The organism is Kushneria aurantia DSM 21353, assembly GCF_000382245.1.
In the GTDB taxonomy this organism is placed as follows: Bacteria; Pseudomonadota; Gammaproteobacteria; order Pseudomonadales; family Halomonadaceae; genus Kushneria; species Kushneria aurantia.
Genome location: NZ_KB907884.1, coordinates 1 through 56,437, shown reverse-complemented (window position 1 = coordinate 56,437; position 56,437 = coordinate 1). Strand labels below are relative to the sequence as shown.

Here is a 56,437-nt window from a genome sequence, read left to right as displayed (position 1 = left end):
AGAGCGATGAGCCTTGTAGTGGGTTTGATGTCCGGTACCAGTCTCGATGGTATCGATGCGGCGCTACTGCGCTGCCAAGCCGACAGCCGCCCGCAGCTGCTCGAGGCGCTGGGGTTTGACATGCCGGCGCCGCTGCGACAATCGCTTTGGTCACTATGTCACGCCGAGGGGATAGATTTTGCCGAGCTGGCCCGCATCGAGACGCAGTTCTGCCGCCTGCAGGCACAGGCGGTAGCCGCACTGCTGGCAAAAAGCGGCGTCAACGCCACCGACATCGCCGCTATCGGTAGCCACGGCCAGACGATCGAGCATCGCCCGGACGGCAACTTTCCCTGGACCTGCCAGCTCGACAATCCGAACCTTCTGGCCGAACTGACCGGCTGCCCGGTAGTGGGCGACTTTCGCCGCCGCGATCTGGCCGCCGGCGGGCAGGGCGCGCCGCTTGCGCCGGCCTTTCACAACGCCCTCTTCCGCCACGACACGCAGTGGCGCGTTTTGCTCAACCTCGGCGGCTTCGCCAATCTCACCCTGCTACCCCCGCATAACAGCGCGCTGCCGGTCACCGGCTTCGACACCGGACCGGCCAACGTCCTGCTCGATGGCTGGCATGCCCGCCATCGCGGTGAGAATTTCGACAGCGGCGGCCAGTGGGCCGCCAGCGGCCGAGTCGATAACAACCTCCTGAAGCGGTTGCTGGAGGATCCCTTCTTTGATCGCTCGCCTCCCAAAAGCACTGGCCGCGAACACTTTCACCTCGACTGGCTGCAACCGCGCCTTGCCGATGAAACGCCGGCCGACGTGCAGGCCACGCTCAGTGAATTGACCGTCGAAAGCGTGGCGCGAGCGCTGGAGCAGGCGCTGACGTCCGAACAGCGCGCTACGGCCGGCCTGATCGTCTGCGGCGGCGGCGTCCACAATGGCTATCTGCTGCGTCGACTGGAGCAGCGTCTGGCGCCTCTCGAGCTGATGCCGTGCGAAGCCTTCGGCTGGTCACCGGACTGGCTGGAAGCGGGGGCCTTCGGCTGGCTCGCGTGGCGCCGGCTGGAAGGGCTGAGCGGCAACCTTCCGGAAGTTACCGGTGCCGCCGGCCCACGCATACTGGGCGCGCTCTACCACCGCTGAAATTCGCTACAGCCCGTAATCGTCGTGCAGAATCACGCCTTCCGACGCCAGCCGCGTCAGCGCCGACTCCATGGTCTGCATTCCCAGGCTGCCGCCGGTCTGAATGGCAGAGTAGATCTGCGCCACCTTGTCTTCGCGGATCAGATTACGCACCGCCGAGTTGACGATCAGGATCTCGTGGGCCGCGATTCGGCCACCACCGATACGCTTGATCAGCCGCTGCGAGATCACCCCACGCAGCGACTCCGACAGCATCGAGCGGATCATTGCCTTCTCCTCGCCGGGAAAGACATCCACCACGCGGTCGACGGTCTTGGCCGCCGAGGTGGTGTGCAGCGTGGCCAGTACCAGATGGCCGGTCTCCGCTGCCGTCAGCGCCAGCCGCATGGTCTCCAGATCGCGCAGCTCACCGACCAGCAGCACGTCCGGGTCCTCGCGCAGCGCCGAGCGCAGCGCATTGTTGACCGCATGGGTGTCGCGGCTGACCTCGCGCTGGTTGATCAGCGCACGCCGTGAATGGTGCACAAACTCGATCGGGTCCTCGATGGTCAACACATGCTGGTGACGGGTGGCGTTAATGTAATCGAGCATTGCCGCCAGCGTGGTCGACTTGCCCGAGCCGGTCGGCCCGGTGACCAACACCAGCCCGTGAGAGCAGGAGGCGAGTCGGCGGAACACCTCGCCCAGCTCCAGCTCCTCGAGGCTCGGAACATTCGCCGCAATGGTACGAAAGACGCCTGCCACGCCACGATCCTGGTGAAAAAGATTGACGCGAAAGCGCGAGACCCCCGCCACTTCATAAGAGAAATCGATCTCGAGTTCACGCTCGAACTCTTCGCGCTGTGCCTCGTTCATCACACTGTCGAGCAACTCACGCGTCGCGGCATTATCCAGCGCAGCGCTGTTGAGACGACGGATATCGCCGTCGACGCGCATCATGGGCGGCAAACCGGCGGAGAGATGCAGGTCGGAGGCGTTCTGTTTTGCTGTAAATGCCAGCAGTTCGGTAATATCCATGCGGTTGCCATCCCGGTGTCGATTGAGAGAGATCATTCATGAGCGAGCAGCAGCGGCCTGCGGCCGACGTTCAGGACCCAGGTGTCCGGGACAATATCGTCGCCGCGCGCCGGCGACTTGAGCAGGCATTGAAGCGAGCCGGGCGCGGGCACGACAGCGCCCTGCTGCTGGCGGTCAGCAAGACCAAACCGGTCGCGATGCTGCGCGAGGCTTTCGCCGCCGGTCAGCGCCACTTCGGCGAGAACTACTTGCAGGAAGCGCTGGAGAAACAGCAGGCACTGGCCGATCTCGAAGGCATCGAGTGGCATTTTATCGGCGCCCTGCAGTCCAACAAGACGCACGACGTCGCCTGTCATTTCGACTGGGTGCACACCGTCGACCGCCTGAAGATCGCTCGCCGGCTCAGCGATGCCCGCCCCGCCGAACGCGGTCCGCTGAACATCTGCCTGCAGGTCAATATCAGCCGCGAAGAGGCCAAATCAGGGGTAGATCCGCAGGCGCTGGCGGCGCTGGCCGAACAGGTCATCGCGCTACCCGGGCTGCAGCTGCGCGGTCTGATGGCAATTCCGGCTCAGGAGGAGGACGAAGAGCGCCAACGCGTGCCCTTCGCCGAGCTGCGCCGGCTGCTGGCGTCACTGGCCGAGCGTCACCCCGAAGCACCACTGGACACGCTGTCGATGGGCATGAGCGGCGACCTCGAAGCCGCCGTCGCCGAAGGCGCTACCATTGTCAGACTGGGCACCGCCCTTTTCGGCGCACGCCGCTGAGCCGATGATATCCCACTCACTTTTCGCAGGGACACCGCCATGGCAAGTCAACTGACCTTCATCGGCGCCGGCAACATGGCCGGCGCCATTTTCGCCGGGCTGGTCGACAGCGGCTACCCCGCCGATGCCATCACCGCCACCGCCACCCATCAGCAGGCGCTGGAGCGTCACCGCGCCCGCTACGGCATTAACATCACGACTGACAACGCCGCCGCCGTCAGCGAGGCCGATGTGGTCGTGCTGGCCGTCAAGCCGCAGATCATGCGCGAAGTGTGCGAACCGCTGCAGGAGGCGCTGCAGATCAGCCGCCCACTGATGATCTCGGTGGCCGCCGGCCTGACCGTCGACACCCTCACCCGCTGGCTGGGCGACGACAGCCTCGCCATCATCCGCTGCATGCCCAACACCCCCGCCATGGTCGGCGAAGGGGCGATGGGACTCTACGCCACCGCGGCGGTCAGCGAGGCGCAGCGCGAACTGGCCGGCGAGATTCTGTCGGCGGTGGGCATGGTCGAATGGGTCGAGGAAGAGGGCCTGCTCAACGCCGTGACCGCCATCGCCGGCAGCGCACCGGCCTACTTCTTCTATATGTATGAGGCGCTCGAACAGGCCGGCGTGGCCCGCGGGCTGCCGCAGGAGAGCGCCCGCCGGCTGGCGCTGCAGACCGCCTTCGGGGCCGCCCGCATGGCGCGCGAAAGCGAATTCGACCCGCAGACCCTCAAGCGTCAGGTGATGTCACCCCATGGCACCACCGAGGAGGCGATCAAAAGCCTTGAAAACGCGGGCTTCGAAAAGATGATCGATAATGCCACACTGGCCTGCTTCAAGCGCGCCGAAAGCCTGGCGCGCGAGCTGGACGATCAGTAGCTGCCGTCGATGACGCGACGGGCGACAGCGAGATGGCCGGCCATTCACCCGATGACGCGATCTATCTGAAAAAGCAATGGAGAGCCTTGATGGGCAGCCAATTGGGTAACACCGGCATCATGCTGGTCAATACCCTGATCAATCTTTACCTCTTCGTGCTGATGCTGCGCTTTCTGCTGCACGCCTCGCGCGCCGACTACTACAACCCCATCAGCCAGGCGGTGGTCAAGGCCACTTCACCACTGGTGGCACCATTGCAGCGCCTGATCCGTCCCGCCGGGCCGGTCGATATCGCCACCCTGGTAGTGGCGCTGCTGTTCAAGGCACTGGGGATACTGATCATCTGCCTGATGATCTTCGGTATGCCGCCGATCGGGCTGCTGCTCACCGCAGCACTGGCCGGAGTGGTCAACGCCATTCTCAAGATCTACTTTTTCGCCCTGATCATCATGATCATTCTCAGCTGGGTGGCACCGCAGTCTGCTCATCCGGGCGCCCTGCTGGTGTATCAGATCACCGAGCCGATCATGGCACCGGTGCGGCGCATCATCCCGCCGCTGGGCATGATCGATCTGTCACCTATCGTGGTCTTTTTGCTGATCAACGTGCTCGACAGTTTCCTGGTCGGCTCGCTGAGCCGCGCCGCCGGGCCGCTCGCACCGCTGATCTGAACGATCCGCCGGCGTTGCCACGCGACAACGCCGGCCGCCGAGACACCGCACCGAGCGCCCTGCGTTGGGCCCCTGCGCCCGACCACTCGACCGAATCCGAGAATCGATGACCGAAGAGAGCCCCCCGCTTCAGTCGACAGGCCTGGTCACCTCACAGGTGGCCCGCTTCGACACCCCGCTGCCACTGGCCTGCGGTCGCGAGCTGCCCGCCTTTGAGCTGGTGTACGAGACCTACGGCGAGCTCAATGCCGATCGCAGCAACGCCGTACTGATCTGCCACGCCCTCACCGGTCATCATCACGCTGCGGGCTATCACCACGTTGACGACCGCAAGCCCGGCTGGTGGGACGCTCATATCGGCCCCGGCAAGAGCATCGATACGCGACGCTTTTTCGTCATCTCGGTCAACAATCTCGGCGGCTGCCACGGCAGCACCGGGCCGCAGAGCATCGATCCGAACAGCGGCCGGATATGGGGCCCCGACTTTCCGCTGATGACGGTCGAGGACTGGGTGCACAGCCAGGCCATGCTCGCCGACCGCCTCGGCATCGAACGCTTCGCTGCGGTAGTGGGCGGCAGCCTCGGCGGCATGCAGGCACTGCAGTGGAGCATCACCTTCCCCGCGCGGCTCGCCAACGCCGCCGTGATCGCCGCCACGCCCAAACTCTCGGCGCAGAATATCGCCTTCAACGAGGTCGCTCGTCAGGCGATTCGCTCCGACCCCGAGTTCCATGACGGCTGGTACGCCGAACATCAGGCGTTACCACGCCAGGGGCTGCGACTGGCGCGCATGGTAGGCCATATTACCTACCTCTCCGAACACGCGATGGGCGCCCGCTTCGGCCGCGACCTGCGCACCGACCGGCTCAATTTTGGCTACGACGTCGAGTTCGAGGTCGAGTCCTACCTGCGCTACCAGGGCGACAGCTTCTCGAGGCGCTTCGACGCCAACACCTATCTGCTGATGACCAAGGCGCTGGACTATTTCGACCCCGCCGGCGACAGCGACGATGACCTCGCTCGTGCGCTGTCACCGGCGCAATGCCGCTTTCTGGTGGTCAGTTTTTCCACCGACTGGCGTTTCGCTCCCGCCCGCTCGCGAGAGATGGTCGACGCGCTGCTGCGCGCCGGCAAGGGCGTCAGCTATGCCAACATCGACTCCTCCCACGGTCATGATGCCTTCCTGCTGCCCAACGAACGCTACGCAGCGGTACTGGGCGGTTTCATGCAACGTATCGCCAACGACATCGAAACGATCGACGCCAACAGGCCGAGCGGCGATGGCGCTCACCATGGCGAAACCTCACGGCAGCGGATGCCAAACGATCAGAGGGAGTCAGGCTGATGCGCGCCGATCTGGCACTGATTTACGACTGGATTCCACAGGGCGCTCGGGTACTCGACCTGGGCTGTGGTGACGGCACGCTGCTGGCCGCACTGTATCGTTACAAGGGGGTGACCGGTTACGGCCTCGAGATCGACGCTGACGGCATCTCAAGCTGTCTGAAAAAGGGCGTCAACGTCATCGAACAGGACATCGACCAGGGGCTGGCCAACATCCCCGACGACATGTTCGATCTGGTGGTCATGACGCAGTCGCTGCAGGTGGTACGCCGTCCCGACCGGATCCTGGAAGAGATGCTGCGAGTGGCACACGAATGCATCATCTCCTTTCCCAACTTCGCCTGGTGGCGCCACCGCCTGGCGCTGGGCCTGCGCGGTCGCATGCCGGTATCGCGCTCGCTGCCCTATGCCTGGTACGACACCCCCAATATCCACCTCTCGACCTTTCGCGACTTCGCCGAGCTGTGCCGCGCCCAGGGGCATACCATTGCCGATCGCGCGGTGGGCAACGGCAACGGCGAGGGGCGCTGGCGTCACCGTCGCTGGCCCAACCTCTTCGGTCAGAACGCCATCTTCAGGGTACGGCGCTGATAGACACCGAAAACGGGTCCTGCGCTTATACTATAGTATAAAGCGATATCTGCTACTGTGAGGCGCCTGCATGAACTTCCATACTCGCAAATGGATCAAGCCCGAAGACCTCAATCCCAACGGCACCCTGTTCGGCGGCAGCCTGCTCAAGTGGATCGACGAGGAAGCCGCCATCTACGCCGTCATACAGCTGGGGCATAACCGGGTGGTGACCAAATACATGTCGTCGATCAACTTCGTCTCCAGCGCCCGCCAGGGGGACGTGATCGAACTGGGCATCACCGCCACCCGCTTCGGCAAGAGCTCACTGACCCTGCACTGCGTGGTGCGCAACAAGTTCACTCAGAAAAATATCCTGACGATCGACGAGATCGTTTTCGTCAACATGGACGAGAACGGCCGCCCGACGCCCCACGGCAAGACCGAAATCACCTACCTGCGCGATCGCAACCTGGAAGACGCCGACCGCGCGACCTGATATCAACCGACGACAAGGCGGCGCTCGGCAACGATGTGGCCTGCATCTATTCGACAGCCCAGCGCCCGCACCTCGACGCCGGCCGTACGAGCGCGCTCGAAAGCCGCCGCCCAGCCAGGGTCCAGATGCGTGGCGGGGAGCACTCGCTCGATCTGCGTGTGCGCGACGATAAACAGCAGCATCGCCCGCTCGCCGCCCTCGACCAGTGCCGTCAGCGCTTCCAGATGACGCCGCCCACGAGCACTGACCGAATCAGGAAAGTAGCCCGACCCGTCGTCCTCCTGCAGCGTCACCTGCTTGACTTCCAGCCAGAGCGGCACCGCATGGGTATCATCGATACGGAAATCGAGCCGCGCCTCGCCGCAGCGCACCTCGCGATCAATGCGGGCATCGGCGGACAGAGCCATGACCCGGCCGGCACGTAGTGCCTCTTCGGCGATGGCATTGGTACGTCCGGTATGCACCGAAGCCAGCGCGCCACCGGGCAGCTCGATCAGCTCCCAGGTCCAGGCAAGCCGCCGTTTGGGGCTATCGTGAAAAGAGACCCATACCCGGCAGCCGGGCACATTGACGGCGCGCATCGACCCCGTGTTGGGGCAGTGCGCGGTAATCACGCGCCCATCGTCAAGGCGAATATCCGCCAGAAAACGCTTATAGCGCGACAGCAGTACGCCGCAATAGAGTGGCGGCAACAGCATCCCTTCTCTCCCTGGTTCCCGGAATTTTGCATGACACCAGCCCCGGCTGTATCTCGGCCCCGGAAGCGCTGAATAAATCGACGAGCGAGATGAAGCGCGAGGCGCATGGAACGCAGAAAACGAGACATAACATGAGGTTAGGCGAGTTTTCGAGTACCACGCAACGCAGCGATTCGCTCGCGCAGGCATTTATGCAGCGTTTCCCTTGCACGGGCTTGCAATCGGCTCGTGTTTACTTTAAATAACATGGCCCCGAGGCGAACGATGCGGCGTTCGCCAAGCCCCGCCGCGGGCCCGCGGCATCGCCATCCACTATCGTGAGGCATCCTTAATGGCCGTAGCCGAAAAGCAGGAATCCGTTCTCGACACCTTCAAGCCCTACGAGCCGGCGCCCGGCGAAGAGTATATGAACGAGCAGCAGCTGGCGCACTTTCGCCACATACTGCTGAGCTGGAAGAAAGAGCTGATGGAGGAGGTCGACCGCACCGTTCGCCACCTTCAGGAAGACGTCAATAACTATGCCGATCCGGCCGATCGCGCCACCCAGGAAGAAGGGTTCAACCTCGAACTGCGTACCCGCGACCGTGAGCGCAAGCTGCTCAAGAAGATCAACGAAACCATCGACAGTATCGATGAAGACGACTATGGCTTCTGCGAGGCGTGCGGCGTCGAGATCGGCATCCGCCGTCTTGAGGCGCGCCCCACAGCGACGCTGTGCGTCGACTGCAAGACGCTTTCCGAACTCAAGGAAAAGCAGCTGGGAGGCTGAATGCCTGCCGTCATGACCCCCACGGGCCCCGCGGTGGTCGGCCGTTTTGCGCCGACCCCTTCGGGGCCACTGCATTTCGGCTCGCTGCTGGCGGCACTGGCGAGCTGGCTTGACGCACGCGCCCGGGATGGGCGCTGGCTGCTGCGCATCGAGGATATCGATCCGCCGCGCTGCCCAGCCGGTACCGATGCCACCATTATCGCGCAGCTGGCCACCTTCGGTCTCGAACACGACGGCGAAATTCGCTACCAGAGCCGTTGTGAAGGGCGCTACCGCGATACGCTGACGCGCCTTGCCGATGCCGGGCTGGCCTACCCCTGCAGCTGCTCACGTCGCCAGTGGCGCGACTATCGGGTCTATCCCGGCTGGTGCCGCAGCGGCGTCAGCGAGCCCGGGCGCGACTGCGCCTGGCGGCTGCGTACTGACTGCGGCGACGATATCGTTAGCTGGCACGACCGCCGTCTGGGCCTGCAGCACTGGTCGCTGGCCACCCTGGGCGATGTGATCCTGAGACGGCGCGACGGCCTGTGGGCCTACCAGCTGGCGGTCGTCGCCGACGATTTCGAGCAGGGCATCACCGATGTAGTGCGCGGTGCCGATCTGCTCGACAACACCGCGTGGCAGATTCTGCTGCAGCGCTCGCTGGGCTGGCCCACGCCGCACTACCTGCATCTGCCGCTGGCAGTGGCCGACAACGGCCAGAAACTCTCCAAACAGAACCTCGCAACCGCGCTGCCAACCGATGACACAGCCGCGCGCGCCCTGCTGTTCGAGGCACTGACGCTGCTTGCGCAGCCGGCGCTGTCGGCCGCCACACCAATCCGTGAACAGCTCGACGCTGCCCTGGCAGGCTGGCGACCCGACGCCCTGCCGGCGGGGCCTCTCAGCCACCACGGCGGCTGAACTATCGACCATCGTCGCCTTTTCCCGATCCGAGTGCAGGGTATGCTGAGCACAGCCTTGCACCAGCACACATCCTTGTTACACAGAAAGCACCAAAATCGTGCAAAAAGGCATCAAAATAGCCCTGCAGGCTGCGAGACGCTGCTTTAAAAAACCTAAAAGCCTTTGAAATAAAAGGATAAAACAAGAAACTGGCACAGCTTGTGCTCTCTATAAAGTGAACGCGCAACAAAAACAAACAGCGCTTCACAGGCAGGCGTTTTTCAATAACAACAAAAAAGAGACACCTGCAGGGTTACGGCAACCCGGAACAATAACAATATCCCAGCCGGACATTCGGGCGTCGGGGTTGTTCCCTGAAAACGCCAGACGGAGCAGACAACAACAAAAGCGCTCCGGGTCGATATGCGATGTCAACGCAGGACGGTCCAACAACAACAATGCCGCCTCACGACACTCCGAAACAACAACAAGAGATCGGAGCAGCCAATGGCTATCGTCATGGAAGATCGTTTTGAATACGAGATGTTTATCGAAACATCACAACAACAACAGCGCGCTGAACCCTTTGCTGATGAACATGGTACGTATTCAGGGCGATGAGCCATCACGAAAATAAAACAGGGCATTCATTCGCGGGGAGGCCAACGGCCTCCCCGTTTTTTACGCCTATCGCCGGCGTGCTATGCAAGCTCCCATCGCTCGGCTAGACTATTTCCAGATCATTTCGATGTCTCGCTCAGATCATGATGCTCCGGTGCGGGCGTCCACACTTCCACAGGTCAGTATGGCTTCACCTTGACGCCCACCATCCTCCCTCGCGACCAGCACCCCATCTCCCGTCGAATGCTCAGCGACAGCGCGCTGAAGGTGCTCTATCGTCTCGACCAGGCCGGCTTCGAGGCCTACCTTGTAGGCGGCTGCGTGCGTGATTCGCTGCTCGGTCAGGTCCCCAAGGACTTCGATGTCGCTACCAATGCAACGCCCGAGCAGGTGCGTGGCGTCTTTCGTAACGCCCGTATCATCGGCCGCCGCTTTCGTATCGTCCATGTGCGCTTCGGCCGCGAGATTATCGAGGTCACCACCTTTCGCGGCGGTCATGAGGGAGAGGAAGCCGAACGTCACGCCCAGCAGTCACAGGAGGGCCTGCTACTGCGCGACAACGTCTGGGGCAGCGTCGACGAGGACGCCATGCGCCGCGACTTCACCGTCAATGCGCTCTACTACAGCATCCGCGATTTCGCCATCCATGACTGGACCGGCGGTATCGAGGATCTCGAACACCGCCTGCTGCGCCTGATCGGTGCTCCGGCGCAGCGCTATCGTGAGGATCCGGTACGGATGCTGCGTGCGGTGCGCTTCGCCGCCAGGTTCGATTTTGCACTGGCCGAAGATACCGAAGCGCCGCTGCACGACTACGCCCATCTGCTGTTGCAGATTCCGCCGGCACGGCTTTTCGAGGAAGTACTCAAGCTCTTTCTCTCCGGGTACGCCCTCGACACCTTTCACGGTCTGCGACGCTATGGGCTGTTCGCCATGCTCTTTCCCGCTACCGAGGAGTCCTTCGAGCAGCTCGACTGGGCGCTACCGATGGTCGAGCAGGCACTGGCCAACACTGACGCACGCATCCGCGCCGATAAGCCGGTCACGCCGGCCTTTCTCTACGGCGCGCTGCTGTGGCCGGCCGTGGTCTACAGCACCAATCGCCTCACTGCCGACGGCATACCGCCAGTGCCCGCCGCGCAGCAGGCCGGACAGCAGGTGATCGGCCGCCAGTTACAGCACACCTCCATTCCCAAACGCTTCAGCCTCCCCATGCGTGAAATCTGGGACATGCAGCTGACACTACCGCGCCGACGCGGCAAACGCCCTTTCCAGACGCTGGCCCATCAACGCTTTCGCGCTGCCTACGACTTCCTGCTGCTGCGCGAATCCGCAGGTGAACTGGCCCCCGGCCTGGGCGACTGGTGGACCCGCTTTCAGGACGCCGGCGAAGAGACCCAGCGCGACATGGTCAAAGAAGTCGAAAGCGGCGCCGGCAGCGATGACGATGACGCCGAACAGGCTGCGCCGGAAAGCCTTCCCCAGCCGCGTCGCAAGCCACGGCGCCGGCGCCGGCGTCGCGGGCCGCCGCAGGGCAACGAATGAACCGCGCCTGGATCGGTCTGGGCAGCAATCTCGACGATCCACGCCGCCAGGTTGAAACAGCCCTGGAAGAGCTCGATCAACTGCCGCTGACCCGTCGCACCGGCGCCTCCTCCTGCTATGCCAGCCGACCGCTCGGCCCGCAGGATCAACCGGATTTCATCAATGCCGTGGCCGAGCTGGAAACCGGCCTGTCGCCGCTGGCGCTGCTTGACCAATTGCAGGCGCTGGAGCAGCGCCACCGCCGCGTGCGCGATCGCCACTGGGGACCGCGCACTCTGGATCTCGACCTGCTGCTGTACAATGACCGGCAACTAAAGACGCCGCGGCTGACACTGCCGCACCCGCAGATGCATCAGCGCGCCTTCGTGCTGCTGCCGCTGCGCGAGATAGCGCCCGAAATGATTCTGCCCGACGGCCGCCGCCTCGACGCGCTGGCGGCGACACAGCGCGCCGAAGGGCTGCAGCGCCTGGCCGACTGACGCCGGGCACGCTTAGCCGGAGAACGCCCTATGCCCAAACCCGTGACGCTTCGCACCCTCGTTGAGCATCGCGCCAACGCAAGCGCCTTCAGCTGCCTGACCGCCTACGATGCCAGCCTGGCGCGCTGCGCCGACGCTGCCGGCGTCGACGTGCTGCTGGTCGGCGACTCGCTCGGCATGGTACTGCAGGGCCACAGCGATACCCTCGCCGTGACCCTCGACGACATGATCTATCACACCCGCTGCGTGGCCAGCGGCCGTCAGCACAGCCTGCTGATGGCCGACCTGCCCTTCATGACCAACGTCACCACCGAGCAGATTTTGCACAGTGCCGGGGCGCTGATGCGCGCTGGCGCACAGATGGTCAAACTGGAGGGCGAGGCCTGGCTGGCCGAAGCCGTTACCGCGTTGGCGCGCCGCGGCGTTCCGGTCTGCGTGCACATGGGCCTGACGCCCCAGAGCGTTCACGCCTTCGGTGGCTACCGCGTGCAGGGGCGCGACGAGGTGCAGGCGCAGCACCTGATCGAGGCGGCGCAGACACTCGAGGCGGCGGGCGCGGCGGTCATACTGCTGGAGTGCGTGCCGCGCGTACTGGCTCAACGCCTGCATGCGGCGGTCAGCGTGCCGGTGATCGGCATCGGCGCCGGCCCCGAAGTGGACGGCCAGATTCTGGTCATGCACGACATGCTGGGCGCCACCAGTGGCCGGGTACCGCGCTTCGTCAGAAACTTTCTTGCCGGCAGCGGCAGCCTCCAGGATGCCTTTCGCGCCTACCACGAGGCGGTGCGTGAGCGCCGCTTCCCTGCCGACGAACACTGTTTCTGAATCCTCGCGACACCTTTAAAAGTACTCATGTGCCGAAGGCAGTGTGTCGCTCCGAAACGGACTCAAACCTCCCTATGCAGCTCTTTCACCACATCACTGCGCTACAGCAGCAGCTTGATCAGTGGCGCCGCGCCGGCGAGCGACTGGCACTGGTACCCACCATGGGCAACCTCCACGAGGGCCACATGGCGCTGGTCGACGCCGCCCGAGCGCGGGCCGATCGGGTGATCGCCACCCTGTTCGTCAATCCGCTGCAGTTCGGTCCCGACGAGGATCTGGAACGCTATCCGCGCACCCTCGAGGCCGACTGCGAGCGACTGACAGCGCGCGGCTGCGACGCTCTGTTCGCCCCGGCGGTCGAGACGCTCTATCCGCATGGGCAACAGGACCTTACCCGCGTGCAGGTGCCGGGCGTCTCCGAAGGGCTGTGCGGCGCTCACCGGCCAGGCCACTTCGACGGTGTGAGCACGGTGGTCAGCCTGCTGTTCCACATCACCCGACCCGATCTGGCCTGCTTCGGCGAGAAGGATTTCCAGCAGCTGGCGGTCATTCGCAAGCTGGTGCGCGACCAACACTTCCCCATCGAGATCGTCGGCGTGCCGACCACCCGTGAGCGTGACGGTCTGGCACTCTCCTCGCGCAACGGCTATCTCGACGCCGATCAGCGGCGCATCGCACCGCGCCTGCATCAGCGCCTGACGGAAGCGGTGGCGCGCCTGAACCATGGCGAAGAGCGTCAACGAGTGCTGGCCGAGACGCTGACGAGACTCGAAGCCGACGGCTTCGAGCCGGAATATCTCGAACTGCGCCACGCCGACACGCTCGCCCCCTGCCTGCCCCGGAACGGCCCCTGCGTACTGCTGGTCGCCGCCCGACTGGGCAGCACGCGGCTGATCGACAATCGGCGGCTCAGGAGCTGATGCCAATTGGCAGGTGGCCTCGGTAGTGGTAAATTACATGTCACCGTCTCACCACTAGGAGGGTCAGCATGGCATCCCGAACGGATTCAAGCTCCTCGAGCCGGAAAGTCAGCGAATATCGCGCCAGACTGCGTGCGCGGGGGCTGCGCCCGATACAGATCTGGGTACCGGATGTACGGGCACCATCCTTCATGGCCGAAGCGCATCGTCAGTCGCTGGCTGTCGCGCAAAGTGATCGTACCAGCGATGATCAGGCCTTTATCGAGTCAGTATCCGATTGGCCCGGCGAATGAAGCGCGGCGAGATATGGACAGTGGCGGGAGGACCACATTATGCAGGCAAACCACGCCCAGCCGTCATTGTTCAGGATAACAGTTTCGACGCCACGGATTCGCTTACCCTCTGCGCCTTCACCTCCGACACCACCGAGGCCCCGCTGTTTCGGCTGCCTATCGCCCCCAACGAGCGCAATGGCCTGCAAGTCACTTCATGCCTGATGGTCGACAAGATCACCACTGTGGCAAAATCGAAGCTGGGCGACAGAACAGGACGGCTGGATGATGAAGAGATGCTTCGCCTCAATCAGGCCATGCTGGTTTTTCTCGGCCTGGCGATATCACCACGCGGGCGGTAGAAAGCGCAACCTGCGCTGTCGGTAAAAACCCCGCCGCGGCGGGGTTTTGCATTACCGAGAGAGGACAACGCGATCACTCGCCCTCTTCCAGTGTCGCCTCGAACGCCGCCTTTTCTTCTTCACCGATCTCCTTGATGGAGAGCTTGACGCGATTGCGGTTGTCGATGTCCAGCACCTTGACGGTCACCATCTGACCTTCGCTCAGGTAGTCGCGCACGTCGTTGACCCGCTCCGGCACGATCTGCGAGATGTGCACCAGACCGTCGGTACCCGGCATGAAGTTGACGAAGGCACCGAAGTCGGCAATGCGCACCACCTTGCCGCGATACAGCTTGCCGATCTCGGCCTCGGCGGTGATCGCCAGCACGGTGTCGACGGCACGCTTCGCCCCTTCGCGGCTTTCCGCGTAGATGCGCACGCTGCCGTCGTCGTCGATATCGATCGAGGCGCCAGTGTCCTCGCAGATCTGACGAATGGTGGCGCCGCCCTTGCCGATCACGTCGCGGATCTTCTCCGGATCGATCTTGAGCCGCGTCATGGTGGGCGCATGCTCGGCCACTTCGGTGCGGCTTGCGCCGATCACGCGGTTCATCTCGGCAAGGATCTGCTGACGCGCCTGGTGTGCCTGGGCCAGCGCCTTCTCCATGATCTCTTCGTTGATGCCCTCGATCTTGATGTCCATCTGCAGGGCAGTCACGCCTTCTGCGGAACCGGCTACCTTGAAGTCCATATCGCCAAGATGGTCTTCGTCACCGAGGATGTCGGTCAGGACGGCGAAGCGCTCGTCTTCCTTGACCAGGCCCATGGCGATACCCGCCACCGGCGCCTTGAGCGGCACGCCGGCGTCCATCAGCGACAGCGATGAACCGCACACCGAGGCCATCGAACTGGAACCGTTGGACTCGGTGATCTCGGAAACCACCCGAATGGTATAGGGGAATGTCTCGGAGTCCGGCAGAACCGCCGCCACGCCGCGCCGCGCCAGCCGGCCATGGCCGATCTCGCGGCGCTTGGGCGAGCCGATGAAACCGGCTTCGCCGACGCTATAGGGCGGGAAATTATAGTGCAGCATAAAACTGTCGTGACGCTCGCCGTCGAGCCCCTCGATCAGCTGCGCGTCGCGCGAGGTGCCCAGGGTGGTGGTGACGATCGCCTGAGTCTCGCCGCGGGTGAAAAGCGCCGAGCCATGGGTGCGCGGCAGTACGCCGACGGCGATATCCAGCGGACGGACGGTGCTGTGATCGCGGCCGTCGATGCGCGGCTCACCGCCCAGCACCCGCTCGCGCACGATGCGCTTCTCGAGCCCGGCAAAGGCGCCGCCGACCTCTTCACCGGTGTAGAGTGGCGCCTCGCCGTCGGCCAGCCGGGCGATGGCCTCGCTGCGCAGCTCGTCGAGGCGCTTTTGACGCTGCATTTTGTCGGTAATGCGGTAGGCCTCACCAATGCCGCCCTCGAAACCGCCGGCCACGGCCTCCTTGAGGGCGGCATTATCCGCCTCGGGGCGCCAGTCCCACTTCGCCTTGCCGCCTTCCCGGACGAACTCATTGATGGCGCTGATGGCGACCTGCATCTCTTCATGGGCGAACAGTACCGCGCCCAGCATCTCGTCCTCGGAGAGCTCCTTCGCCTCCGATTCGACCATCAGCACGGCCTTGTCGGTGCCGGCCACGACCATATCCAGCTCGGAATTCTTGAGCTCATCCTGAGAAGGATTGAGGAAATAGCCACGCTCATCGGTGAACGCCACCCGGGCGGCGCCGATGGGACCGGCGAAGGGCACGCCGGAGATCGCCAGCGCCGCCGAGGTTCCCAGCATGGCCGCGATATCGGGATCCTGATGGCGTTCGGCGGAGAGCACCGTGCAGACCACCTGCACCTCATTGAGAAAGCCCTTCGGGAAGAGTGGGCGAATGGGGCGATCGATCAACCGCGAGGTGAGGGTCTCCTTCTCGCTGGGACGCCCCTCACGCTTGAAAAAACCGCCCGGGATGCTACCCACGGCGTAGGTCTTTTCCTGGTAGTGCACCGACAGGGGAAAGAAGCCCTGGCCGGGTTTGGGTTCGTTTTTGGCCACCACCGTGCAGAGCACGACAGTGTTGTCCATGGTCACCAGTACGCTGCCGGTGGCCTGGCGGGCCACACGACCGGTCTCGAGGGTGACGGTGTGATTACCGTACTGAAAGGTCCTGGTTACGGCGTTCAATGCGCTGTCCTTTTGCTGTCTATCGTTCGTCTTTTGGCTCGGCGCCATCTTAAAACCGATCCCGGCGGGTGTCACTGACGGCTTGCAGACAGGCCCATAACAAAACAGGCGGCCCCCGAAGGGAGCCGCCCGCTCGCAGCATCGTGATGCTGAACAGCAGCAATCAGCGACGCAGTCCCAGACGCGAAATGATCTGCTGGTAGCGGTCGAAGTTCTTGCGCTTGAGATAGTCCAGCAGCTTGCGGCGCTGGTTGACCATGCGGATCAGGCCACGACGGGAGTGGTGATCCTGCTTGTGGTCCTTGAAGTGGCTCTGCAGGGTGACGATGTTGTCGGTCAGCAGGGCGATCTGCACTTCCGGCGAGCCGGTATCGGTGTCGTTGGTGCCGAATTCTCTGACGATTTCGGCCTTGCGTTCGGCAGTCAGTGCCATTGCGTTCTCTCCAGTGAATATGCCTGAGCATTTGAATATCCGAGACCGCGCATATCTGCAGTCTCATACCGAGCCCCGATCAGGTCTCGGCGTTGCACACACCGCCCTGTGAAGCGGTGTTGATCAGTCGCCGTGGGCTGCACTGCCCCGGCGCGCTGACGGTAACCACACCCAGCAGGGTGTGATCGTGATAGAGCCTGGCAGCGCTGCCGATGGCCAGCCCACCGTCGTCGAGGGCGATCGTCTGCCCCATCCTGATACGGTGCGCACCTTCGTCATCGGCGGCCAACGCCGGCAGGTGCTCGAGCAGCACCTCTACCGGCAGCAGGCGCTCGCGGCGCGCAGCGGGGTCAAGCGCCTCCAGCGTTTCGAGCGTTGTCATGGCGCTGTCGTCGAAAGGGCCGCTGGCGAGCCGCCGCAGCCCATCGAGATGGGCACCACAGCCCAACCGTGCCCCGATATCCTCGGCAAGAGTACGCACATAGGTACCCTTGCTGACGCTCGCCTCGATGGTGAACCCCTCCGAGCGGCGCTCAACCAGGCCGATATGATAAATGCTGACGCGTCGCGCTGCACGTTCGATCTGCTCACCCCTGCGGGCCAGCTCATAGAGCGGCCGACCGCCAACCTTGAGCGCCGAATACATCGGCGGCACCTGATCGATGTCACCGACGAACTCATCCAGCACTGCTTTCAATGTCTCGTCATCCAGCGCCGGTACGGCGCGACTCTCCAGTATTTCTCCTTCGCGGTCGCCGCTATCGGTCACCGCACCCAGCCGCACACTGGCCAGATAGCGCTTGTCGGCCTCCAGCATCCAGCTGGAAAACTTGGTCGCTTCACCGAAGCAAAGCGGCAGCAGACCGGTGGCCATCGGGTCAAGCGTGCCGGTGTGACCGGCCTTTTGCGCCCCGAAAATACCGCGCGCCTGCTGCAGCGCACGGTTGGAGGTCATGCCCTCGCCCTTGTCGAGCAGCAGCACGCCGTCAATGGGCTCGCCGCGCCGCCTTCTGGCCATCAGTCACGCGTCCCTTCGTCGTCATCGCCACGTTCGCGGTCGCTCTCCACCGCGCGATCGATCAGTTCGGCCATTTGATGGCCGCGGGTGACCGACTCGTCGTAATGAAAGCGCAGCTCCGGGACGTGGCGCAGCTGCATGGTGCGCGCCACCCGCGAGCGCAGAAAGCCACGGGCGCGCTTGAGCACGGCAAGGTTTTCGCCGATGCGCTGCTCGTCGTTTTCACCCATCAGAGTGATGTAGACGTCGGCATAACCCAGGTCGCGACTGACGCGGGCACTGTTGACCGTCACCATCCCCAGCCGCGGGTCCTTGATCTCGCGCTGTATCAGCAGCGCAAGCTCATGAGCCAGCTGTTCGCCGACGCGGTCGGTACGACTGAATTCACGCATGGCTTGCCTCCCACGGCGCCTTACAGCGTCCGCTCGACCTGTTTCTGATCGAAGACCTCGATCTTGTCGCCAACCTGGACGTCGTTGTAGTTGCGCACGCCGATACCGCACTCGACGCCGCTGCGCACTTCGTTGACGTCATCCTTGTAGCGACGCAGCGACTCCAGTTCGCCTTCGTAGATCACCACGTTCTCGCGCAGCACACGGATGCGCTTGTTGCGATGCACGGTGCCCTCGACCACCATACAGCCGGCCACCGCCCCGATCTTCGGGGCGCGGAAGACGTCGCGAACCTCGGCCACACCGACGATCTCTTCCTTCCACTCCGGCGCCAGCATGCCGCTCATCGCCTGGCGTACTTCGTCGATCAACTGGTAGATGACGCTGTAGTAGCGCAGCTCCAGCCCTTCGCGCTCGACGATGTCACGCGAAGTGGCATCAGCGCGAACGTTGAAGCCGATGATGATGGCCTCCGAAGCCACCGCCAGGTTGGTGTCGGTCTCGGTGATACCGCCGACCCCGGAGGAGACCACCGCCACCTTCACCTCGTCGGTGGAGAGCTCTTCCAGCGCGCCGCGGATCGCTTCCAGCGACCCCTGCACGTCGGCCTTGAGGACGATATTGACGGTCGCCGTCTCCTCCTGGCCCATCTGGCTGAACATGTTTTCCAGCTTGGCCTTCTGCTGGCGCGCCAGACGCACCTCGCGATACTTGCCCTGACGGAAGTTGGCCACTTCACGGGCCTTCTTCTCGTCGGCCACCACCATGAAGTCGTCACCCGCCTCGGGCGTGCCGTCGAGACCGAGGATCTCCACCGGCATCGCCGGACCGGCCTCGTCAACCTGCTTGCCCAGTTCGTTGACCAGTGCACGCACGCGACCGTAGTGCAGACCGGCCAGCACCACATCACCGCGCTTCAGCGTACCGTTCTGAACCAGTACGGTGGCCACCGGGCCGCGCCCGCGGTCGAGACGCGACTCCACCACCACACCCTTGCCGGGCGCTTCCGGCACCGCCTTCAGCTCCAGCACTTCGGAGACCAGCAGCACCGCTTCCAACAGGCCGTCGATGTTCTCGCCGCTCTTGGCCGAGACGTGCACGAACTGGGTCTCGCCGCCCCACTCTTCGGAAATGACGCCGTGCTGAGAAAGCTCGTTACGCACGCGGTCCGGGTCGGCGCCTTCCTTGTCGATCTTGTTGACCGCCACCACCAGCGGCACCTGGGCCGCTTTGGCGTGTTCGATCGCCTCGATGGTCTGCGGCATCACGCCGTCGTCGGCGGCCACCACCAGAATGACCACGTCGGTCGCCTGGGCACCGCGCGCGCGCATGGCGGTAAAGGCAGCGTGGCCGGGCGTATCGAGGAAGGTCACGCCGCCGTGATCGCCCTCGACGTGATAGGCACCGATATGCTGGGTGATGCCCCCCGCCTCGCCGGTTGCCACTCTGGTACGGCGAATGTAGTCGAGCAGCGAGGTCTTGCCGTGATCGACGTGGCCCATCACGGTCACCACCGGCGCACGGGTGATCTCTTCACCCTCGTAGGAGATGTTCTCGATCACTTCAGTCTCGAGCGCATCTTCCTTGACCAGTTTCGGCCTGTGGCCCATCTCCTCGACCACGATAGCGGCGGTGTCCTGGTCGATGGTCTGGTTGATGGTGACCGCAGCCCCCATCTTGAACATCGCCTTGATTACCTCGTTGGCCTTGATCGCCATCTTGTCGGCAAGATCGGCCACGCTGATCGATTCGGGAATTGCCACTTCACGCACGATATGCTGCGCCGGCTTCTGGAAGCCGTGCTGGTTATCGCTGCGTCCGCCGCCGCGACGACCGCCACGGCGCTGCTCGGCGCGCCTGGCCTTCTTGCCGCCACGCTTGCGCTCATTACGCTCGCTGCGCTCGTCGTCTTCATCGCGACGCTGATCGCGGCGACCACCAGATGACTTGTTACCGTCACGGCGCGCACCACGGCGATTGTCACGCCCCTCTCGCGGGGGCGCCTCGGGCGCCGATGCCGGCGCCGATGCCGGCTCGTCGACGGGCATCTCTTCGGCGGCAGTCTCCTCCACCGGCGCGGCCTTGTCGGAAGCGGTATTGGGCGACTCGCTCTGTTCGACGGCGACCTGCTCGGGGGGATGCGACGGCGCGCTCTCGACCTGTGGCGACTCGGCGGGGCTCTGCTCGGCGGGGCTCTGCTCGCTGCTCGCTGCCGGCTGTTCCTCACCACCCTCTTCCGACTCGCCGCGCTTGACGTAAGTGCGCTTTTTACGCACCTGCACCTCGATGGTCTTGTTACGACCATCGCCGGAGCGAATCTTGCTGCGGGTCTTGCGGGTCATGGTGATGCGATTGCGATTACCGCGCGCCCCAGGGCCACCGTGACTTTTGGTGAGATGATCGAGCAGCCGCTGCTTGTCCTCTTCGGAGACCGCATCGTTCTCCTTCTTGTGCGGCAGGCCTGCTTCACTCATCTGCTCCAGCAGGCGGTCGACATCGCGACCTACCTTGCCGGCAAATTCCTTAACCGTTGTTTCTGCCATTATGACCTCCTGAACCCGTGACCTGACGCGATACGGCGCACGCTATGACTGCTACTCGAACCACGGCGCCCGGGCCGTCATGATCAGTGCCGCAGCACGCTCTTCGTCCATTCCCTCGATATCCTTGAGGTCTTCGATGGACTGCTCGGCAAGATCTTCCATGGTGATGATGCCGCGCCCTGCCAACCGATAGGCCAGGTGCTGATCCATGCCGTCCATCGCCAGCAGATCCTCGGCTGGCGCCGTGCCGTCGAGCTCCTCCTCGGTGGCGATCGCCAGGTTGAGCAGCTCATCCTTGGCGCGGGCACGCAGCTCATTGACCATCGTTTCGTCGAAGCCCTCGATCTCCAGCATCTCCTCCAGCGGTACATAGGCCACCTCCTCGAGCGAGGTAAAGCCCTCTTCCACCAGCAGACGCGCCAGCTCGTCGTCGACATCGAGATGGTTGATGAAATACTCGATGTGACTGTCGACCTCCTGTTCACGCTTGCCTTCGGCCTCGTCCTCGGTCATTACGTTGAGCGTCCAGCCGGTCAGCTCGCTGGCCAGCCGCACGTTCTGACCGCTGCGGCCGATCGCCTGGGCGAGGTTGTCTTCTCCTACCGCCACGTCCATCGAGTGACTGTCCTCGTCGACCAGGATGGAGGCCACATCCGCCGGCGCCATGGCGTTGATCACCAGTTGAGCGGGATTGTCGTCCCACATCACGATATCGACGCGCTCGTTGCGCAGCTCATTGGAAACCGCCTGCACCCGCGAACCGCGCATACCCACGCAGGCACCTACGGGATCGATGCGGCGATCGCTGGTCTTGACCGCGATCTTGGCGCGCGAGCCGGGATCGCGCGAGGCGCCCTTGATCTCGATCAGTTGCTCGGAGATCTCCGGTACCTCAATGGTGAACAGCTCGACCAGAAACTCCGGCCGGGTACGCGACAGGATAAGCTGAGCGCCCTTCGCCTCCGGGTCGACGCGCCACAAAAGCGCGCGCACCCGCTCGTTAAGACGGTAGCGCTCGCCGGGGATCATCTCGCCGCGCGGCAGAAAGGCCTCGGCATTCTCGCCCAGATCGATGATCAGACCGTCACGTGTCGTTTTCTTGACCGTGCCGCCGACCAGTTCACCCTCACGCTCGGCGTAGTGGCGCACGATCTCGGCGCGCTCCGCCTCGCGCACCTTCTGCACAATCACCTGCTTGGCGGTCTGGGCGGCGATACGTCCGAACTCGGCGGACTCGATCTGCTCCTCGACCACGTCGTCGAGGCCCAGCGGCGGCTCGCGCTCTTCGGCGGCGCCCAGCGGAATCTGACTGGCCGAGGTGGTGTAGTCCTCGTCGGGCACTACCGTCCAGCGACGAAAGGTATCGTAGTCACCGCTTTCGCGATCGATACGCACGCGGATATCGACCTCCTTGCCCTCGAAACGCTTGCGCGAAGCGCTGGCCAGTGCCGCCTCGACTGCCTCGAAGATGATGTTGCGGGGAACACCCTTCTCATTCGAAATTGCATCGACGACCAGCAAAATGTCTTTGCTCATGTCATGTGCCTCGCCAGAAAATTCCTTGTTGTCACCGTGGCCGATCAGTCAAAACCGGGCACGACGCGCGCCTGTTCGATGGTCTCGATCGGGAAACCATACTCTTCGCCCTCGAACTGCAGGAGCACTTCCTCTTCGTCGACGCCGGCCAGCAGCCCCTTGAAACGCCGCTGCCCCTCGAAGGGCGCACGCAGCCTCAGCGTAATGGTGTGGCCGGCGAAACGCGCGAAATGGGACAGCGTGTAGAGCGGGCGATCCATGCCGGGAGAGGACACTTCCAGCTGATACTGCCCGGGAATGGGATCTTCGACATCAAGCAGCGCGCTGACCTGACGACTGACGTCGGCACAGTCGTCAACGTTGACGCCGTCATCGTGCTCGATATAGACCACCAGCTTCGAATGCTTGCCCTGAGCCTGATAGTCGATACCCCAGAGCTCAAAGCCCAGCGCCGCGACGGCGGGCTCGATCAGCGTATGCAGTGTTTCTTGCCTGGTCGGCACGACATGGCCTCCTGCAGTGGCATCAGGCACCCGAGAGCAAGTGACAGGAGAGCGGACAAGGTGACTGATGGGCGTTCCTGTTGCGCAGAATAAGGGGTGCGCTGTAACAAAAAGCCCCTTCGAAGGAAGGGGCTTTTCGAGAAAAAGCTGTCCACTCGATGAGTGGTAGCGGGGGCCGGATTTGAACCGACGACCTTCGGGTTATGAGCCCGACGAGCTACCAGGCTGCTCCACCCCGCATCAGAATGCGCCGACAGTATAAAGACCTTTTCATCCTGAAGCAATAACCTTGCAAATCAGGGCGATCGCGCGGGATCGGGTCGATTCTCTGCTGCGACCTTCAAACTCCCCTTGGTGCCGAAGGCGGGACTTGAACCCGCACGACCGTAAGGCCACTACCCCCTCAAGATAGCGTGTCTACCAATTCCACCACTTCGGCTTCAGGGCTGACAGATAACGCTGTCACGCGCCGGGAATCACTTCCCGGAAAAGAGGCGACGCTCGCCGCTGCCGCCTCAATACTGGCGCAATATTATGCCGACCGGCCGCGCCTTCGTCAAGCGAGATCTTGTCAGGAGCCTTCGCCGAGACTCGGGGCCTGCTGATTGCCGCCGTCACTGCCGGGTACGCTCAAACCGTCGCTACCGCTACCTTCAGCGGCGCTACCGGCGTTTTCGCTGCCGCTCTGCGCTGCGTCGTCGTTCTGATCGAGCTGGGGCACGCCGGAGCGCTGCTGCTCGATCACACTGGCATCGGGAATACCGCTCTGCTCGCCGCTACCGCCGCGATCGACCATCCAGGCAAGCCCCAGCGACGTCGCAAAAAAGAGCGCTATCAGTACGCCGGTCAGTCGCGCCAGCGTATTGGAGGTGCCCTGCGAGCCCAGCACCGTCTGGGAGGCGCCGCCGCCAAAGGCGGCACCGGCTTCCGCCCCCTTGCCGCGCTGGAGAAGTACCAGCGCAATCAGGCTGACGGCGAGAACAATGTGAATCAGGATCGTGGCAACGTACATGACATCAACCTGCTGCGTGACAAATCGCGATAAAGTCGTCGGGTTTGAGCGAGGCACCGCCGATCAGGCCGCCGTCGATATCCGGCTGTTTCAGAAGCTCGGCAGCGTTGTCCGCTTTCATGCTGCCGCCATAAAGCAGCCGCATGCCCTCTGCCAGGCTCGGCGACAGTTCGGCCAGCCGGGCACGGATCATGGCGTGCACCTGCTGCGCCTGCTCGGGCGTGGCGGTGCGCCCGGTACCGATGGCCCATACCGGCTCATAGGCGATCACCAGACGCTCGCGCTGCGCGGGCTCGAGCGAGCCCATAACGGCATCGACCTGCCCCAGCACCACCGCCTCGACACGGTCGTCCTCGCGCTCCTCGAGGGTTTCGCCGATGCACAGCAGCGGCGTCAGCCCGGCCTCCAGCGCGGCGCGTACGCGCGCCAGCACGGCAGCGTCGTCTTCGCCGTAGAGGGTGCGCCGCTCGGAGTGGCCTGTCAGCACCAGCTCAACGCCGCACTCCTTGAGCAGGGCAGCACTGGTTTCGCCGGTATGCGCGCCCGGAGCGTTGGGGTTGAGCGTCTGCGCCCCCAGTCGGACCGGAGAGTCGGCCAGCGCCTGGCCCGCACGCATCAGCAGCGTAAACGGCGGTATCAGCGCCACCTCGACGTTGCTGTCGAGATGCGCACCGGCCAGCGCCTCGGTGACGGCATCGATCAGCTCGAGCGAGCCGTTCATCTTCCAGTTACCGGCGATCAGTGGCGTACGCATGATGACTTCTCCCTGGATCGGTTGGCGGCCTGGCGCAGTGGGTCAGGCTCACCCTGTGCCCTCGCGGGAGGGGCGATGGTAATGGAGCGGCGCCCGGAACACAACCGGCGCCGGCGGTCAAGCTGGCGAGTTCAGAGGCCGCCGGAGGCCATCGCCGTCTCTATTTCAGCGGCGATGCGTTGCGCCATTGCCTCGACGTCCAGATGAGGGCGCCCCTCGACCATGACGCGCATCAGCGGCTCGGTACCCGAGGGGCGCAGCAGTATCCGCCCCTCGTCACCCAGCTGCGCCTCGACGCCGTCCACCGCCTCGCGGATCGCCGCGACCTCGAGCAGTCCGGCTCTGTCGATACCCGGCACCAGCCTCACGTTGACCAGCGCCTGGGGCGCTTTCTCCATGTCGGCGAGCAGTTCGGACAGCGAGCGCTGCTGGCTCACCATGATGCTCAATACCTGTAGCGCCGAGACGATGCCATCGCCGGTCGTCTGGGCGTGGCCGCAGACGATATGACCCGAGGACTCACCGCCCAGCTGCCAGTCGCGCTGGCGCATGCGCTCAATCACGTAGCGGTCACCCACTTTCGCCCGCTCGAAGGGGATGCCCAGCGCCTCCAGCGCTGCCGCCAGACCGAAATTGCTCATCAGGGTGCCGACCACGCCGCCGCCCAGTACGCCGCGGTGATGGCGGTCACGGGCGATGATATAGAGGATGTCGTCGCCGTCGACGATACGCCCGCCGCCGTCGACCATGATCACCCGATCGCCGTCGCCGTCGAAGGCGACGCCCAGATCGGCACCGCTCTCCAATACCCTGTCGCGCATCGCTTCGGGGTGGGTCGAGCCCACTTCACGGTTGATGTTGACCCCGTCGGGGGTGGTACCCAGCGTCACCACCTCGGCACCCATTTCGCGGAAGACATTGGGCGCGATGTGATAGGTGGCGCCGTTGGCACAGTCGACCACGACTTTCAGTCCGTGCAGACCGAAGCGATTGGGCACGGTCGATTTGCAGAACTCGATGTAGCGTCCGGCGGCATCGTCGATACGTACCGCCTTGCCCAGCCGATCAGGACCGACAGTGTCGAGTTCGCCGTCGAGCTCACTTTCAATCTCGTCTTCGATCTCATCGGCGAGTTTGCTGCCCTCGCCGGAGAAGAATTTGACGCCGTTGTCCTGGTAGGCGTTGTGCGAGGCGCTGATCACCACCCCGGCACTGGCGCGGAAAGTGCTGGTGAGATAGGCGATACCCGGCGTCGGCATCGGCCCCAGCAGCGCAACATCGACGCCGGCGGCCGAAAATCCCGCCTCCAGCGCCGACTCGAACATGTAGCCGGAGATGCGCGTATCCTTGCCGATCAGCACCCGCGGGCGCTTGTGCCGGCGCGCCACCACGCGCCCTGCGGCCCAACCCAGGCGCAGCATGAAATCAGCGGTGATCGGCGCCTCGCCGACCGTGCCGCGAATACCATCGGTACCGAAATAGCGTCGTGCCATGTTATTCGCCTTCCTCGAGCACCGCCTGCGTCATGCGGATCGCATCGACGCTGGCGGCGATATCGTGGGTTCGGATGATCCAGGCGCCCTTGCTGACTGCCAGCGCGGTCAGCGCCAGACCGGCATGCAGGCGCTCGTCCACCTCGCGGCCGAGCGTTCGGCCAATAAAGCCCTTGCGCGAGGTGCCCACCAAAAGCGGACAGCCCAGCCGCTCGAGGTAGTCGAGACGGTTCATCAGCCGCAGATTGTGTACCAGCGTCTTGGCGAAGCCGAAACCGGGATCAAGAATCAGCCGCCGCTCGTCGATACCGGCCGCGCGGCAGGCTTCCATACGCTCGAGGAGAAAATCATGCACCTCCTCCTCGATGGGGCGAGCGTAGCGCGGGTCGTTCTGCATGGTGTCGGGTTCGCCCACCATGTGCATCAGACACACCGGCAGACCACTGTCGCAAGCCGCTTCCAACGCGCCCGGCCGGCGCAGCGAGCGCACGTCGTTGAGCAGCGCCGCGCCGCATGCCGCCACCTCGACCATCACTTCGGGAGCGCTGGTGTCTACCGACACTGGCACCCCCAGCTCGCCGGCCAGCCGCTCTACCACCGGCACTACCCGATCCAGCTCCTCGTCGATACTGACCGGCGTGGCACCGGGGCGGGTCGATTCCCCGCCAACATCAATGATATCCGCCCCCTCGGCCAGCATCTGCTCGGCGCGGCGCAGCGCGCCGTCGAGGCGATGGTGGCGGCCACCGTCGGAGAAGGAGTCGGGCGTCACATTGAGAATGCCCATCACCTGCGGGCGGCTGCGCGCCAGCCGGTGGCGGCCGCACTGCAGTTCGCTGCTCGTCTCGGCTGGCGACAAGGTGGCTGCTCCCGAAAACCATGGACATGAAAAACCGAGCGTAAAAAACCGCCCCGGAGGGCGGTCGTCATGATACTGCAATAAAGGATTCAGTGTCCCGATGAACCGCCCAGCGGATCGGAGGGACGGCGACGGGTGTCATCGCTTTCGTCACCTTCGGGGGTGTCATCCACCGGCCGCACGTCCTCGTCGCTGGCGGGGGCACCGAGACCGCTGCTCGGGCCGTCATCGCCGGGCTCACGCGGCGGGCGCGGATCACGACCTTCCATGATGTCCTGAATCTGCTGGGTATCGATGGTTTCAAAGCGCACCAGCGCCTCGGCCATGGCATCCAGCTTGTCGCGATTGTCCTGCAGAATCTGCTCGGACTGCTTGTAGCACTCGTCGATGATGCGACGAATTTCCTTGTCGAGCCGCGAGGAGGTCTCGGCGGAAGTGAACTTGCCACCGCCATTGCCCGGGCCGCCGAGGAACTGATGCGACTCGTCCTCGTCATACATCAGCGGTCCCATCTCCTCGGAGAGGCCCCACTTGGCGACCATGTTATGAGCCAGCTCGGTCGCCCGCTTGATGTCGTTGGAGGCACCGGTGGTCACACCATTGGCCCCCAACGTCATCTCCTCGGCGATACGACCACCGAACAGCGAGCAGATCTGGCTGATGATCTGCTGACGCGTGAAACTGTAGCGGTCCTCGTTGGGCAGGAACATGGTGACACCCAGCGCCCGCCCGCGCGGAATGATGGTGACCTTGTAGACCGGATCGTGCTCGGGCATCAGCAGACCAATGATGGCATGTCCCGATTCGTGATAGGCGGTGTTGCGCTTCTCCTTCTCGGACATCACCATCGAGCGCTTCTCGGCGCCCATCATGATCTTGTCCTTGGCCATTTCCAGCTCGTTCATGCTGATCAGGCGGCGGTTCTTGCGCGCTGCAAACAGCGCCGCCTCGTTGACCACGTTGGCCAGTTCGGCGCCGGAGAAGCCGGGCGTGCCGCGAGCGATCAGCTCGGGCTTGACGTCGTCGGCCAGCGGCACCTTGCGCAGGTGAACGCCGAGAATATGCTCGCGGCCGCGTACGTCCGGCAGCCCCACCGTGACCTGGCGGTCGAAACGGCCCGGGCGCAGCAGCGCCGGGTCGAGCACATCGGGGCGGTTGGTGGCCGCAATGACGATAATGCCCTCGTTGGCCTCGAAGCCGTCCATCTCGACCAGCAGCTGGTTGAGGGTCTGCTCGCGTTCGTCGTGACCGCCCCCCATCCCGGAGCCGCGCGAACGACCCACGGCGTCGATCTCGTCGATGAAGATGATGCAGGGCGCCTGCTTCTTGGCCTGCTCGAACATGTCACGCACGCGGGAGGCGCCCACGCCGACGAACATTTCGACGAAGTCGGAACCGGAGATGGTAAAGAAGGGTACCTTCGCCTCGCCGGCGATCGCCTTGGCGAGCAGCGTTTTACCGGTACCCGGTGGCCCCACCATCAGTACGCCACGGGGAATCTGACCGCCGAGACGCTGGAACTTGGAGGGGTCCTTGAGGAAGTCGACCAGTTCCTCGACCTCCTCCTTGGCCTCGTCGCAGCCGGCAACGTCCTTGAAGGTGGTCTTGACCTGTTCATGCGACAGCAGCTTGGCCTTCGACTTGCCAAACCCCATCGGCCCGCCCTTGCCGGAGCCGCCACCCTGCATCTGACGCATGAAGAACAAAAAGATGGCCAGAATCAGCAGGATCGGGAAACTGGCGATCAAAAGCCGCGTCCAGATGCTCTGCTGATCGGGCTCCTGCCCCACCACATTGACGTTGTTGGAGAGCAGGTCGTTCATCAGCTGCGGATCGTCGGTCGCCGGCCGAATGGTCTGAAAGCTGGTACCATCCTTGCGCTGGCCGCGAATTTCGTAGCCGTCAATGGTCACCTGCTGCACCTTGTCGTTCTGCACCTGCTGAACGAACTGCGAGTAACTCATCGAATGCGGCGATTCGTCGACGCTGAAGTTGTTGAACACCGTCAGCAGCACCGCCGCGATGATCAACCAGAGAATCAGATTCTTGGCCATATCGTTCAAGGGGACACCCTCATTACGTCATTCAGCCTGTCGTGCGCGGCCTTTCATGGTGGCAATTGTGGTGACACTCAATGGGGCCGCAGCGTGATGATTGCAAGCTCAGGCGCGAAATCCGCGCCCCAGCAGATAAACTTCCCGCGAGCGCGGGCGTGAGGCTTCGGGCTTGCGAGTCTGGACCTTGTCAAAGTGCCGGCGCAATTCGGCGAGGTAGTCATCAAAACCTTCGCCCTGAAACACCTTGGCGAGAAAGTCGCCGCCCGGCGACAGCACCTGCTGCGCCATATCCAGCGCCAGCTCGACCAGGTACATGGCACCGGGTTGGTCGATCGCCGCCTGGCCGCTCATGTTGGGCGCCATATCGGACAGCACCAGATCGACCGGCTGACCATCCAGCGCTTCGAGCATAGCATGCAGCGTCGCCTCTTCAGTGAAATCACCCTGAATAAAGTCGACGCCGCCGACAGGATCCATCTCCAGAATATCGGTTGCTACCACTCGACCGCTGCTGCCGACCCGGGCTGCGGCTACTTGGCTCCAGCCCCCGGGTGCGGCGCCCAGATCGACCACACCGGCGCCCTTTTTCAGCAGCCGGTCGCGATCGTCGATCTCGATCAGCTTGTAGCTGGCGCGGGAGCGATAGCCATCGGCCCAGCGGCGCTTGACCCAGACATCGTCAAAGTGCTCCTTCATCCAGCTGCTGTCGCCGGCACTCTTTTTGCCCTGGCCCGATTGTCGCGAATTTCTGGCGCGTGTCACGTTGTCATCCGGCGGTAATTGATCGTGCGGGCGCAGGAGACAACGCCCTCGTCGCGGTCATTGGCGGCTCTCGCCGCGCTACCAGCATGGCGCCGCAACGACGCTATCGGGTAGGATGGGCGTGAATCAACCAGGGATCAAGGACGACCAATCCGACATGAGCCTGACAGCGTCACAAAAGAAAACCCTGAAAAGCGTGGGCCACATCCTCGACCCGGTCGTACAGATCGGCGATCGCGGCCTGACCGAGGGCGTGCTGGGCGAGCTCGAGCGCGCCCTCAACGACCACGAACTGGTCAAGATCAGGATTGCCGGTGCCGAGCGCGATGAACGCGCCAAACTGATCCAGCGGCTGATCGAGCGCTCCGGCGCCGAGCTGGTGCAGAGCATCGGCAAGACCGCGCTGCTCTATCGCCATAACCCCGAGGCCGATCCGAGGCTCTCCAATATCGCCCGCTATACCGAGTAGGCAAGCGCGCCTGCCCCGATGGCAGAATCCGGCCGCAACGAACTCTCGGGGCACGCCCCCCTCACGCCGGCGCCATCATCCGATGTGCTCCACCGCGCTGATCTCGTATTCGACCTCGCCACCGGGCGTGGTGACATTGACCACATCGCCCTCTGCGCGACCCACCAGTGCACGGGCGATGGGCGAGCCCACCGAGATCTTGCCGGCCTTGATATCGGCCTCGTCCTCACCGACGATGCGGTAGCATACCTCCTCGTCGGTATCGAGATTGATCAGCGTCACCGTGGTGCCAAAGATCACCTTGCCGGTCTGCGGCATTTTGGTGACGTCGATCACCTGGGCGTTGGACAGGCGCGATTCGATCTCCTGAATGCGCCCCTCGATGAAGCCCTGCTGCTCACGGGCGGCATGGTACTCGGCGTTCTCCTTGAGATCGCCGTGCTCGCGCGCCTCGGCGATCGCCGCGATGACCCGCGGACGCTCTTCGCCCTTGAGATGATTGAGCTCTTCGCGCAGGGCCTGCTCGCCCTGCACGGTCATGGGAACCTTGTTCATGTCATTACTCCTGCATGGAGTTCCTGAAGTCGCCGCACGGTGATCTCGTCACCGTATTCGAGCGCCATACAGACGGCACGCGCCCCCGCCAGCGTCGTGGCGTAGGGTACCTTGTGCGCCAGCGCAGAGCGGCGAATCATGGAAGAGTCGTTGATCGCCTGGCGCCCCTCGGTGGTATTGACGATATAGGCAATCTCGTCGTTCTTGATCATGTCGACGATATGAGGGCGCCCTTCGAACACCTTGTTGACCGGCGCCACCGGCAGCCCGGCAGCTTCCAGCGCCGCGGCCGTGCCGCGCGTGGCGATCAGTGTGAAACCCAATGTTAACAGAGAGCGGGCCACCTCGATAACGCCCGCCTTGTCCGGCTCGCGCACCGACAGAAAGGCACGGCGCTCGCCGCTCAGCGGCGGAATCGCTTCGCCGGCGCCCAGCTGCGCCTTGTAGAAGGCCTCGGCGAAGGTCGTACCGCTGCCCATCACCTCGCCGGTGGATTTCATCTCCGGGGTCAGAATGGGGTCGACGCCGGGAAACTTGTTGAACGGGAAGACCGCCTCCTTGACGCTGTAGAAGGTCGGGATACGCTCTTCCATGAAATCGAGCTCGGGCAGCGTGCTGCCGGCCATCACCCGTGCCGCGACCTGCGCCAGCGAACGGCCGATGCACTTGGAGACAAAGGGCACGGTGCGCGAGGCGCGCGGATTGACCTCGATGACGTAGATCTCGTCATCCTGCCAGGCGAGCTGCACGTTCATCAGCCCCACCACGTTGAGCTCCAGCGCCATGCGCTGCACCTGGTCGCGCATATGGTCCTGCACCTCGGCAGGCAGCGCATAGGGCGGCAGCGAACAGGCGGAGTCGCCGGAGTGCACGCCGGCCTGCTCGATATGTTGCATGATGCCGCCGATGACCACATTTTTACCGTCGCTGACGGCGTCGATATCCACCTCGATGGCGGCATTGAGGAAGTGATCCAGCAGCACCGGCGAGTCGTTGGAAACCTTGACCGCGTGGGTCATGTAGCTCTCCAGCTCCTCGGGGGAGTAGACGATCTCCATCGCCCGGCCGCCCAGCACATAGGAGGGGCGCACCACCAGCGGATAGCCGACCCGCTCGGCCTTGACGAAGGCGTCCTCGAAGCTGCGTGCGGTGGCATTGTCGGGCTGTTTGAGGCCCAGCTTGTCGATCATCTGCTGAAAACGCTCGCGATCCTCGGCGCGGTCGATGGCATCCGGCGCGGTGCCGATGATCGGCACGCCGGCCGCCTCCAGCTCGCGCGCCAGCTTGAGCGGCGTCTGACCGCCGAACTGCACGATCACGCCGACCGGCTTCTCGACTTCGAAGATCGCCAGCACGTCCTCCAGCGTCACCGGCTCGAAGTAGAGCCGATCGGAGGTGTCGTAATCGGTCGATACCGTTTCCGGGTTGCAGTTGACCATGATGGTTTCATAGCCGTCCTCGCGCATGGCGAGAGCGGCGTGCACGCAGCAGTAGTCGAACTCGATGCCCTGGCCGATGCGGTTGGGGCCACCGCCCAGCACCATGATTTTCTGCCGGTCGCTGGGGTCGGCCTCGCACTCCTCCTCGTAGGTGGAGTACATATAGGCGGTGGCGGTGGGAAACTCGGCGGCGCAGGTATCGACCCGCTTGAAGACCGGGCGCACCGCCAGCGACTGGCGGTGCTCGCGAAAGGCCTTTTCACTGACGCCGATCAGCCGCGCCAGGCGCGCGTCGCTGAAGCCGCGGCGCTTGTAGAAATAGACCTGCTGACGGCTGAGCTCCTTGAGCGAGGCACGGGCGATCTGTCCCTCGAGAATCATCAGCTCCTGCAGCTGGATCAAAAACCAGCGGTCGATGTTGGTATAGCCGAATACCTCGTCGAGGCTCCAGCCGGCGCGGAAGGCGTCGGCGATATAGAAGATGCGATCCGCACCGGGACGCTGCAACTCGCCCTGCACCAGCTGCGCGGCGGCTTCGTCAAAGCGGGTGATTTTGGGGTCGAGGCCATCGACGCCGATCTCGAGACCGCGCAGCGCCTTCTGCAGCGACTCCTGAAAGGTGCGGCCGATCGCCATCACCTCGCCCACCGACTTCATCTGGGTGGTCAGGCGGTCATTGGCCTGGGGGAATTTCTCGAAGGTGAAGCGCGGAATCTTGGTGACCACATAGTCGATCGCCGGCTCGAAGGAGGCCGGCGTAGCGCCGCCGGTAATCTCGTTTTGCAGCTCGTCGAGGGTATAGCCCACCGCCAGCTTGGCGGCTACTTTCGCGATCGGGAAGCCGGTTGCCTTGGAGGCCAGCGCCGAGGAGCGCGACACCCTGGGGTTCATCTCGATCACCACCATGCGCCCGGTATCCGGGTTGACGCCGAACTGAACGTTGGAGCCGCCGGTCTCGACGCCGATCTCGCGCAGCACCGCCAGCGAGGCGTTGCGCATGATCTGGTACTCCTTGTCGGTCAGCGTCTGGGACGGTGCGACGGTGATCGAGTCGCCGGTGTGCACGCCCATGGGGTCGAAGTTCTCGATCGCACAGACGATGATGCAGTTGTCGCTCTTATCGCGCACCACCTCCATCTCGTACTCTTTCCAGCCCAGCAGCGACTCGTCGATCAGAAGCTCGTGGTTCGACGACAGCTCGAAGCCGCGCTGACAGATCTCCTCGAACTCCTCGCGGTTATAGGCCACGCCGCCGCCGGAGCCGCCCATGGTGTAGGAGGGGCGGATAATGCAGGGAAAGCCCAGCTCGGCCTGGATCTCGCGGGCCTCGTCCATGGCATGAGCGACCCGCGCCCGCGGACACTCGAGGCCGATATTGCGCATCGCCTTGTCGAACAGATCGCGATCCTCGGCCTTCTCGATGGTGGCGGCGTTGGCGCCGATCAGCTCGACGCCGAATTCGGCCAGCACGCCGCGACGATCCAGCTCCAGCGCACAGTTGAGCGCGGTCTGCCCGCCCATGGTGGGCAGCACCGCGTCCGGGCGCTCGCGCTCGATGATGCGCGCCACCGTCTCCCAGGTGACCGGCTCGATGTAGGTGGCATCGGCCATCACCGGATCGGTCATGATGGTGGCCGGATTGGAGTTGACCAGGATGACCCGGTACCCCTCCTCGCGCAGCGCCTTGCAGGCCTGGGCGCCGGAGTAGTCAAACTCGCACGCCTGGCCGATAACGATGGGCCCGGCGCCGATGATCAGGATGCTGTGCAGGTCGGTACGTTTTGGCATGTGACGTCGTTATTCCATCAATTCACGGATAGCGGCGATGTCGCTATCCTGACTAAGCATTTCGAGTTCGTTGGATTCGGCACAGACGCAGTGGAAAACATCGAACCGGCGTTTATCCAGAGGTCTGCCGTGTCGCGCCGCCTGCTGAAACACTTGAGCGGCACGGTAAGCGTCACGGCCGCGAATCTCGAACTCCTGAAAATCGTCCAGTGCGGCGCTCAGCTCATCCAGCGAGACGTGTCTGGCACCGCGCAGCACCTCGTAGCGAATCAGCGGTGTGATCGCCAGCCTGACCTGCGGATCCCGAAGCAGCCCGGCCAGGCGGCTTTTTGCAGCCTCATGGTCCTCATTACCCGGCTCGCCATCAAAGGCGCCGATCAGCAGGTTGGCGTCCAGCAGGAAAGCACGCGCCATGGTATCAACCCTCCTCCCCTTTCAGGAGGCCGAGCAGTCTGCTCTTGGCTTCACTCTGGTCATCATTCGACAACGACTCACGCTTGAGCGCATTGAGATCGACCCCCAGCGCCGAATCCAGCACGTCGACAAAGGCGCGCTTGTCCGGCGAATCGATCAGCGTGGAGCGCACGACGCCAGCGTCATCGCGCACCAGCAGATAGGCCTCACCCTCTTCCAGCTGTGTCAGCACCAGCGGCGAATGGGTCGCCACATAAAAGGTCGTGTGGGGCAACAGATGCTTGAGCACGGCAATAATTGTCGTCTGCCAGCTGACATGCAGGTGGCTCTCGATCTCGTCGATCAACACGATACCCGCCAGCTCACGCAGACTCGCCGTATCGCTGAAGGCGGCATAACCGGCCACGATCGCCTGCACCAGCCTGAGCAGTGAAGCGAAACCGGAGCTCAGCTCATCCAGCTGGCGCCATTCACCCTCGATCTGCAGTGACACCTGGCCGCTGCCATCCACCTGCAAGCTGTGCGCATCGATACGCTCATCAAGGGCATGGAGCATCTCCAGCACGGTATCGATCTCGATCCGGCGATTGTCCGCACCCTTCTGATAAGGGTTGACCGACTGGGCGCGCAGTACGAACCAGGCCGCCACATCCTCTTCCATGGCTGCCTGTGCCAGCCCCCCCGACTGCAGGGTGTCACCAATCCGCGCGAAGTAGCGCTGCTGACGCTCCTCGAAGGAGCCCAGATAGTGCTGGCTACGCGACTGCGCAGCCGTCAGTGACGAACGTCCCACCGCGCCGACCATCACCACCGGACGATCATGAGGGGCAGCGTCTGCATGTTGGCGAATATCTACCGCTATGCCCGACCTGACAGGTGGCCGCATTACAAAGGCGGGCTCCCCATCGATCGACAGCGACGCCATCACCGACCAGTGCCCTTGCTGTACCAGCTCGCCTGCCTGTCGGTGCCGGCACAGCCACATCTGATAAAGGGCCTCCAGGCACTTGGTCTTGCCCACGCCGTTGCTGCCGAACAGAGTAAAAACGCGCGCCTTGTCGTCGAGGGTCAGTTCGACCCGCCCCACCCCCTTGAGCTCTTCGATCACGATATCGGTCATGCGCTCACTCCCGGCCATCCGGCCTCTCGACTAATGTCAGGCCGCCTGACGGCGCGCCGACATCATCGCCACGAAACGGTCGAAAAGCGGTGAGACATCATGGGGACCGGGGCTCGCTTCCGGATGTCCCTGGAAGCTGAAGGCCGGTCGATCGGTGCGCTCGATCCCCTGCAGGGTGCCGTCGAACAGCGAACGATGCGTAGCGCGTACATTGCCGGGCAGGGTCGCTTCATCGACCGCGAAGCCGTGATTCTGGCTGGTGATCATCACATGGCCCGAGTCGATATCCAGCACCGGGTGGTTGGCGCCGTGGTGGCCCAGCTTCATCTTGACCGTCGAGGCGCCGCTGGCCAGTCCCAGCAGCTGGTGGCCGAGGCAGATGCCAAATACCGGCAGGCCGGTGTCGACGATTTCGCGAATGGCGCGGATGGCGTAGTCGCAGGGCTCCGGGTCGCCGGGCCCGTTGGCGAGGAAGACGCCGTCGGGGTTGAGCGCCAGCACCTCGCTGGCCGGCGTCTGCGCCGGCACCACGGTGAGCCGGCAGCCGCGGCCGGTCAGCATGCGCAGGATGTTGTGCTTGGTACCGAAGTCGTAGGCCACCACGTGCCAGGGGCGCTCGCCTTCACGCAACCTGGCGTAACCTTCGGCCAGCGTCCACTCGCCGTCGTGCCACTCGTGTACCTCGCCGGTGCTCGCCTCGCGCGCCAGATCCATGCCCTTGAGGCCGGGGAAGGCGCGTGCCGCCGCCAGTGCCTGCGCCACCGCCTCCTCCCCCTGAGCCTCGGGGCCGGCGAAAATAGCGCCGTTCTGTGCTCCCTTGTCGCGCAGCAGGCGGGTCAGGCGACGGGTATCGATATCGGCGATACCCATAATGCCGTGCGCCGCCAGATACTCATCCAGCGCTTTCACGCTGCGAAAGTTGCTGACCAGCCGCGGCAGATCGCGAATCACCAGCCCGGCAGCGTGGATACGATGGGACTCGATATCCTCCTCGTTGACGCCGGTGTTGCCGATGTGGGGGTAGGTGAGGGTCACGATCTGGCGGGAGTAGGAGGGGTCGGTGAGTATCTCCTGATACCCCGTCATGGCCGTGTTGAACACGACCTCGCCGCTGGTCTCGCCGTCGGCGCCGATGGAGACACCGTGAAATACGCTGCCATCCTCGAGCGCCAGTATCGCGGGTTTGATCAATGCAACGTCCTCCACAGGGCAATAAAGAGCGCCCAGCACCGTTCGCAGCGGGACGGCACTGGATCGGATCGGCAGGCCGGCGTCGCCGCGCCATCAAACCTCGGGTCGTAAAAAGGCGGGACGAAATCCTCTGGGTTTCATCCCGCCTGGGCGTTCGAGATATGGCGTGCGAGCGCGGGTGCAACCCGGCCAAATTGGGCCGATGATACCCGATTTCGTCCTTTCGTGCTATTGGCCGCCGGCGCTGCTCACCGTCGAAGTGATCGGAAGCGGGGCCGCGCCAGCGGTAGCCACAGGCCAGGCCCTTGAGGGTCAACCACGCAAGCGGCGGCCACGTCATCGTCGCTATGCTCCAAAGTAGATCGAATCGGACAAGGAAGCGCTACCAGGGCCATTATTTGAGCCCCAGCACATCCTGCATGTCGTACTGCCCGGCATCGCGCGTCATCAGCCAGTGGGCGGCGCGCACCGCGCCGCGGCCGAAGGTGAGCCGGCTGGAGGCCTTGTGGCTGAGCTCGAGACGCTCTCCCTCGGCCGCAAACAGGACCGTATGTTCACCGACGATGTCGCCGCCGCGCACGGTGGAAAAGCCGATTTCGCGGGCGCTGCGCGCGCCGGTGTGGCCCACGCGCTGGAAAACGCCGTCCTTTTGCAGGTCGCGCCCCAGCGCCTCGGCCACCGCGCGCCCCATCATCAGCGCAGTGCCGGAAGGGGCATCGACCTTGTGGCGATGGTGGGCCTCGATGACCTCGATATCGAAGCCGGCATCGCCCAGCGCCCGCGCCGCCGTGGCAAGCAGATTGAGCGACAGATTGACCCCGGTGCTCATGTTGGCAGCAAATACCAGCGGCACCTGCCCGGCGTAGTCGGCAAGGGCCGCCTGCTGGTCGTCATCAAGGCCGGTGGTACCGATCACCATGCGCTTGCCGCGCTCGGCGCACAGCGCCAGGTTGGCCAGCGTCAGCGTTGGCGTGGTGAAGTCGATCAGCACATCGATGTCGTCGATGATCTCGTCGAGTTTGCCTACCAGGGGTACCCCCAACCGCCCCAGCCCTGCCAGTTCGCCGGCGTCGGCACCTACCAGCGAGCTGTCGGGGCGTACCACGCCGCCCGCCAGGCTGGCCTGCTCGTCGCGCTCGACCGCCTCGAGCAGCATTTTACCCATGCGCCCGGCGGCGCCGCTTACCGCAATGCGTGTCATGCCCTCTCCGCTCTTTTTTCCGTCTGCCATGCGCGCCACTATAGCGCATCCCCCATCGTAACCGGAGACACCATGTCCCTGCGGCCTCCTGCCCGGTTTCTCGCTGCCCTGCTGCTGCCGATCGCCCTGCCCGGCTGCAGTGTCGCCGGCCCGCTCGACCCCGGCGGCCCGCCCGGCGGCAGCCGACCGCTGACACTGGACTGGTGCGGCATGCTCGAACTTCCCGACAGCATGCCGGATGGCACGGCGCTGGGCGGGCTGTCGGCGCTCGCATGGGACGCAGAGCACGAGCGGCTCTATATGCTCTCCGACCGCGGTCGGCTCTACCACGCCCGCCCTCGTTTCGATGCCGGCGGCGAGCTGACGCACCTCGAACTGCTGGACAGTTTTGCGCTGCGCCACCGCGACGGCAGCCGCCTCGAGATGCCCATGGCGGACAGCGAATCAGCTGGCACTTGTGAACGCTGATGACGGCACAGCGGAGCTGCTGATCGGCTTTGAGCGGCACCACCGGCTACAGCGTTTTGACAACGAAGGCAGAGCGCTGGCGCCGCCCTTCTCGCCTGCGGCACTGGCAGGCACCTCGAACAACGGCGGACTGGAAGCCATGACCCATCATCCGGTACGCGGCGTCATCGCCGGGCTGGAATTTGCCTCACCGGGCATGGCCGCGGACGAAAGCCGCCTGTTCGACCTCGACGGCCACGAGTGGCAGTGGCAGCGCGGCAGCGACAGCAGCGGCCTGACCGATATGGCACCGCTGGGCGACGGCCTTTTGATGCTGGAGCGCGACTTCCGGCCCGGCCGGCCGCTTTTCATTACGCTGTCGCAGGCCACCTTCGAGCGCGGCGGTTTGAAGCGCCGGGTGCTGGCGCGGCTGGCCAGTGACGAGGGCTGGCGGCTGGATAACTTCGAGGGTCTGACCGACCTCGGCGGCGGGCGCTACCTGATGGTCAGCGACGACAACTTCAGCCTGCTGCAACGCTCGCTGCTGGGCTGCTTCGAACTGCCGGACGACAGCACGCTATAGGGTGCCCGCGGCACGCTCGCGATCTTCCGCCAGCAGCGCCTCGAAGGTCGTCACTTCGCCGCAGCGATCCGCTGCGTAGCCGTCGAGTGCGTCGATCCCGGCGGCGAGCTGCTTCGATGTCATATAGGCCAGCAGCGCCTGAACCCGCTCCTGCGACAGCTGCTCCTCGCGGCACAGCAGCAGATAGTGCTCGCCACAGAGGTCGATGAAATCGAGCCCGAACTGCGCCGCTGCCCCTTCAAGGCCAAAGCCCACATCGGCCATGCCCGCCGCCACATAGGCGGCCACCGCGGTGTGAGTAAACTCCTCCTGACGCGCCCCCTGAATCTGCGCCTCGTCGATGCCCTGGCGGGCCAGCAGCAGATTGAACAGCACCCTCGTTCCCGAATGCGCATCGCGGTTGATAAAGCGAATGCCGGCGCGGGTCAGGGCGTCCAGCCCACTGATGCGCTCCCCCTCACCGGCGCGCACCATCAAGCCCTGGCGCCGCGTCACGAAGCGGATGACCGCCAGATCCCGATACGCCAGCTGGCGCCGGTAGCGCTGCATGACCCGCTCGGCCAACTGCGGGCAGGTCGGCACGTGAAAGCTGGCCAGATCGCACTCACCGCGCTCGAGAGCGTCGAGCGCCTCGCCCGGATGGCAGTAGCGCAGATCCAGCTCACCGGCAAAATCGGGCAGCAGGGCCACCGCATAGCCGTGGCTGGCATGCAGTCGCAGCACCCGGTGTTCACCGTCCAGCAGCTGCTGCAACTGGTGGTTGAGTTCGGAGGCCATGCTGTCGATCTGCGGCCCCAGCCGCGCCTTCATGCGCTGCTCCGACCACAGCAGCGTCTCGCCCAGCGCCGAGAGCCGGGTGCCGTGGCCGCGGCGCATCTCGACCAGCGGCTGCTCGAAGAACCTTTCGCCGCGATCAAGCAGATTCCAGGCATGGCGATAGGAGACACCGGCCGCCTGAGCGGCACGGGTCAGCTTGCCGCTCTCGCGCAGGTGGGCCAGCAGCCGAAAGAGCGTCGGGTCGAGCAGCTCGCCGGCCTCGCTGCGAAACAGCCACACCGGGATGATATTCAACTTTCTACTAAGCATGGCTGTTCATATTTTGTGACCGTAGCGAGAGTGCTAGTTTGGCGTCAAATGCGCCACCGAGAAAGCGACTGTTCGACCTGAACACGAACAGTCCACAACAAGAAGAGGTCAGGCACCAGAATGCCTGTAAGCCCCCTGGCCGAGAACCACTGACTCGCCGCGCGAGCAGCGCTGACACCCAACGACCTGATGAGACCCCGGGCCATGTCACACGCCACCCCGCACGCCGCCGACGGCTGGACGCCGGCACAGATACAGGACGTGATCGACGCCCACCGTTCACGGCCGGGCGCCATGCTGCCGACCCTGCACGCCATCCAGGCGCGCTTCGGGTTCATCCCCGCAGCGGCGATCCCGCAGGTCGCCGAAGCGCTGCGCCACACCCGCGCCGAAGTGCACGGCATCATCAGCTTCTATCACCACTTTCGCACCCATCCGCCGGGGCGTCACGTGCTGCAGATCTGCCGCGCCGAGGCGTGCCAGGCGGTGGGCAGCCGCCGCCTCGAAGCCCACGTCAAATCGACGCTGGGGATCGACTATCATCAGACCACGACGGATCGCGAATTTACCCTCGAGCCGGTCTACTGCCTCGGCAACTGCGCCTGCGGCCCGTCGATTCGCGTCGATGACGACATTCACGGCCGCATGACGCCGGCTGCCTTCGACGAACTGGCCGATGAACTGAGCGCCACCGTGGTGGAGGTGCAGTAATGGCGATCACTCTTTATGTACCGCGCGATACCACCGCGCTGTCGCTGGGTGCCGACCGGGTTGCGCAGCGCCTGGAGCGCGCCGCCGCCGCTCGCTCGGTGGAGATCAGACTGGTACGCAACGGCTCGCGCGGGCTCTTCTTCGTGGAGCCGCTGGTGGAGGTGGAAACCGCCGCGGGCCGCCTCGCCTACGGCCCCGTGACGCCCGGTGATGTCGACGCACTGGTCGAGGCCGGCCTGTTCGAGGGGCGCAGCGATCATCCGCTGGCGCTGGGGCCCACCGAGGCGATGCCCTATCTTGCCCGCCAGCAGCGCCTGACCTTCGCACGCATCGGCATCACCGACCCCACCTCGCTTGACGACTACACCGCGCTGCGCGGTTTCGAAGGGCTGCAGAAGGCGCTGGCGCTGGATGGCCAGGCGGTCGTCGACGAGATCACCGCCTCCGGGCTGCGCGGCCGCGGCGGCGCCGCCTTCCCCACCGGCATCAAGTGGCAGACCGTGCACGACCAGCCGCCGGGGCAGAAATACATCGTCTGCAACGCCGACGAGGGCGACTCCGGTACCTTCGCCGACCGGCTGGTGATGGAGTGCGACCCCTTCATGCTGATCGAGGGGATGACCATCGCCGGCCTCGCGGTGGGCGCCACTCAGGGCTACATCTACCTGCGCTCGGAGTATCCACTGGCCCACGCCATTCTCGATGAGGCGATCGAGCGTGCCGTGGCGGCGGGCTATCTGGGCCACAATATGCTCGGCTCCGGCCGCGACTTTCATCTCGAAGTGCGCCTCGGCGCCGGTGCCTACATCTGCGGCGAGGAGACCTCGCTACTGGAGAGCCTCGAGGGGCGTCGCGGGCTGGTGCGCGCCAAGCCGCCGCTGCCCGCCATCGAGGGGCTTTTCGGCCGCCCCACGGTGGTCAACAACGTGCTGTCGCTGGCCGCCGTGCCCTTCATTCTCGACCGCGGCGGCAGCGCCTACGCCGACTACGGCATGGGCCGCTCGCGCGGCACGGTGGCGCTCCAGCTGGCCGGCAACGTCAAGTACGGCGGACTGGTGGAGCTGGCCTTCGGCACCACCCTGCGCGAGCTGATGGAAGGCTTCGGTGGCGGCACCCGCAGCGGCCGACCGCTGCGCGCGGTACAGGTGGGCGGTCCGCTGGGCGCCTATCTGCCGGAGAGCCAATGGGACAACCCCATCGACTACGAAGGCTTCGCCGCCTTCGGCGGCGTGGTCGGCCACGGTGGCGTGGTAATGTTCGACGACAGCGTCGACATGGGCGACCAGGCGCGTTTCGCGATGGAGTTCTGTGCCGTCGAGTCGTGCGGCAAGTGCACCCCCTGCCGCATCGGCGCGGTACGCGGAGTGGAGGTGATCGACCGCATTCGCACCGGCGAAGCGGCAGATCAAAACCTCGCCCTGCTGAGCGACCTGTGCGATACCATGGTCGATGGCTCGCTGTGCGCCATGGGGGGCATGGCGCCCTTCCCGGTGCAGAGCGTCATGCAGCACTTCGCCGATGATCTGACCCCTCGACAAGCCGCCACGGCGGGAGGCAGCTGATGCTGGACTTTTTCGACCCCAGAACGAGCGATCCCAAAAGCTTCGACCCGACCCTTTATCAGCGCGACCTGGGCACCCCGGCGCGCGAGTCCGAAAGCGCGGTGGCGCTGACCATCGACGGCGTCGAGGTACGCGTGCCGGCCGGCACCTCGGTGATGCGCGCCGCGGCGCTGGCGGGCATTACCATTCCCAAACTGTGCGCCTCGGACAACCTCGAAGCGTTCGGCTCCTGCCGTCTCTGTGCGGTGGAGATCGAGGGCAAGCGCGGCCTGCCGGCGTCCTGCACCACGCCGGTCGGCGAAGGCATGGCGGTCACCACCCAGAACGCAAGGCTTGCGAAACTGCGCCGCAACGTCATGGAGCTCTACATCTCCGACCATCCGCTGGACTGCCTGACCTGCCCCGCCAACGGCGACTGTGAGCTGCAGGACATGGCTGGCGCAGTGGGACTGCGCGAGGTGCGCTACGGCTTCGAAGGCGCCAACCACCTGGACGCCGAGATCGACGACTCCAACCCCTACTTCAGTTTCGACCCCAGCAAGTGCATCGTCTGCTCGCGCTGCGTGCGTGCCTGCAACGAGGTGCAGGGCACCTTTGCGCTGACCATCGAGGGGCGCGGCTTCGAATCGAAGGTCGCCGCCGGCCAGAGCGAACCCTTCATGGACTCCGACTGCGTCTCCTGCGGCGCCTGTGTGCAGGCCTGCCCCACCTCAACGCTGATGGAGAAGAGCGTCATCGACGAGGGTGTACCCGAGCACAGCGTGGTGACGACCTGCGCCTACTGCGGCGTGGGCTGCTCTTTCGAGGCGCAGATGAAGGGCGACAAGCTGATCCGCATGGTGCCGTACAAGGGCGGCGACGCCAATCACGGCCACTCCTGCGTCAAGGGTCGCTTCGCCTTCGGCTACGCCACCCACAAGGACCGCATTCGCGAGCCGATGATTCGCGACGCCATCGACCAGCCGTGGCGGGCGGTATCGTGGCAGGAGGCGATCGACTTCGCCGCCAGCCGCCTGAAGAGCATTCAGGCGGAGCACGGCCGCGACAGCATCGGCGGTATCACCTCGTCGCGCTGCACCAACGAGGAGACCTATCTGGTCCAGAAGCTGATCCGCGCCGCCTTCGGCAACAACAACACCGACACCTGCGCGCGCGTCTGCCACTCGCCCACCGGCTACGGTCTCAAGACCACCCTGGGCGAGTCCGCCGGCACCCAGACCTTCGACTCGGTGATGAAGGCCGACACCATCCTGGTGATCGGCGCCAACCCCACCGATGCCCACCCGGTATTCGCCTCGCAGATGAAGCGTCGTCTGCGCCAGGGAGCGACCCTGATCGTCGCCGATCCGCGCCGTATCGACCTGCTCGCCACCCCCCACGGCGGCCGGGCCCTGCATCTGCCGCTCAGGCCCGGCACCAACGTGGCGCTGGTCAACGCCCTCGCCCATGTGGTGATCAGCGAAGGGCTGGAGGATCACGACTTCATCGCGCGGCGCTGCGAGGGCGACGCCTATCACAAATGGCGCGATTTCATCAGCGAGATACGCCACGCTCCGGAAGCGGTGGAAGCGATCACCGGCGTGCCCGCCGAGCAGCTGCGCGAGGCCGCCCGCGCCTACGCCAGCGCCGCTAACGGCGCCATCTACTACGGCCTCGGCGTCACCGAGCACAGCCAGGGCTCGACCATGGTGATGGGCATCGCCAACCTCGCCATGGCCACCGGCAACATCGGCCGCGAAGGGGTCGGCGTCAATCCGCTGCGCGGTCAAAACAACGTTCAGGGCTCCTGCGACATGGGCTCCTTTCCCCACGAGCTGCCGGGCTATCAGCACGTCGCCGACCCCGCCGTGCGCCAGCGCTTCGAAGCGGTATGGAATACGACCCTCGACGACGAGCCGGGGCTGCGCATTCCCAACATGTTCGACGCCGCCGTCGCCGGCACCTTCCGGGCGCTCTATGTGCAGGGCGAGGACATCGCCCAGTCCGACCCCAATACCCAGCATGTGGAGGCGGCGCTGTCGGCGCTGGACTGCCTGATCGTGCAGGATATCTTTCTCAACGAGACGGCCAAGTACGCCCATGTGCTGCTGCCCGGCGCGACCTTCCTCGAAAAAAACGGCACCTTCACCAACGCCGAACGGCGCATCAATCGGGTACGCCGGGTGATGCCGCCGGTGGCCGGCAAGGAGGACTGGGAGGTCACCCAGGATCTCGCCAACGCGCTGGGCTACCCGATGCATTATCAGCATCCATCCGAGATCATGGACGAGATCGCACAGCTGACGCCCAGCTTCACCGGGGTCAGCTATCAGCGCCTCGAACAGCTGGGCAGCATTCAGTGGCCCTGCAACGACGCCTTTCCCGGCGGCACCCCGACCATGCACGAGATCGACTTCCCGATCGGCAAGGGGCACTTCGCCATCACCGAGTACGTGGCCACCGAGGAGCGCACCAGCCGGCACTATCCGCTGCTTTTGACCACCGGGCGCATTCTGAGTCAGTACAACGTCGGCGCGCAGACGCGGCGCACCGCCAACAGCGCCTGGCACGCCGAGGATGTGCTGGAGATTCATCCCGCCGATGCCGACGACCGCGGCCTGCGCGACGGCGACTGGCTGGGCATTCGCAGCCGGGTGGGCCACACGGTGCTACGCTGCCGGGTCAGCGAGCGCATGGCCCCGGGAGTGGTCTACACCACCTTCCACCACCCCGGCAGCGGGGCCAACGTGATCACCACCGACAACTCCGACTGGGCCACCAACTGCCCGGAGTACAAGGTAACGGCGGTACAGGTGGAGAAGGTGACGCAGCCATCCGCCTGGCAGCGCCATTTCCATCGGTTCGACGCCCAGCAGCAGCGTCATCTGGAAGGGGCCGACGAGTCGCCAGCGGCGCTCAAGTGAGCGCCGCTGGCGGGCCTGCATGGAGAGATCGACATGAACGACGAGAAGACATCGCTGGTCAAGATGGTCAACCAGATCAGCCTCAACAACGCTCACCACGCCAGCGACGAAGCGGCGGCGGAAGTCGTCGCTACCCATCTTCGCAAGTTCTGGGCACGCCGCATGAAGCAGCAGATCATCGCCTATCTGGAAGCCGACGGCGGTGAACTGACACCCGTCTCGCAACTGGCGGTGGCGCGGTTGGCCACGATGTCGGGAACAGTGCGCGACTGGGAAGAGACCTCGGATGCGGGATAAGTGGTAGGTATCCGACAGACCCGAGCATGAAAAACCGGCCTTGCGCCGGTTTTTGTAGCCGGAGCGCCATTCGGTTTACCCCTCCCGAGCGCGCAGAAACGCCTCCACCAGCGCCAGGATCGCGGAAAGAACAGGTGCATCGCCACGCCACTCTCCGCTTTACTGTCCTTTCACCTCGATATCGACGCGGATGTTGCCACGCACTGCCTTCGAGTAAGGACACATCTGATGGGCATTTTCGATCAGCGCCTCCGCCTCTTTCTGCGGCAGGGCCACTTCGGCGGTCAGCTTCACCACCAGGTTGTAGTCATGATTTTCGGCGTCGAGCGCGACGTGACCCGCCACCGGAATATCATCGAGCTGATAGCCCTGCTGCTTTGCCACGCCCATGGCGGCACTGGCAAAGCAGGCGGCATAACCGGCGGCGAAAAGCTGTTCCGGGTTGGTAGCGCGCTTACCGGCACCGGGCATGGCCAGCTCGAGATCCAGCACGCCGTCATCGCTGCGGGCGTGGCCGCGGCGACCGCCGGAGACGTTAACGGTGGTTTCATACATGGTTGACATATTGCACTCCTGTGCGGGTCTGCTTCGCCTCAAGCGTAGACGTCGCGCGCCGGGCTGTCGCCACTGGAACGGGACCTGCGGCTTCAAAACATAAAAAACCCTGCCGCGGCAGGGTTTTGAAGCGCACCGGTGGGCACACCGGTCAGGGACGCATGTCGTCGAAGAACTTCTTCACGCCGTCGAACCAGTTGCTCTTGCGCGGTGAATGACGAGTACCGGTATCGTCAAGGCTCTGCTGGAAGCGACGCAGCAGCTCCTTCTGCTCTTCGTTGAGGTTGACCGGAGTCTCCAGCACCACCTTGCACATCAGATCGCCCGGCGCACCGCCGCGCACCGGCTTGACGCCCTTGCCACGCAGGCGAAAGAGCTTGCCGGTCTGGGTTTCGGTGGGAATGCGCAGCTTGACCCGACCGTCCAGCGTCGGCACTTCCAGCTCGCCGCCCAGGGTGGCGTCAACGAAATTGATCGGCACCTCGCAGTAAAGATCGCGACCGTCACGCTCGAAGATGGCGTGTGCCTTGATCGCCACCTGCACGTAGAGATCGCCCGCCGGGCCGCCGTTGACGCCGGCTTCACCCTCGCCGTTGAGACGAATGCGATCGCCGGTATCGACGCCGGCCGGAATCTTCACCGACAGGGTGCGGCTCTCCTGCACGCGGCCTTCGCCATGGCACTTGCGACACGGAGTGTCGACCGTTTCGCCCTGGCCGTGACAGGTCGGGCAGGTCTGCTGAACAGCAAAGAAGCCCTGCTGCATACGCACCTGGCCCATGCCGTTACAGGTCGCACAGGTGTGTTTGCTGGTGCCGGGCTCAGCGCTATCGCCGTGGCAGCGGTCACACTCGACCAGCCGCGGCACGCGAATATCGACGTTGGTACCGGCGACGGCTTCCTCGAGTTCGATCTCGAGGTTATAGCGCAGGTCACTGCCGCGCATCGCACCACCGGGACCGCGGCGTCCGCCGGCGCCACCGAAGATGTCGCCGAACACGTCGCCGAAAATATCGCTGAAGCCGCCGGCACCGGCGCCACCGCCGAAACCGCCGCCGCCACCGGCCTGGCCGTCAACGCCGGCGTGGCCGAACTGATCATAGGCGGCACGCTTTTGCTGATCGCTCAGTACTTCGTAGGCATCGGAAACTTCACGAAATTTTTCCGCCGCGCTGTCGTCGTCCGGGTTACGGTCAGGATGATATTTCTGGGCCAGCCGGCGGTAGGCTCGCTTGATGTCCTTTTCATCGGCGCTGCGGTCGACGCCCAGCACCTCGTAGTAGTCTTTTTTCGCCATGGTGGCGGGCCTCCTCTCGGATCATCGAACATCCGCAAAAACGACGCGGGAGCCGGGCCCCCGCGTCGCGCGCTTCAGACGGTGGCCGTCTTACTGCTTTTTGCGGTCGTCGTTGACTTCCTCGTAGTCGGCATCGACCACATCGTCCTCACCTTTCTGGCTCTGCGGCTGCTCTTCCTGACCCGGCTGCTCTTCGCTCTGCTCGGCGTACATCTTCTGTGCCAGGTTACCAGAGGCCTCGGTGAGGGCATCAAGCTTCGACTGGATCAGCTCCTGATCGTCACCCTTGCTCGCCTCTTCGAGCTCGCTGATGGCCGTCTCGATGCTCTGACGCTCCTCGTCGGTGGCCTTGTCGCCGGCCTCTTCGAGGGTCTTGCGCGTAGCGTGGATCATGCCGTCAGCCTGGTTACGCAGCTGCACCAGCTCTTCGAACTTCTTGTCCTCGGCCTCGTGCGCCTCGGCGTCCTGGACCATCTGATCGATCTCTTCGTCGGAGAGGCCACCGGAGGACTTGATCTCGATCGACTGCTCCTTGTTGGTCGCCTTGTCCTTGGCCGAGACGTTGAGAATGCCGTTGGCGTCGAGGTCGAAAGCCACCTCGATCTGCGGCACACCGCGCGGCGCCGGCGGAATGTCGGAAAGATCGAAACGACCCAGCGACTTGTTCTGACCCGACTGCTTTCGCTCCCCCTGAAGAACGTGAATGGTCACGGCCGTCTGGTTGTCCTCGGCGGTCGAGAAGGTCTGCGTCTTCTTGGTCGGGATGGTGGTGTTTTTCTCGATCAGCGGCGTCATCACCCCGCCCATGGTTTCGATACCCAGCGTCAGCGGCGTCACGTCGAGCAGCAGCACGTCCTTGACGTCGCCGCCCAGCACGCCCCCCTGGATCGCCGCGCCCATGGCGACAGCTTCATCCGGGTTAACGTCCTTGCGCGCATCCTTGCCGAAGAACTCGGAAACCTTCTGCTGAACCAGCGGCATGCGGGTCTGACCACCCACCAGAATGACATCGTCAATCTTGTTGTTGGAGAGACCGGCATCCTCCATCGCGGTCTTGCAGGGGCCCAGCGAACGCTGCACCAGATCCTCGACCAGCGACTCCAGCTTGGCGCGGGTGACCTTGACGGCCATGTGCTTGGGACCGGCCTGATCCGCTGTGATATAGGGCAGGTTGACTTCGGTCTGCTGCGCCGAGGAGAGCTCGATCTTGGCCTTCTCGGCAGCTTCCTTGAGACGCTGCATGGCCAGCGAGTCGCCGGACAGGTCGATGCCCGAGTCGTTCTTGAACTGCTGGACGAGATAGTCGATCAGCTTGAGGTCGAAGTCCTCACCGCCCAGGAAGGTGTCACCGTTGGTGGCCAGCACCTCGAACTGCTTCTCACCGTCGACGTCGGCCACTTCAATGATGGAAATATCGAAAGTGCCGCCGCCAAGGTCATAGACCGCGATGGTACGATCACCGCCGCTGCGATCCATGCCATAGGCCAGCGCCGCCGCGGTGGGTTCGTTGATGATGCGCTTGACCTCGAGACCGGCGATACGACCGGCATCCTTGGTGGCCTGACGCTGAGAATCGTTGAAGTAGGCCGGCACGGTGATAACCGCTTCGGTCACTTCGTCACCGAGGTAATCCTCGGCGGTCTTTTTCATCTTTTTGAGAACTTCGGCACTGACCTGCGGCGGTGCCATCTTCTGGTCGTTGACCTGCACCCAGGCATCGCCGTTGTCGGCTTCAACGATGCTGTAGGGCACCATCTTGATGTCTTTCTGGACGACATCGTCCTTGAACTTGCGGCCGATCAGGCGCTTGACCGCATAAAGCGTGTTGTGAGGATTGGTGACCGCCTGACGCTTGGCCGCCTGCCCCACCAGGGTTTCGCCATCATCGGTATAGCCGATGATCGAAGGCGTCGTGCGTGCGCCTTCGGCGTTTTCGATCACGCGAGTCTTGTCACCATCGAGCACGGCCACACAGGAGTTGGTCGTCCCCAGGTCAATACCAATAATGCGTCCCATAATCTCACCTCGATAATTCTTTCAGGAATCGAAAAGCGCTTTTGTTCAGCAATGTCGCTGCGCGGATGTCGGCTAATGTGTGGGCATAACGCTGCTTTTCAAGGCCCCGACCGATATCCGCTTACTGTCCCGGGATGGCGACCCTACTCGGACGCCTTCGTCACCACCACCATGGCAGGACGTATCAGTCGACCGTTGAGGGTGTAGCCCTTCTGCATCACTTCCATGACGGTATTGGGCGTCATCTCGGGGTTGGGCACCATCGTCATCGCTTCGTGATACTGCGGGTCGAAGGTCTCGCCGTGGGGATCGATCTGCTCGACGCCGAACTTTTCCAGCACGTCAAGCTGCAGCTTGAGGGTCATCGACACCCCTTCACGGTGGGTCTCGCTGACCTCCTCCATGCTCTCGAGCCCCTTTTCAAGGCTGTCGACCACCGGCAGCAGCTCCTTGACGAACTTCTCGAGGGCGAATTTCTTCGCCTTGTCGGCATCCTGCTCGGCACGGCGGCGGGCGTTCTGCGCCTCGGCAGCGGTACGCATCTGCTGCTCTTTCGCCTGCTCCAGCTCCTGCTCGAGCTCAGCCACCCGAGCGGCCAGCACATCCGCCTCCGGATCGCCGGCGCTCAATACACCCTCATCGTCCTCCTGCAGCGCCTCGCCGATATTCTCGACGTTGTCAGCGTCGTCACCTTCAACGGGCTGCGGCTCGGCATCGCGCTCTGCGCGCTCGAGCTCTTCATCGATCGGATTGTTCGGCTTGTTGGCCATAATCCCACTCCTGACAGTGCTGTCGGCTGTTTCCGATGGCAGCGGTGGCGAGCCAGGCATAACGCGACCCGGCAACGCTCCTCCGCCTGAATAACTGTCTAACCAGATGGGGCACCAACGGCACAATCTCAAGGCGCCAGGTCACCAATTTGACGGCGACAGGTATTGAAGCGGCGGCAAGAGCACTGTATAAAAAGACACATCCTGTATAAAAAGCCAGTCTGTTATCCACTCGATCCACTTTGTCGCACAACGCCAACGGGAGTGGCCATGCTGTCTCAACTCGCCATCAGCAACTACGCCATCGTCGAGCATCTCGAACTCGACTTCCGCCAGGGCATGACCGCCATTACCGGCGAGACCGGAGCGGGCAAGTCGATTCTGCTCGATGCCCTGTCACTCTGCCTCGGCGAGCGCGCCGACGCCGACAGCGTGCGCCACGGTGCCAAACGGGCCGAGCTTTCGGCACGCTTCGAAGTCGCCGATCTACCCGAGGCGCGCGCCTGGCTGGAAAGCCGTGACATTGATAACGGCGAATGCCTGGTGCGCCGCTCGGTGAGCGCCGGCGGTCGCTCGAAGGCGTGGATCAACGGTGTCTCGGTCACCCTTGCCGACCTGAAAGCGCTCAGCGAGCACCTGATCGATATTCACGGCCAGCACGCCCACCAGACGCTGATGCGCGAAGAGACGCATCTGCGCTTACTGGATGACTTCGCCGGCCACAGCGACAGCGTGGCGCAGCTGATGGACCTCTACCGGCAGTGGCAACAGGTCAGCCGTCGCCTGAAAAAGGCGCGCGACAGCGGTGACGAACAGCAGGCGCGGCGCCAGCTGCTGCGCTATCAGGTCGAAGAGCTCGACAGCCTGGCGCTCGGCAACGAGGAACTGGAGGAGCTGGAACAGGAGCAGACCCGGCTGGCCAACGCCGAAGAGCTGATCAGCGAGGCGCAGTTTGCCGCCGACTGCTGCGATCATGACGAAGAGGGCGCCCTGACCCGTCTCGCCCGCGCCAGCCAGCGTCTCGAACAGCTACCCGGCAGTGACAGCGGGCGACTGGCCGATATCCTCGCGATGCTTGGCGAAGCACGCATTCAACTCGAGGAGGCGGGCCGTGAGCTGCACCATTATGTCGAAGGCACCGAACTCGACCCCGAACGCCTGCAGCAGGTCGAGTCACGGCTGGCGGAAGTTCACCGCATCGCGCGCAAGCATCATGTGCTGCCCGAAGAGGTCACGGCGCTGCATCGCCGGCTGCGTGACGAGCTGAGCGAGCTGGAGGGTGGCGAAGAGAGCCTCGAAATGCTGGTCAGGGAAACCGAGCAGGCGCGGGATGCCTGGCGCGCCCTGGCCCGCGAAGTATCGCAGCGACGCACCGAAGCGGCAACGCGCATGGGCGCCGAGGTGCAGGCGCAGCTCGCCTTTCTGGGCATGGACAAGGCCGGTTTCACCGTCGAGGTCGCGCGCCGCGACAGCGCCCAGCCCGATGGCGCCGATCGGGTCAGCTTCCTGATGAGCGCCAACCCGGGACAACCGGCACGGGCGCTGACGAAGGTCGCCTCCGGCGGCGAACTCTCCCGCGTCAGTCTCGCCATTCAGGTTGTCGCGGCGCAGCACAGCACCATTCCCACCCTCGTTTTCGACGAAGTGGATGTGGGCATCTCCGGCGCTACCGCCGAGATTGTCGGCCAGCTGCTGCGTCAGCTGGGCGGCCACGGCCAGATCCTGTGCGTCACCCATCTGCCGCAGGTGGCCGCACAGGGGCATCAGCACCTGCATATCGAAAAGCAGGCCGGCGAGGAGACCACGCACACCAGCATGGCGCTGCTCGACGAGAGCGGCCGAGTGCGCGAGCTGGCCCGCATGCTGGGCGGGGTCCATCTCTCGGAACGCACCCTGGCACATGCCAGGGAGATGCTGGATACCAGCCAGCGCGCGCCGCACTGACGCGCTCTCGCGGCAGGGTACCCAACGCAAAACGCCGCGGCACTGACCGCGGCGCTGTCATATCGATTCCCCGAAGAGCTGAGGGCTGGCTTACCCTTCAGCGGCGACCATTACCGCCGCCTGTGCCACCACCACCCTCCTGGCGGGTGGCATTCGAGCCCTTGGGGCGCACATAAAGCACCAGGGCGTGATCGACCAGCTCGAAACCGCGCTCTTCGGCCAGTTCGCGCTGACGACGCTCGATATCGTGATCAAAAAACTCCACCACTTCACCGCTCTCCAGACAGAGCATATGATCGTGGTGCTCCTCCTGCGACATCTCGAAGACCGCATGACCACCGTCGAAGTTGTGGCGCACCACCAGGCCCGCTGATTCGAACTGCGTGAGCACACGATATACCGTGGCCAGACCGACATCCTCGCCGGAGTCGAGCAGCGCCTTGTAGACATCCTCGGCGCTCATGTGCAGATCCTCTTCGCGAGTCGCCTCGAGGATCTGAAGGATTTTTACGCGCGGCAGCGTGACTTTCAGCCCCGCCTTGCGTAATTCCTGATTTCTATCGGCCATGGTAGCTCTTCGCAGTCTCTGGATGTATCGGGTATGATCGATCAAGGCAAACGATAGGGAAAGTCCCAGGCAAATGCAAAACACGTTCAAGCTTATTATTTTTTCTTTTATGCTCAGCCTGTTAGCCGCGTGCGTCTATAAACGCGATCTGACCCAGGGCAATCTGATCACCGAAGATATGGTGTCGCAGTTACAGCCGGGCATGAGCCGTCAGCAGGTCGTTGGCGTCATGGGCAGCCCGCTTCTTAGAGATGCCTTCGACGCGGCGAACTGGGACTACGTATATTGGCACGAAGCAGCCGATGGCGATATTACCGAAAAGCAGGTATCGCTTACTTTCCGGGGCGATCGCCTGTCCAATATCGCCACCCAGGGCAATATCGAGGCGCAGGTCGAGGGCTCCGACGGCGCCGCACCCTCCTCGGCGGGTGCCAGAGCCATGCCGCCTCCGGGCTTTGAGGACAACAACTTCGAACCCATTGGCGAATAAAACCTCTAATCGCGCCGCGCTCTGGCTCGGCGCGCCTGCATGGGGTCGATCTGCAGAGGGCGGTAAATCTCGATACGATCACCGTCCTTGACCGGATAGCATCGAGGCGACGTCAATCGAGTGCCGAAAACGCCCACTGACAGCGCCTCGATCGCGATGCCCGTCAATGCCGTAACCTCGTTGCACAACCCGGAAGCTTCAATGGCCTGAACGGCACTGGCACCGTCATCCAAAACGACCTCAACCAGACGCTGGCAATCAGGGTCAGCCCAGGCAACCTCGCAGACGACCTTTCGCCGATCGCTCATCAGCGCCCATACACCTCGTCGGCACGTTTGACGAAGGCACTGACGAGCTGCCCGGCAATCTGGCTGAACAGCTTGCCAAACGCCATACCCAGCAAGCGGCTGGAGAACTCGAACTCAAGGTGCAGCTCGACGCGGCAGGAACCCTCATCCACTGACACAAAACGCCAGTAGCCCTCAAAGCGGCGAAAGGGACCGCTGGCCAGCGAAAGATCGATACGATCGGGAGGATGCAGATCATTACGGGTACGAAAGGTCTGTTCGACCCCACCCTTGCCCAGTGTCAACTCGCCGACAAGATAGCTTTCCCCCTGCTCTACGGTGTGCGCCCGTCGACAGTTGGGCAGAAACTCCGGATAGCGCTCGAAGTCATTAACCAGATCGAACATTTGTCGATCGGTGTGGCGCACCATCGCATTGCGATCAACGGTGGGCATTGCCATCTCCCATGACAGCGGCAGCCGCGGCGGCTACCCTGTTTACTTTTGTCTGTGGACCTGTCCTGCAAGTCCCTGAATGATAACACGCTGCTCCCTGTACCCGAGTAGCGCAAGTGAATGTAACGGCCTCTGTAACCACTACAGTCAAGGAGACGGCAACCCGATGGGCAAAAAGAAACAGCAGCCCTCCGGCAATCTGATCGCTCAGAATCGCAAGGCGCGCCACGAATATCACATCGAGGAGACCTTCGAAGCGGGTCTGGCGCTGGCGGGCTGGGAGGTCAAGAGTCTGCGCGCCGGCAAGGCCCAGTTGACCGATACCTATATTCTGGTGCGTCGTGGTGAGGCCTGGCTACTGGGCTCGCACTTCACGCCGCTGAGCACCGCCAGCACACATGCCATAGCGGAGCCCGACCGCACGCGCAAATTGCTGCTGCACAAAAAGGAGATCGCCAAAATCTTCTCGCGCACCCAGGACAAGGGCCATACCTGCGTGCCACTGCGCCTTTACTGGAAGAAGCACATGGTCAAATGTGAGCTGGCGTTGGTGACCGGTAAGCAGAAGCACGACAAGCGCGAGACAGAGAAGCGCCGCGACTGGGAGCGCCAGAAAGCGCGCGTCATGCGCGAACAGCGCTAGATAGACCTCCGCCGCGGCCAGGGACTGCCCCGCCTGAACACCTGAATGAAGGTTGTGTGACATCGGCGATTGGTATTGCGGCGCCATACTGCTAGAATCTACAGGCTATGGGGGCGTTATGGATTCGACGCCGGTTGCAGATCCTGAGGTGCATGCCGAGAGCGTAACGTATCTCGTAAATACCACGTTACTTTAAAATAGTCGCAAACGACGAAAACTATGCTCAAGAGGGCGCGCTGGCAGCATAAACCCTGCTGGTAACCTTCTTACCCCGAAGCGATGTGCCTGTTCATCGTAACGGGGCGACGAGCCAAAGCTGACAGGATCGCGTTCGGTGTTGTTCTCGCATCGTGCGCTAAAACAAAGAGAAATCGCAGCATCGGATCCTGCCCGTCGGAGCCGATGCGGCTAAACCAGAAGACGGACCTAAGCATGTAGAGCTGATGGACGAGTGCCGGCGGACGGGGGTTCAACTCCCCCCGCCTCCACCACATCCCGCAAAGGCCGCTGATCCATCAGCGGCTTTTTTATGTTCATTGTTCAGCACCAGGCCACCTGATCGGCTACCGCCATTACCACTACCGACACCTCGTGAAAAGACGTCTATCATTGCAATGAGACGACTTGAAAGATAACTTCAGTTATCGGAAAACGGCCTATAGGAAAACGCTGAATAAATCGCCGAGCGAGATGAAGCGCAAGGCGCATGGAACACAGAACACGAGACATAACATGGGGTTAGGCGAGTGTTCGAGTACCACGCAACGCAGCGATTCGCTAGCGCAGGCATTTATGCAGCGTTTCCATAGCACTGGTACGGATAGGGAGATCACCATGCTACATCACGTCTGGGGACTGCTTGCCCATCCTCGTCAGGAGTGGCGAGAAATCTACGGCGAGGAAGAGACCGTCACCCAAATGTATATGCGTCATGTGCTGATACTGGCAGCGGTACCCGTGATCTGCGCCTTTATCGGCACGACTACCGTTGGCTGGCATTTCGGCGGCAACGAGAGGATTCCGTTGACGGCGGTCAGCGCGCTACAGCTGGCCGTAGTGTTTTACCTGGCGATTATCGGCGCCGTCGGACTGATGGGCTACGTAATCTACCGCATGGCGAAACGCTACACCTCGCCGCCGGGGATAAAACGCTGCATCATCTTCGCCGGCTATGTAGCCACTCCCATCATGCTGGCAGGCATCGTGGCACTTTACCCGCTGATCTGGCTGTGCCTGCTGGCGGGCATTATAGGGCTGTGCTATTCGGCCTGGCTGCTTTACCTGGGGGTTCCCGGTTTCCTGGATATCACGCGCGGCGAAAGCTTTTATGTCTCCAGCCTGACTTTTGCCATCGGCGTGCTGGTACTGGAAGCGCTATTGGCGGTCACCGTGCTGCTATGGGGATACGGCACCCACCTTGTGTAAACCGGCTTTACTGCCTCCATGTGCCGCTGAGCACATCATACAGACGATAAAGAGCTGCCCCGCAGGCGCCACGGGCGAGCGCAGAAGTAAAAGCAATGCGCCTCTTATCCAATGCGCAAATTATTCGAAGCGATCGAGTAGGAGGGGGAGTTGCCTCCCCCGTCCTCTCACACCACCGGGCAAACGGATCCGTACCACGGCGGTTCCTGTCCCCCATTATTGTTGGGCTGAGCTTCGTTCCGCTGAATTCGCCCACCTGTGCGCTCTGAGCGCTTCGACAGTCTTTGGGCTTCCGGCCCGCCATACAGTTATCGAGAGCCCTCCGGGGAGGCTTCTGCTCGTACACATCAGAGAGCGGTCAACTGTCCACTCGTGACAGGTTCAGCCCTTCAGCTCCTGGTTAGAGAGCCTACTATGGCCTCT

General features: G+C 63.7%; 55 protein-coding genes, 2 tRNA genes and 1 other RNA gene. 27 read left to right on the top strand and 31 right to left on the bottom strand.

Going from position 1 to position 56,437, the window contains the following annotated elements:
* Positions 1-6 precede the first annotated feature (6 nt).
* The gene (locus tag H146_RS0114365; RefSeq protein WP_019952582.1) at positions 7-1,122 is read left to right on the top strand and encodes an anhydro-N-acetylmuramic acid kinase; all 1,116 of its coding nucleotides are present in this window, start codon (positions 7-9) and stop codon (positions 1,120-1,122) included.
* 6 nt (positions 1,123-1,128) lie between these two features.
* Here the strand turns inward: H146_RS0114365 and H146_RS0114360 are convergent, their stop codons facing one another.
* Positions 1,129-2,139, bottom strand: a complete 1,011-nt coding sequence (locus H146_RS0114360) for a type IV pilus twitching motility protein PilT (protein ID WP_019952581.1) — start codon at positions 2,137-2,139, stop codon at positions 1,129-1,131.
* Between the two features lie 38 nt (positions 2,140-2,177).
* Here H146_RS0114360 and H146_RS0114355 point away from each other — a divergent pair, with 38 nt between their 5' ends.
* From H146_RS0114355 to H146_RS0114330, 6 genes are all read left to right on the top strand, one after another.
* Positions 2,178-2,906, top strand: a complete 729-nt coding sequence (locus H146_RS0114355) for a YggS family pyridoxal phosphate-dependent enzyme (RefSeq protein WP_019952580.1) — start codon at positions 2,178-2,180, stop codon at positions 2,904-2,906.
* A 39-nt stretch (positions 2,907-2,945) separates the two neighbouring features.
* Complete coding sequence (gene proC, locus H146_RS0114350) at positions 2,946-3,773, top strand: pyrroline-5-carboxylate reductase (RefSeq protein ID WP_019952579.1); 828 nt, start codon at positions 2,946-2,948, stop codon at positions 3,771-3,773.
* Between the two features lie 89 nt (positions 3,774-3,862).
* A complete protein-coding gene (locus H146_RS0114345) occupies positions 3,863-4,444 on the top strand; it encodes a YggT family protein (protein ID WP_019952578.1) in 582 nt (193 codons plus the stop codon).
* 106 nt (positions 4,445-4,550) lie between these two features.
* Complete coding sequence (metX, locus tag H146_RS0114340) at positions 4,551-5,789, top strand: homoserine O-succinyltransferase MetX (RefSeq protein WP_019952577.1); 1,239 nt, start codon at positions 4,551-4,553, stop codon at positions 5,787-5,789.
* Positions 5,789-6,379, top strand: a complete 591-nt coding sequence (gene metW, locus H146_RS0114335; RefSeq protein ID WP_019952576.1) for a methionine biosynthesis protein MetW — start codon at positions 5,789-5,791, stop codon at positions 6,377-6,379. Before metX ends, metW begins: the two co-directional genes overlap by 1 nt.
* A gap of 70 nt (positions 6,380-6,449) precedes the next feature.
* Entirely contained in the window at positions 6,450-6,857 is a 408-nt protein-coding gene (locus tag H146_RS0114330) for an acyl-CoA thioesterase (protein ID WP_019952575.1), read from the top strand.
* A gap of 2 nt (positions 6,858-6,859) precedes the next feature.
* Here H146_RS0114330 and sfsA read toward each other — a convergent pair whose 3' ends face one another.
* On the bottom strand, positions 6,860-7,555 hold the full coding sequence (gene sfsA, locus H146_RS19485) for a DNA/RNA nuclease SfsA (protein ID WP_019952574.1): 696 nt from the start codon (positions 7,553-7,555) through the stop codon (positions 6,860-6,862).
* 331 nt (positions 7,556-7,886) lie between these two features.
* Here sfsA and dksA point away from each other — a divergent pair, with 331 nt between their 5' ends.
* The 8 genes from dksA to H146_RS0114285 all read left to right on the top strand — a co-directional run bounded on the left by dksA (position 7,887) and on the right by H146_RS0114285 (position 14,233).
* A complete protein-coding gene (gene dksA / locus H146_RS0114320; protein WP_019952573.1) occupies positions 7,887-8,324 on the top strand; it encodes an RNA polymerase-binding protein DksA in 438 nt (145 codons plus the stop codon).
* Positions 8,325-9,227 (top strand): tRNA glutamyl-Q(34) synthetase GluQRS, encoded by a 903-nt coding sequence (gene gluQRS / locus H146_RS0114315; RefSeq protein ID WP_019952572.1) that lies wholly within the window; start codon positions 8,325-8,327, stop codon positions 9,225-9,227. It abuts the gene before it with no gap.
* Between the two features lie 846 nt (positions 9,228-10,073).
* Entirely contained in the window at positions 10,074-11,375 is a 1,302-nt protein-coding gene (gene pcnB / locus H146_RS0114310; RefSeq protein ID WP_019952571.1) for a polynucleotide adenylyltransferase PcnB, read from the top strand.
* Complete coding sequence (gene folK / locus H146_RS0114305) at positions 11,372-11,854, top strand: 2-amino-4-hydroxy-6-hydroxymethyldihydropteridine diphosphokinase (protein ID WP_019952570.1); 483 nt, start codon at positions 11,372-11,374, stop codon at positions 11,852-11,854. Before pcnB ends, folK begins: the two co-directional genes overlap by 4 nt.
* 30 nt (positions 11,855-11,884) lie before the next feature.
* The gene (gene panB, locus H146_RS0114300) at positions 11,885-12,679 is read left to right on the top strand and encodes a 3-methyl-2-oxobutanoate hydroxymethyltransferase (protein ID WP_019952569.1); all 795 of its coding nucleotides are present in this window, start codon (positions 11,885-11,887) and stop codon (positions 12,677-12,679) included.
* Positions 12,680-12,753: 74 nt separating this feature from the next.
* The gene (gene panC / locus H146_RS0114295; protein ID WP_019952568.1) at positions 12,754-13,599 is read left to right on the top strand and encodes a pantoate--beta-alanine ligase; all 846 of its coding nucleotides are present in this window, start codon (positions 12,754-12,756) and stop codon (positions 13,597-13,599) included.
* A gap of 68 nt (positions 13,600-13,667) precedes the next feature.
* Positions 13,668-13,892, top strand: a complete 225-nt coding sequence (locus H146_RS22500) for an antitoxin MazE family protein (protein ID WP_026352003.1) — start codon at positions 13,668-13,670, stop codon at positions 13,890-13,892.
* On the top strand, positions 13,889-14,233 hold the full coding sequence (locus H146_RS0114285; RefSeq protein WP_019952566.1) for a type II toxin-antitoxin system PemK/MazF family toxin: 345 nt from the start codon (positions 13,889-13,891) through the stop codon (positions 14,231-14,233). The genes H146_RS22500 and H146_RS0114285 overlap by 4 nt, the downstream gene beginning before the upstream one ends.
* Before the next feature lie 73 nt (positions 14,234-14,306).
* Here the strand turns inward: H146_RS0114285 and pnp are convergent, their stop codons facing one another.
* From pnp to rlmE, 15 genes are all read right to left on the bottom strand, one after another.
* Positions 14,307-16,436: a polyribonucleotide nucleotidyltransferase gene (gene pnp / locus H146_RS0114280; protein WP_019952565.1), complete on the bottom strand. Its 2,130-nt coding sequence runs from the start codon at positions 16,434-16,436 to the stop codon at positions 14,307-14,309.
* A 163-nt stretch (positions 16,437-16,599) separates the two neighbouring features.
* Positions 16,600-16,869, bottom strand: a complete 270-nt coding sequence (rpsO, locus tag H146_RS0114275) for a 30S ribosomal protein S15 (RefSeq protein ID WP_019952564.1) — start codon at positions 16,867-16,869, stop codon at positions 16,600-16,602.
* A gap of 79 nt (positions 16,870-16,948) precedes the next feature.
* Positions 16,949-17,887 (bottom strand): tRNA pseudouridine(55) synthase TruB, encoded by a 939-nt coding sequence (gene truB / locus H146_RS0114270; protein WP_019952563.1) that lies wholly within the window; start codon positions 17,885-17,887, stop codon positions 16,949-16,951.
* Positions 17,887-18,279, bottom strand: a complete 393-nt coding sequence (gene rbfA, locus H146_RS0114265; protein WP_019952562.1) for a 30S ribosome-binding factor RbfA — start codon at positions 18,277-18,279, stop codon at positions 17,887-17,889. Before rbfA ends, truB begins: the two co-directional genes overlap by 1 nt.
* A 20-nt stretch (positions 18,280-18,299) precedes the next feature.
* Positions 18,300-20,822, bottom strand: a complete 2,523-nt coding sequence (gene infB, locus H146_RS0114260; protein WP_019952561.1) for a translation initiation factor IF-2 — start codon at positions 20,820-20,822, stop codon at positions 18,300-18,302.
* A 51-nt stretch (positions 20,823-20,873) separates the two neighbouring features.
* Positions 20,874-22,358 (bottom strand): transcription termination factor NusA, encoded by a 1,485-nt coding sequence (gene nusA, locus H146_RS0114255; RefSeq protein WP_019952560.1) that lies wholly within the window; start codon positions 22,356-22,358, stop codon positions 20,874-20,876.
* Positions 22,359-22,402: 44 nt separating this feature from the next.
* Positions 22,403-22,861: a ribosome maturation factor RimP gene (gene rimP / locus H146_RS0114250; protein ID WP_019952559.1), complete on the bottom strand. Its 459-nt coding sequence runs from the start codon at positions 22,859-22,861 to the stop codon at positions 22,403-22,405.
* Positions 22,862-23,024: 163 nt separating this feature from the next.
* Positions 23,025-23,101, bottom strand: a tRNA-Met gene (locus H146_RS0114245).
* A gap of 112 nt (positions 23,102-23,213) precedes the next feature.
* A tRNA-Leu gene (locus H146_RS0114240) sits at positions 23,214-23,300 on the bottom strand.
* 132 nt (positions 23,301-23,432) lie between these two features.
* A complete protein-coding gene (gene secG / locus H146_RS19480) occupies positions 23,433-23,873 on the bottom strand; it encodes a preprotein translocase subunit SecG (protein ID WP_019952558.1) in 441 nt (146 codons plus the stop codon).
* Between the two features lie 4 nt (positions 23,874-23,877).
* Positions 23,878-24,627 carry a triose-phosphate isomerase gene (gene tpiA, locus H146_RS0114230; RefSeq protein WP_019952557.1) on the bottom strand — a complete coding sequence of 250 codons (750 nt, stop codon included), beginning with the start codon at positions 24,625-24,627 and terminating at the stop codon, positions 23,878-23,880.
* 131 nt (positions 24,628-24,758) lie between these two features.
* Complete coding sequence (gene glmM, locus H146_RS0114225) at positions 24,759-26,120, bottom strand: phosphoglucosamine mutase (RefSeq protein WP_019952556.1); 1,362 nt, start codon at positions 26,118-26,120, stop codon at positions 24,759-24,761.
* Between the two features lies 1 nt (position 26,121).
* Complete coding sequence (gene folP, locus H146_RS0114220) at positions 26,122-26,979, bottom strand: dihydropteroate synthase (protein WP_019952555.1); 858 nt, start codon at positions 26,977-26,979, stop codon at positions 26,122-26,124.
* Positions 26,980-27,068: 89 nt separating this feature from the next.
* Positions 27,069-29,042, bottom strand: coding sequence for an ATP-dependent zinc metalloprotease FtsH (ftsH, locus tag H146_RS0114215; protein WP_019952554.1), 1,974 nt, complete (start codon positions 29,040-29,042; stop codon positions 27,069-27,071).
* A 99-nt stretch (positions 29,043-29,141) separates the two neighbouring features.
* Positions 29,142-29,798 (bottom strand): 23S rRNA (uridine(2552)-2'-O)-methyltransferase RlmE, encoded by a 657-nt coding sequence (gene rlmE, locus H146_RS0114210; RefSeq protein ID WP_026352002.1) that lies wholly within the window; start codon positions 29,796-29,798, stop codon positions 29,142-29,144.
* A gap of 157 nt (positions 29,799-29,955) precedes the next feature.
* Here rlmE and yhbY point away from each other — a divergent pair, with 157 nt between their 5' ends.
* Positions 29,956-30,267, top strand: a complete 312-nt coding sequence (gene yhbY, locus H146_RS0114205) for a ribosome assembly RNA-binding protein YhbY (RefSeq protein WP_019952552.1) — start codon at positions 29,956-29,958, stop codon at positions 30,265-30,267.
* A 75-nt stretch (positions 30,268-30,342) separates the two neighbouring features.
* Here the strand turns inward: yhbY and greA are convergent, their stop codons facing one another.
* The 6 genes from greA to dapB form a co-directional block, all read right to left on the bottom strand.
* The gene (greA, locus tag H146_RS0114200) at positions 30,343-30,822 is read right to left on the bottom strand and encodes a transcription elongation factor GreA (protein WP_019952551.1); all 480 of its coding nucleotides are present in this window, start codon (positions 30,820-30,822) and stop codon (positions 30,343-30,345) included.
* Positions 30,819-34,049, bottom strand: coding sequence for a carbamoyl-phosphate synthase large subunit (gene carB / locus H146_RS0114195; protein ID WP_019952550.1), 3,231 nt, complete (start codon positions 34,047-34,049; stop codon positions 30,819-30,821). Before carB ends, greA begins: the two co-directional genes overlap by 4 nt.
* 9 nt (positions 34,050-34,058) lie before the next feature.
* Positions 34,059-34,463: a type II toxin-antitoxin system VapC family toxin gene (locus H146_RS0114190; protein ID WP_019952549.1), complete on the bottom strand. Its 405-nt coding sequence runs from the start codon at positions 34,461-34,463 to the stop codon at positions 34,059-34,061.
* Between the two features lie 4 nt (positions 34,464-34,467).
* A complete protein-coding gene (locus H146_RS21910) occupies positions 34,468-35,583 on the bottom strand; it encodes an AAA family ATPase (RefSeq protein ID WP_019952548.1) in 1,116 nt (371 codons plus the stop codon).
* A gap of 36 nt (positions 35,584-35,619) precedes the next feature.
* Positions 35,620-36,774 carry a glutamine-hydrolyzing carbamoyl-phosphate synthase small subunit gene (gene carA, locus H146_RS0114180; RefSeq protein WP_019952547.1) on the bottom strand — a complete coding sequence of 385 codons (1,155 nt, stop codon included), beginning with the start codon at positions 36,772-36,774 and terminating at the stop codon, positions 35,620-35,622.
* A gap of 394 nt (positions 36,775-37,168) precedes the next feature.
* The gene (dapB, locus tag H146_RS0114175; protein WP_019952546.1) at positions 37,169-37,975 is read right to left on the bottom strand and encodes a 4-hydroxy-tetrahydrodipicolinate reductase; all 807 of its coding nucleotides are present in this window, start codon (positions 37,973-37,975) and stop codon (positions 37,169-37,171) included.
* A gap of 72 nt (positions 37,976-38,047) precedes the next feature.
* Between dapB and H146_RS22350 the strand changes: the two genes are divergently transcribed.
* Positions 38,048-38,443, top strand: a complete 396-nt coding sequence (locus tag H146_RS22350) for an esterase-like activity of phytase family protein (protein ID WP_019952545.1) — start codon at positions 38,048-38,050, stop codon at positions 38,441-38,443.
* The gene (locus tag H146_RS0114165; RefSeq protein WP_019952544.1) at positions 38,433-39,005 is read left to right on the top strand and encodes an esterase-like activity of phytase family protein; all 573 of its coding nucleotides are present in this window, start codon (positions 38,433-38,435) and stop codon (positions 39,003-39,005) included. Before H146_RS22350 ends, H146_RS0114165 begins: the two co-directional genes overlap by 11 nt.
* Here the strand turns inward: H146_RS0114165 and H146_RS0114160 are convergent.
* Positions 39,000-40,091: a substrate-binding domain-containing protein gene (locus H146_RS0114160; protein ID WP_026352000.1), complete on the bottom strand. Its 1,092-nt coding sequence runs from the start codon at positions 40,089-40,091 to the stop codon at positions 39,000-39,002. The two genes, H146_RS0114165 and H146_RS0114160, sit on opposite strands and share 6 nt — an antisense overlap.
* Positions 40,092-40,295: 204 nt before the next feature.
* Here H146_RS0114160 and H146_RS0114155 point away from each other — a divergent pair, with 204 nt between their 5' ends.
* Genes H146_RS0114155 through H146_RS0114140 form a run of 4 tightly spaced genes read left to right on the top strand, consistent with a single transcriptional unit; the run spans position 40,296 to position 45,564 of the window.
* Positions 40,296-40,802 (top strand): formate dehydrogenase subunit gamma, encoded by a 507-nt coding sequence (locus H146_RS0114155; RefSeq protein WP_019952542.1) that lies wholly within the window; start codon positions 40,296-40,298, stop codon positions 40,800-40,802.
* On the top strand, positions 40,802-42,364 hold the full coding sequence (locus tag H146_RS0114150) for a formate dehydrogenase beta subunit (RefSeq protein ID WP_019952541.1): 1,563 nt from the start codon (positions 40,802-40,804) through the stop codon (positions 42,362-42,364). Before H146_RS0114155 ends, H146_RS0114150 begins: the two co-directional genes overlap by 1 nt.
* On the top strand, positions 42,364-45,267 hold the full coding sequence (fdhF, locus tag H146_RS0114145) for a formate dehydrogenase subunit alpha (protein ID WP_019952540.1): 2,904 nt from the start codon (positions 42,364-42,366) through the stop codon (positions 45,265-45,267). Before H146_RS0114150 ends, fdhF begins: the two co-directional genes overlap by 1 nt.
* 33 nt (positions 45,268-45,300) lie before the next feature.
* A complete protein-coding gene (locus H146_RS0114140) occupies positions 45,301-45,564 on the top strand; it encodes a formate dehydrogenase subunit delta (RefSeq protein ID WP_019952539.1) in 264 nt (87 codons plus the stop codon).
* A gap of 159 nt (positions 45,565-45,723) precedes the next feature.
* On the opposite strand, the gene H146_RS0114135 is transcribed toward H146_RS0114140, so the two are convergent.
* The 4 genes from H146_RS0114135 to grpE form a co-directional block, all read right to left on the bottom strand.
* Positions 45,724-46,128, bottom strand: coding sequence for an Ohr family peroxiredoxin (locus H146_RS0114135; RefSeq protein WP_019952538.1), 405 nt, complete (start codon positions 46,126-46,128; stop codon positions 45,724-45,726).
* 142 nt (positions 46,129-46,270) lie between these two features.
* Positions 46,271-47,416, bottom strand: coding sequence for a molecular chaperone DnaJ (gene dnaJ, locus H146_RS0114130; protein WP_019952537.1), 1,146 nt, complete (start codon positions 47,414-47,416; stop codon positions 46,271-46,273).
* A gap of 90 nt (positions 47,417-47,506) precedes the next feature.
* Positions 47,507-49,432, bottom strand: coding sequence for a molecular chaperone DnaK (gene dnaK / locus H146_RS0114125; RefSeq protein ID WP_019952536.1), 1,926 nt, complete (start codon positions 49,430-49,432; stop codon positions 47,507-47,509).
* A gap of 143 nt (positions 49,433-49,575) precedes the next feature.
* Entirely contained in the window at positions 49,576-50,202 is a 627-nt protein-coding gene (gene grpE, locus H146_RS0114120) for a nucleotide exchange factor GrpE (RefSeq protein ID WP_019952535.1), read from the bottom strand.
* Positions 50,203-50,472: 270 nt separating this feature from the next.
* Here grpE and recN point away from each other — a divergent pair, with 270 nt between their 5' ends.
* Positions 50,473-52,146, top strand: coding sequence for a DNA repair protein RecN (recN, locus tag H146_RS0114115; protein WP_019952534.1), 1,674 nt, complete (start codon positions 50,473-50,475; stop codon positions 52,144-52,146).
* A gap of 97 nt (positions 52,147-52,243) precedes the next feature.
* Here recN and fur read toward each other — a convergent pair whose 3' ends face one another.
* On the bottom strand, positions 52,244-52,714 hold the full coding sequence (gene fur, locus H146_RS0114110) for a ferric iron uptake transcriptional regulator (protein ID WP_019952533.1): 471 nt from the start codon (positions 52,712-52,714) through the stop codon (positions 52,244-52,246).
* Between the two features lie 73 nt (positions 52,715-52,787).
* Between fur and H146_RS19470 the strand changes: the two genes are divergently transcribed.
* Positions 52,788-53,204: an outer membrane protein assembly factor BamE gene (locus H146_RS19470; RefSeq protein ID WP_019952532.1), complete on the top strand. Its 417-nt coding sequence runs from the start codon at positions 52,788-52,790 to the stop codon at positions 53,202-53,204.
* A 5-nt stretch (positions 53,205-53,209) separates the two neighbouring features.
* Here the strand turns inward: H146_RS19470 and H146_RS0114100 are convergent, their stop codons facing one another.
* Complete coding sequence (locus H146_RS0114100; RefSeq protein WP_019952531.1) at positions 53,210-53,512, bottom strand: RnfH family protein; 303 nt, start codon at positions 53,510-53,512, stop codon at positions 53,210-53,212.
* Positions 53,512-53,946, bottom strand: a complete 435-nt coding sequence (locus tag H146_RS0114095; protein WP_019952530.1) for a type II toxin-antitoxin system RatA family toxin — start codon at positions 53,944-53,946, stop codon at positions 53,512-53,514. The genes H146_RS0114100 and H146_RS0114095 overlap by 1 nt, the downstream gene beginning before the upstream one ends.
* A 166-nt stretch (positions 53,947-54,112) precedes the next feature.
* Between H146_RS0114095 and smpB the strand changes: the two genes are divergently transcribed.
* The 3 genes from smpB (at position 54,113) to H146_RS0114080 (ending at position 56,014) form a co-directional block, all read left to right on the top strand.
* A complete protein-coding gene (smpB, locus tag H146_RS0114090) occupies positions 54,113-54,589 on the top strand; it encodes an SsrA-binding protein SmpB (protein ID WP_019952529.1) in 477 nt (158 codons plus the stop codon).
* Positions 54,590-54,698: 109 nt separating this feature from the next.
* Positions 54,699-55,080, top strand: a transfer-messenger RNA (tmRNA) gene (gene ssrA / locus H146_RS20820).
* Between the two features lie 343 nt (positions 55,081-55,423).
* Positions 55,424-56,014 (top strand): Yip1 family protein, encoded by a 591-nt coding sequence (locus tag H146_RS0114080; RefSeq protein WP_019952527.1) that lies wholly within the window; start codon positions 55,424-55,426, stop codon positions 56,012-56,014.
* Positions 56,015-56,437: the final 423 nt, after the last annotated feature.

Coding starts and splice junctions, on each gene's coding strand:
- H146_RS0114365 (WP_019952582.1), top strand. CDS start 7: ATGAGCCTTGTAGTGGGTTTGATGTCCGGTACCAGTCTCGATGGTATC.
- H146_RS0114360 (WP_019952581.1), bottom strand. CDS start 2,139: ATGGATATTACCGAACTGCTGGCATTTACAGCAAAACAGAACGCCTCC.
- H146_RS0114355 (WP_019952580.1), top strand. CDS start 2,178: ATGAGCGAGCAGCAGCGGCCTGCGGCCGACGTTCAGGACCCAGGTGTC.
- proC (WP_019952579.1), top strand. CDS start 2,946: ATGGCAAGTCAACTGACCTTCATCGGCGCCGGCAACATGGCCGGCGCC.
- H146_RS0114345 (WP_019952578.1), top strand. CDS start 3,863: ATGGGCAGCCAATTGGGTAACACCGGCATCATGCTGGTCAATACCCTG.
- metX (WP_019952577.1), top strand. CDS start 4,551: ATGACCGAAGAGAGCCCCCCGCTTCAGTCGACAGGCCTGGTCACCTCA.
- metW (WP_019952576.1), top strand. CDS start 5,789: ATGCGCGCCGATCTGGCACTGATTTACGACTGGATTCCACAGGGCGCT.
- H146_RS0114330 (WP_019952575.1), top strand. CDS start 6,450: ATGAACTTCCATACTCGCAAATGGATCAAGCCCGAAGACCTCAATCCC.
- sfsA (WP_019952574.1), bottom strand. CDS start 7,555: ATGCTGTTGCCGCCACTCTATTGCGGCGTACTGCTGTCGCGCTATAAG.
- dksA (WP_019952573.1), top strand. CDS start 7,887: ATGGCCGTAGCCGAAAAGCAGGAATCCGTTCTCGACACCTTCAAGCCC.
- gluQRS (WP_019952572.1), top strand. CDS start 8,325: ATGCCTGCCGTCATGACCCCCACGGGCCCCGCGGTGGTCGGCCGTTTT.
- pcnB (WP_019952571.1), top strand. CDS start 10,074: ATGCTCAGCGACAGCGCGCTGAAGGTGCTCTATCGTCTCGACCAGGCC.
- folK (WP_019952570.1), top strand. CDS start 11,372: ATGAACCGCGCCTGGATCGGTCTGGGCAGCAATCTCGACGATCCACGC.
- panB (WP_019952569.1), top strand. CDS start 11,885: ATGCCCAAACCCGTGACGCTTCGCACCCTCGTTGAGCATCGCGCCAAC.
- panC (WP_019952568.1), top strand. CDS start 12,754: ATGCAGCTCTTTCACCACATCACTGCGCTACAGCAGCAGCTTGATCAG.
- H146_RS22500 (WP_026352003.1), top strand. CDS start 13,668: ATGGCATCCCGAACGGATTCAAGCTCCTCGAGCCGGAAAGTCAGCGAA.
- H146_RS0114285 (WP_019952566.1), top strand. CDS start 13,889: ATGAAGCGCGGCGAGATATGGACAGTGGCGGGAGGACCACATTATGCA.
- rpsO (WP_019952564.1), bottom strand. CDS start 16,869: ATGGCACTGACTGCCGAACGCAAGGCCGAAATCGTCAGAGAATTCGGC.
- truB (WP_019952563.1), bottom strand. CDS start 17,887: ATGGCCAGAAGGCGGCGCGGCGAGCCCATTGACGGCGTGCTGCTGCTC.
- rbfA (WP_019952562.1), bottom strand. CDS start 18,279: ATGCGTGAATTCAGTCGTACCGACCGCGTCGGCGAACAGCTGGCTCAT.
- infB (WP_019952561.1), bottom strand. CDS start 20,822: ATGGCAGAAACAACGGTTAAGGAATTTGCCGGCAAGGTAGGTCGCGAT.
- nusA (WP_019952560.1), bottom strand. CDS start 22,358: ATGAGCAAAGACATTTTGCTGGTCGTCGATGCAATTTCGAATGAGAAG.
- secG (WP_019952558.1), bottom strand. CDS start 23,873: ATGTACGTTGCCACGATCCTGATTCACATTGTTCTCGCCGTCAGCCTG.
- tpiA (WP_019952557.1), bottom strand. CDS start 24,627: ATGCGTACGCCACTGATCGCCGGTAACTGGAAGATGAACGGCTCGCTC.
- glmM (WP_019952556.1), bottom strand. CDS start 26,120: ATGGCACGACGCTATTTCGGTACCGATGGTATTCGCGGCACGGTCGGC.
- yhbY (WP_019952552.1), top strand. CDS start 29,956: ATGAGCCTGACAGCGTCACAAAAGAAAACCCTGAAAAGCGTGGGCCAC.
- greA (WP_019952551.1), bottom strand. CDS start 30,822: ATGAACAAGGTTCCCATGACCGTGCAGGGCGAGCAGGCCCTGCGCGAA.
- carB (WP_019952550.1), bottom strand. CDS start 34,049: ATGCCAAAACGTACCGACCTGCACAGCATCCTGATCATCGGCGCCGGG.
- H146_RS0114190 (WP_019952549.1), bottom strand. CDS start 34,463: ATGGCGCGTGCTTTCCTGCTGGACGCCAACCTGCTGATCGGCGCCTTT.
- H146_RS21910 (WP_019952548.1), bottom strand. CDS start 35,583: ATGACCGATATCGTGATCGAAGAGCTCAAGGGGGTGGGGCGGGTCGAA.
- dapB (WP_019952546.1), bottom strand. CDS start 37,975: ATGACACGCATTGCGGTAAGCGGCGCCGCCGGGCGCATGGGTAAAATG.
- H146_RS22350 (WP_019952545.1), top strand. CDS start 38,048: ATGTCCCTGCGGCCTCCTGCCCGGTTTCTCGCTGCCCTGCTGCTGCCG.
- H146_RS0114160 (WP_026352000.1), bottom strand. CDS start 40,091: ATGCTTAGTAGAAAGTTGAATATCATCCCGGTGTGGCTGTTTCGCAGC.
- H146_RS0114155 (WP_019952542.1), top strand. CDS start 40,296: ATGTCACACGCCACCCCGCACGCCGCCGACGGCTGGACGCCGGCACAG.
- H146_RS0114150 (WP_019952541.1), top strand. CDS start 40,802: ATGGCGATCACTCTTTATGTACCGCGCGATACCACCGCGCTGTCGCTG.
- fdhF (WP_019952540.1), top strand. CDS start 42,364: ATGCTGGACTTTTTCGACCCCAGAACGAGCGATCCCAAAAGCTTCGAC.
- H146_RS0114140 (WP_019952539.1), top strand. CDS start 45,301: ATGAACGACGAGAAGACATCGCTGGTCAAGATGGTCAACCAGATCAGC.
- H146_RS0114135 (WP_019952538.1), bottom strand. CDS start 46,128: ATGTCAACCATGTATGAAACCACCGTTAACGTCTCCGGCGGTCGCCGC.
- dnaJ (WP_019952537.1), bottom strand. CDS start 47,416: ATGGCGAAAAAAGACTACTACGAGGTGCTGGGCGTCGACCGCAGCGCC.
- dnaK (WP_019952536.1), bottom strand. CDS start 49,432: ATGGGACGCATTATTGGTATTGACCTGGGGACGACCAACTCCTGTGTG.
- grpE (WP_019952535.1), bottom strand. CDS start 50,202: ATGGCCAACAAGCCGAACAATCCGATCGATGAAGAGCTCGAGCGCGCA.
- recN (WP_019952534.1), top strand. CDS start 50,473: ATGCTGTCTCAACTCGCCATCAGCAACTACGCCATCGTCGAGCATCTC.
- fur (WP_019952533.1), bottom strand. CDS start 52,714: ATGGCCGATAGAAATCAGGAATTACGCAAGGCGGGGCTGAAAGTCACG.
- H146_RS19470 (WP_019952532.1), top strand. CDS start 52,788: ATGCAAAACACGTTCAAGCTTATTATTTTTTCTTTTATGCTCAGCCTG.
- H146_RS0114100 (WP_019952531.1), bottom strand. CDS start 53,512: ATGAGCGATCGGCGAAAGGTCGTCTGCGAGGTTGCCTGGGCTGACCCT.
- H146_RS0114095 (WP_019952530.1), bottom strand. CDS start 53,946: ATGCCCACCGTTGATCGCAATGCGATGGTGCGCCACACCGATCGACAA.
- smpB (WP_019952529.1), top strand. CDS start 54,113: ATGGGCAAAAAGAAACAGCAGCCCTCCGGCAATCTGATCGCTCAGAAT.
- H146_RS0114080 (WP_019952527.1), top strand. CDS start 55,424: ATGCTACATCACGTCTGGGGACTGCTTGCCCATCCTCGTCAGGAGTGG.